Annotated in this window: 48 protein-coding genes and 8 pseudogenes (2 of these 56 cut by a window edge); 45 read left to right on the plus strand and 11 right to left on the minus strand. The window is 64.8% G+C overall.

The annotated features are described in order from the left end of the window. Both GT370_RS19210 and GT370_RS19215 read left to right on the plus strand, forming a co-directional pair. Positions 1-1772, plus strand: a pseudogene (locus tag GT370_RS19210) (D-glutamate cyclase family protein) (it extends 506 nt beyond the left edge of the window). 4 nt (positions 1773-1776) lie between these two features. Continuing rightward, complete coding sequence (locus GT370_RS19215) at positions 1777-3492, plus strand: acetyl/propionyl/methylcrotonyl-CoA carboxylase subunit alpha (protein WP_008495380.1); 1716 nt, start codon at positions 1777-1779, stop codon at positions 3490-3492. Positions 3493-3642: 150 nt separating this feature from the next. Here the strand turns inward: GT370_RS19215 and GT370_RS21755 are convergent. The 4 genes and pseudogenes from GT370_RS21755 to GT370_RS19235 form a co-directional block, all read right to left on the minus strand. After that, a pseudogene (locus GT370_RS21755) lies at positions 3643-4296 on the minus strand (DUF1295 domain-containing protein); the annotation flags it as partial. Then, a complete protein-coding gene (locus tag GT370_RS19225; protein ID WP_008495382.1) occupies positions 4293-5321 on the minus strand; it encodes an SAM-dependent methyltransferase in 1029 nt (342 codons plus the stop codon). The pseudogene GT370_RS21755 and the gene GT370_RS19225, both read right to left, overlap by 4 nt. Positions 5322-5334: 13 nt before the next feature. Next, positions 5335-5952 carry a ChrR family anti-sigma-E factor gene (locus tag GT370_RS19230; protein WP_270183574.1) on the minus strand — a complete coding sequence of 206 codons (618 nt, stop codon included), beginning with the start codon at positions 5950-5952 and terminating at the stop codon, positions 5335-5337. Beyond that, positions 5949-6392, minus strand: coding sequence for a sigma-70 family RNA polymerase sigma factor (locus tag GT370_RS19235; RefSeq protein ID WP_270183575.1), 444 nt, complete (start codon positions 6390-6392; stop codon positions 5949-5951). The genes GT370_RS19230 and GT370_RS19235 overlap by 4 nt, the downstream gene beginning before the upstream one ends. A gap of 251 nt (positions 6393-6643) precedes the next feature. Between GT370_RS19235 and GT370_RS21050 the strand changes: the two are divergent. From GT370_RS21050 to GT370_RS19270, 7 genes and pseudogenes are all read left to right on the plus strand, one after another. Then, a pseudogene (locus tag GT370_RS21050) lies at positions 6644-7393 on the plus strand (NAD(P)/FAD-dependent oxidoreductase); the annotation flags it as partial. Between the two features lie 553 nt (positions 7394-7946). Beyond that, positions 7947-8711: a DUF1365 domain-containing protein gene (locus GT370_RS19245; protein WP_270183576.1), complete on the plus strand. Its 765-nt coding sequence runs from the start codon at positions 7947-7949 to the stop codon at positions 8709-8711. Further along, positions 8708-9916, plus strand: a complete 1209-nt coding sequence (locus GT370_RS19250; protein ID WP_008495389.1) for an SAM-dependent methyltransferase — start codon at positions 8708-8710, stop codon at positions 9914-9916. Before GT370_RS19245 ends, GT370_RS19250 begins: the two co-directional genes overlap by 4 nt. Positions 9917-10002: 86 nt before the next feature. Beyond that, the gene (locus GT370_RS19255) at positions 10003-10326 is read left to right on the plus strand and encodes a DUF2177 family protein (RefSeq protein WP_270183577.1); all 324 of its coding nucleotides are present in this window, start codon (positions 10003-10005) and stop codon (positions 10324-10326) included. Positions 10327-10387: 61 nt separating this feature from the next. Then, a complete protein-coding gene (locus tag GT370_RS19260; protein ID WP_270183578.1) occupies positions 10388-10633 on the plus strand; it encodes a hypothetical protein in 246 nt (81 codons plus the stop codon). 14 nt (positions 10634-10647) lie between these two features. Further along, positions 10648-11853, plus strand: coding sequence for a sensor domain-containing diguanylate cyclase (locus GT370_RS19265; RefSeq protein ID WP_270183579.1), 1206 nt, complete (start codon positions 10648-10650; stop codon positions 11851-11853). Between the two features lie 263 nt (positions 11854-12116). Beyond that, the gene (locus GT370_RS19270; protein WP_039885624.1) at positions 12117-14387 is read left to right on the plus strand and encodes an adenosylcobalamin-dependent ribonucleoside-diphosphate reductase; all 2271 of its coding nucleotides are present in this window, start codon (positions 12117-12119) and stop codon (positions 14385-14387) included. A gap of 168 nt (positions 14388-14555) precedes the next feature. Here GT370_RS19270 and GT370_RS19275 read toward each other — a convergent pair whose 3' ends face one another. Beyond that, entirely contained in the window at positions 14556-15296 is a 741-nt protein-coding gene (locus GT370_RS19275; protein WP_008495393.1) for an SDR family NAD(P)-dependent oxidoreductase, read from the minus strand. A 264-nt stretch (positions 15297-15560) separates the two neighbouring features. On the opposite strand from GT370_RS19275, the gene GT370_RS19280 reads away from it, so the two are divergent. The 18 genes and pseudogenes from GT370_RS19280 to GT370_RS19370 all read left to right on the plus strand — a co-directional run bounded on the left by GT370_RS19280 (position 15561) and on the right by GT370_RS19370 (position 34858). Then, positions 15561-16328, plus strand: a complete 768-nt coding sequence (locus GT370_RS19280; protein WP_270183580.1) for an energy transducer TonB family protein — start codon at positions 15561-15563, stop codon at positions 16326-16328. Positions 16329-16782: 454 nt separating this feature from the next. After that, a complete protein-coding gene (locus GT370_RS19285; protein ID WP_270183581.1) occupies positions 16783-17964 on the plus strand; it encodes a Plug domain-containing protein in 1182 nt (393 codons plus the stop codon). Beyond that, positions 17931-18317: a hypothetical protein gene (locus tag GT370_RS19290; RefSeq protein WP_270183582.1), complete on the plus strand. Its 387-nt coding sequence runs from the start codon at positions 17931-17933 to the stop codon at positions 18315-18317. Before GT370_RS19285 ends, GT370_RS19290 begins: the two co-directional genes overlap by 34 nt. Beyond that, entirely contained in the window at positions 18308-19147 is an 840-nt protein-coding gene (locus tag GT370_RS19295) for a TonB-dependent receptor domain-containing protein (RefSeq protein WP_270183583.1), read from the plus strand. The genes GT370_RS19290 and GT370_RS19295 overlap by 10 nt, the downstream gene beginning before the upstream one ends. Before the next feature lie 291 nt (positions 19148-19438). Continuing rightward, the gene (locus GT370_RS19300; RefSeq protein ID WP_051060398.1) at positions 19439-20875 is read left to right on the plus strand and encodes a peptide ABC transporter substrate-binding protein; all 1437 of its coding nucleotides are present in this window, start codon (positions 19439-19441) and stop codon (positions 20873-20875) included. After that, entirely contained in the window at positions 20872-21351 is a 480-nt protein-coding gene (locus GT370_RS19305; RefSeq protein WP_270183584.1) for a hypothetical protein, read from the plus strand. Before GT370_RS19300 ends, GT370_RS19305 begins: the two co-directional genes overlap by 4 nt. Further along, positions 21291-22520: an ABC transporter substrate-binding protein gene (locus tag GT370_RS19310; RefSeq protein ID WP_270183585.1), complete on the plus strand. Its 1230-nt coding sequence runs from the start codon at positions 21291-21293 to the stop codon at positions 22518-22520. Before GT370_RS19305 ends, GT370_RS19310 begins: the two co-directional genes overlap by 61 nt. Next, complete coding sequence (locus GT370_RS19315; RefSeq protein WP_008495399.1) at positions 22517-23470, plus strand: ABC transporter permease; 954 nt, start codon at positions 22517-22519, stop codon at positions 23468-23470. The genes GT370_RS19310 and GT370_RS19315 overlap by 4 nt, the downstream gene beginning before the upstream one ends. A gap of 7 nt (positions 23471-23477) precedes the next feature. Continuing rightward, positions 23478-24317 carry an ABC transporter permease gene (locus GT370_RS19320; protein ID WP_240376702.1) on the plus strand — a complete coding sequence of 280 codons (840 nt, stop codon included), beginning with the start codon at positions 23478-23480 and terminating at the stop codon, positions 24315-24317. Positions 24318-24322: 5 nt separating this feature from the next. Continuing rightward, complete coding sequence (locus GT370_RS19325) at positions 24323-26116, plus strand: dipeptide ABC transporter ATP-binding protein (RefSeq protein WP_039885632.1); 1794 nt, start codon at positions 24323-24325, stop codon at positions 26114-26116. An 11-nt stretch (positions 26117-26127) separates the two neighbouring features. Further along, complete coding sequence (locus GT370_RS19330; protein WP_270183586.1) at positions 26128-27204, plus strand: MotA/TolQ/ExbB proton channel family protein; 1077 nt, start codon at positions 26128-26130, stop codon at positions 27202-27204. 99 nt (positions 27205-27303) lie between these two features. Further along, on the plus strand, positions 27304-27645 hold the full coding sequence (locus tag GT370_RS19335; RefSeq protein WP_270184445.1) for a hypothetical protein: 342 nt from the start codon (positions 27304-27306) through the stop codon (positions 27643-27645). Next, positions 27603-28337, plus strand: a complete 735-nt coding sequence (locus tag GT370_RS19340) for an efflux RND transporter periplasmic adaptor subunit (protein ID WP_270184431.1) — start codon at positions 27603-27605, stop codon at positions 28335-28337. Before GT370_RS19335 ends, GT370_RS19340 begins: the two co-directional genes overlap by 43 nt. Continuing rightward, complete coding sequence (locus GT370_RS19345) at positions 28334-29020, plus strand: efflux RND transporter permease subunit (protein WP_270183587.1); 687 nt, start codon at positions 28334-28336, stop codon at positions 29018-29020. The genes GT370_RS19340 and GT370_RS19345 overlap by 4 nt, the downstream gene beginning before the upstream one ends. Next, a pseudogene (locus GT370_RS19350) lies at positions 29011-30011 on the plus strand (efflux RND transporter permease subunit); the annotation flags it as partial. The gene GT370_RS19345 and the pseudogene GT370_RS19350, both read left to right, overlap by 10 nt. A gap of 78 nt (positions 30012-30089) precedes the next feature. After that, positions 30090-31328, plus strand: coding sequence for an efflux RND transporter permease subunit (locus tag GT370_RS19355; protein WP_270184432.1), 1239 nt, complete (start codon positions 30090-30092; stop codon positions 31326-31328). A 131-nt stretch (positions 31329-31459) separates the two neighbouring features. Continuing rightward, a complete protein-coding gene (locus GT370_RS19360; protein ID WP_270183588.1) occupies positions 31460-32689 on the plus strand; it encodes an efflux transporter outer membrane subunit in 1230 nt (409 codons plus the stop codon). 406 nt (positions 32690-33095) lie between these two features. Further along, positions 33096-34858, plus strand: a pseudogene (locus tag GT370_RS19370) (ABC transporter ATP-binding protein). Between the two features lie 141 nt (positions 34859-34999). On the opposite strand, the gene GT370_RS19375 reads toward GT370_RS19370, so the two are convergent. Further along, complete coding sequence (locus GT370_RS19375) at positions 35000-35236, minus strand: hypothetical protein (RefSeq protein ID WP_270184446.1); 237 nt, start codon at positions 35234-35236, stop codon at positions 35000-35002. Here GT370_RS19375 and GT370_RS19380 point away from each other — a divergent pair. The 3 genes from GT370_RS19380 (at position 35195) to GT370_RS19390 (ending at position 36966) form a co-directional block, all read left to right on the plus strand. Then, positions 35195-35836: an outer membrane beta-barrel protein gene (locus GT370_RS19380; protein WP_270183591.1), complete on the plus strand. Its 642-nt coding sequence runs from the start codon at positions 35195-35197 to the stop codon at positions 35834-35836. The genes GT370_RS19375 and GT370_RS19380 overlap by 42 nt on opposite strands. Next, on the plus strand, positions 35740-36363 hold the full coding sequence (locus GT370_RS19385) for a hypothetical protein (RefSeq protein ID WP_270183592.1): 624 nt from the start codon (positions 35740-35742) through the stop codon (positions 36361-36363). Before GT370_RS19380 ends, GT370_RS19385 begins: the two co-directional genes overlap by 97 nt. A gap of 144 nt (positions 36364-36507) precedes the next feature. After that, on the plus strand, positions 36508-36966 hold the full coding sequence (locus tag GT370_RS19390; RefSeq protein WP_008495412.1) for a DUF3237 domain-containing protein: 459 nt from the start codon (positions 36508-36510) through the stop codon (positions 36964-36966). Positions 36967-37148: 182 nt separating this feature from the next. Here the strand turns inward: GT370_RS19390 and GT370_RS19395 are convergent, their stop codons facing one another. Further along, a complete protein-coding gene (locus tag GT370_RS19395) occupies positions 37149-38006 on the minus strand; it encodes an AraC family transcriptional regulator (protein ID WP_270183593.1) in 858 nt (285 codons plus the stop codon). Beyond that, positions 38003-38179, minus strand: a complete 177-nt coding sequence (locus GT370_RS19400) for a hypothetical protein (RefSeq protein WP_270183594.1) — start codon at positions 38177-38179, stop codon at positions 38003-38005. The genes GT370_RS19395 and GT370_RS19400 overlap by 4 nt, the downstream gene beginning before the upstream one ends. A 204-nt stretch (positions 38180-38383) precedes the next feature. On the opposite strand from GT370_RS19400, the gene GT370_RS19405 reads away from it, so the two are divergent. Both GT370_RS19405 and GT370_RS19410 read left to right on the plus strand, forming a co-directional pair. Beyond that, the gene (locus GT370_RS19405; RefSeq protein WP_008495414.1) at positions 38384-39880 is read left to right on the plus strand and encodes an APC family permease; all 1497 of its coding nucleotides are present in this window, start codon (positions 38384-38386) and stop codon (positions 39878-39880) included. Positions 39881-40011: 131 nt separating this feature from the next. Then, a pseudogene (locus GT370_RS19410) lies at positions 40012-41504 on the plus strand (amidohydrolase). A gap of 127 nt (positions 41505-41631) precedes the next feature. On the opposite strand, the gene GT370_RS19415 reads toward GT370_RS19410, so the two are convergent. Both GT370_RS19415 and GT370_RS19420 read right to left on the minus strand, forming a co-directional pair. Continuing rightward, positions 41632-42996, minus strand: coding sequence for a sensor histidine kinase (locus tag GT370_RS19415; RefSeq protein WP_008495417.1), 1365 nt, complete (start codon positions 42994-42996; stop codon positions 41632-41634). Continuing rightward, positions 42986-43659: pseudogene (locus GT370_RS19420) on the minus strand (winged helix-turn-helix domain-containing protein). Before GT370_RS19420 ends, GT370_RS19415 begins: the two are co-directional and overlap by 11 nt. 120 nt (positions 43660-43779) lie before the next feature. Here GT370_RS19420 and GT370_RS19425 point away from each other — a divergent pair. The 6 genes and pseudogenes from GT370_RS19425 to GT370_RS19450 all read left to right on the plus strand — a co-directional run bounded on the left by GT370_RS19425 (position 43780) and on the right by GT370_RS19450 (position 50469). Further along, positions 43780-45123 carry a TolC family protein gene (locus tag GT370_RS19425; RefSeq protein ID WP_144052831.1) on the plus strand — a complete coding sequence of 448 codons (1344 nt, stop codon included), beginning with the start codon at positions 43780-43782 and terminating at the stop codon, positions 45121-45123. Beyond that, positions 45120-46169: an efflux RND transporter periplasmic adaptor subunit gene (locus GT370_RS19430; RefSeq protein WP_270183595.1), complete on the plus strand. Its 1050-nt coding sequence runs from the start codon at positions 45120-45122 to the stop codon at positions 46167-46169. The genes GT370_RS19425 and GT370_RS19430 overlap by 4 nt, the downstream gene beginning before the upstream one ends. After that, positions 46166-48178: pseudogene (locus tag GT370_RS19435) on the plus strand (efflux RND transporter permease subunit); the annotation flags it as partial. The gene GT370_RS19430 and the pseudogene GT370_RS19435, both read left to right, overlap by 4 nt. A gap of 181 nt (positions 48179-48359) precedes the next feature. Next, on the plus strand, positions 48360-49205 hold the full coding sequence (locus GT370_RS19440) for an efflux RND transporter permease subunit (protein ID WP_270183596.1): 846 nt from the start codon (positions 48360-48362) through the stop codon (positions 49203-49205). An 8-nt stretch (positions 49206-49213) separates the two neighbouring features. Further along, entirely contained in the window at positions 49214-49624 is a 411-nt protein-coding gene (locus tag GT370_RS19445; RefSeq protein ID WP_270183597.1) for a hypothetical protein, read from the plus strand. Beyond that, complete coding sequence (locus GT370_RS19450; RefSeq protein WP_270183598.1) at positions 49561-50469, plus strand: Vgb family protein; 909 nt, start codon at positions 49561-49563, stop codon at positions 50467-50469. The genes GT370_RS19445 and GT370_RS19450 overlap by 64 nt, the downstream gene beginning before the upstream one ends. 48 nt (positions 50470-50517) lie before the next feature. On the opposite strand, the gene GT370_RS19455 is transcribed toward GT370_RS19450, so the two are convergent. After that, entirely contained in the window at positions 50518-51366 is an 849-nt protein-coding gene (locus GT370_RS19455; RefSeq protein WP_270184433.1) for a MurR/RpiR family transcriptional regulator, read from the minus strand. Between the two features lie 182 nt (positions 51367-51548). Here GT370_RS19455 and GT370_RS19460 point away from each other — a divergent pair, with 182 nt between their 5' ends. The 7 genes from GT370_RS19460 to GT370_RS19490 all read left to right on the plus strand — a co-directional run. After that, positions 51549-52157 (plus strand): ABC transporter ATP-binding protein, encoded by a 609-nt coding sequence (locus tag GT370_RS19460; protein WP_008495425.1) that lies wholly within the window; start codon positions 51549-51551, stop codon positions 52155-52157. Next, complete coding sequence (locus GT370_RS19465; protein ID WP_008495426.1) at positions 52154-52951, plus strand: ABC transporter permease; 798 nt, start codon at positions 52154-52156, stop codon at positions 52949-52951. Before GT370_RS19460 ends, GT370_RS19465 begins: the two co-directional genes overlap by 4 nt. Before the next feature lie 92 nt (positions 52952-53043). Continuing rightward, positions 53044-55449, plus strand: coding sequence for a TonB-dependent receptor (locus tag GT370_RS19470; RefSeq protein ID WP_008495427.1), 2406 nt, complete (start codon positions 53044-53046; stop codon positions 55447-55449). 120 nt (positions 55450-55569) lie between these two features. Then, on the plus strand, positions 55570-56250 hold the full coding sequence (locus GT370_RS19475; protein ID WP_270183599.1) for a MotA/TolQ/ExbB proton channel family protein: 681 nt from the start codon (positions 55570-55572) through the stop codon (positions 56248-56250). Positions 56251-56265: 15 nt separating this feature from the next. Next, positions 56266-56667 carry an ExbD/TolR family protein gene (locus tag GT370_RS19480; protein WP_008495860.1) on the plus strand — a complete coding sequence of 134 codons (402 nt, stop codon included), beginning with the start codon at positions 56266-56268 and terminating at the stop codon, positions 56665-56667. Further along, entirely contained in the window at positions 56664-57440 is a 777-nt protein-coding gene (locus GT370_RS19485) for an energy transducer TonB (RefSeq protein WP_270183600.1), read from the plus strand. Before GT370_RS19480 ends, GT370_RS19485 begins: the two co-directional genes overlap by 4 nt. A 36-nt stretch (positions 57441-57476) precedes the next feature. After that, positions 57477-57671, plus strand: the 5' end (the start) of a protein-coding gene (locus tag GT370_RS19490) for an ABC transporter substrate-binding protein (protein ID WP_008495430.1). The gene runs 822 nt beyond the window's last position; 195 of the gene's 1017 nt are visible here — the first part of the coding sequence; it begins with the start codon at positions 57477-57479; the stop codon falls past the right edge of the window.

Raw genomic sequence — 57671 nt, forward strand, 5'->3', positions numbered from 1 at the left:
GCGCGGCCTGATTTCGGTGACGCGGTGCGCATCGCGCCTGGGGAGGTGCCGGTGTTCTGGGCCTGCGGGGTTACGCCGCAAGCGGTGGTCATGGCCTCTGGCGTGCCCTTTGCCATCACCCACGCGCCCGGCCACATGTTCATCACCGATATTCCCGACTCAGCCTACCACGCCTGAGACCATGATCCGATTTCTCCCCGTTAATCTCACCACCCTGCTGGTTGAGCTGAATGATCTGGACGAGACGCTGGCGCTGCTCGCCTCGCTGCAGGCCGTGCCGTTGCCGGGGATGAAGGAGCTGGTGCCGGCGGCGCGCACGCTGATGATCGGCTTCGCCCCGGAGGAGACCAGCGCCGAGGAGATTGCCGCCGGTGTCGCGGCGCGCGACCTGGTGGCGCCGCTGGCGCGCGAGGCGACGCTGGTGGAGGTGCCGGTGCGTTACGATGGCGAGGATCTCGAAGAGGTTGCCGCCATCACCGGGCTTTCGGTGGAGGAGGTGATCCGCCGCCATAGCGCGGCCACCTACATGGTGGCGTTTTGCGGGTTCGCGCCGGGGTTCGGCTATCTGGTTGGCGGCGATCCTGCCTTGCAGGTGCCCCGGCGCAAGAGCCCGCGCACGCGGATCCCGGCGGGGTCGGTGGCGCTGGCGGGGACCTTCACCGGCGTGTATCCGCAGAACAGCCCTGGCGGCTGGCAGATCATCGGCACCACGCCGGTGAAGATGTGGGATATTGGCCGCAATCCGCCGGCCTATTTTCAGCCAGGCTATCAGGTGCGCTTTACCGATCTGGCGAAGGTGAAGACGCAGGTTCAGGTTGCGGCCGTTGCCGAGGCTGTTGCGGTCGATGCAGGCGGCGCCTTCAAAATTCTCTCAGCACCGCTGCCGCCTTTGTTTCAGGATCTCGGGCGCTTCGGGCAGACCGGGCAGGGTGTGTCCGCTTCCGGCGCGCTGGATCGCGGCGCGTTCAAGGCCGCCAATCGCGTTGTCGGCAATGATGAGAGCGCGGTTTGTCTGGAGTTGATGGGGGGCGGATTTTCCTTCCGCGTGCAAGAGGCGGCGGTGATTGCGCTGACCGGCGCGCCGTGCGGGATTTCCATTCGTACAGCCGCCGGTCAGGGGCTTTCGCCCAGCCCGTATGCGCCGATCGCGCTGGAGCCGGGGGATGTGGTGAGCCTGGCCGCCCCGGCGCGGGGATGCGCTATTATCTCGCCGTGCGCGGCGGGTTTGAGGTGGAGACCATCCTCGGCAGTGCGGCGACGGATACGCTGGCGATTGTCGGCCCCGCCCCGTGCAGGCGGGGCAGACGCTGAAGCTGAAACCAGCCTCCGGCCTGCGGGCGGTTTCGCTGGATGAAGCACCAGCCTTTGAATTTCCGAAAGCCGGGGATGAGGTCACGCTCGATCTGGTGATGGGGCCGCGGCCGGATTGGTTCACGGCTGAGGCGCTGGAGAGGCTCGCCACCGAGGCCTGGGTGGTAACGCCGCAATCCAACCGCGTCGGCATCCGGCTGGATGGTGAGGCTGTGCTGGAGCGCTGCCGCACCGAGGAATTGCCCAGTGAAGGCACGGTGACCGGGGCGGTGGAGGTGCCGGCCAACGGCAAGCCGCTTTTGTTCCTGGCCGATCATCCGCTGACCGGCGGCTACCCGGTCATCGGCGCGGTGGCTGACTATCATCTCGACCTCGCCGGGCAGGTTCCGGTAGGGGCAAAAATTCGTTTCAAGCCGTTGAAGGCATTTTCAGAAATCACGCCGAATGGGCGGAGGGCCTAAAGTCATGAAAAAAATCCTGATCGCCAATCGCGGTGAAATCGCGGTGCGCATCATCCGGGCTTGCCGGGATTATGGTGTGGGCTCCGTTGCGGTGTATTCAGACCCGGATGCGGAGGCTTTGTTTGTCGGCATGGCCGATGAAGCCTACGCGCTGGGCGGGGCGAAGCCGGCTGAGACCTATCTTGATATCGAAAAGCTGCTGGCGGTTGCCAAGCGCGCCGGGGCGGATGCGGTGCATCCGGGCTACGGCTTCCTCTCCGAGCGGGCCGAATTCGCGCGCGCGGTGAAGGCGGCGGGGCTGATCTGGATCGGCCCGGAGGCGGAGGTGATCGACGCGCTGGGCGATAAGGTTTCAGCCCGCAGGATCGCGCAATCGGTCGGCGCGCCGCTGGCGCCGGGCAGCGATGGGCCGGTAGAAAGCGGCGATGAAGCCTTGGCCTTTGCCAAGCAGCACGGTTTGCCGATGGCGATCAAGGCGGCCTATGGCGGCGGCGGGCGCGGCATGAAGGTGGCGCGTAGGCTGGATGAGGTGAAGGAGCTTTACGAGTCCGCCGTGCGCGAGGCGGTGGCGGCATTCGGGCGCGGCGAGTGTTTTCTGGAGCGCTTCCTGGATAAGCCTCGCCATATCGAGGCGCAGATCATCGCTGACACGCATGGCAATGTGGTGGTGCTGGGCACGCGCGATTGCTCGCTGCAGCGGCGCAACCAGAAGCTGGTGGAAGAAGCGCCGGCGCCCTTCATTAGCGATGAACAGCGTGCGACCATCGAGGATGCGGCGAAGCGCGTTTGCGCCGCCGCCGGCTATACCAATGCCGGTACGGTCGAGTTTCTGCTTGGCCAGGACGGGATGATTTCCTTTCTGGAGGTGAATACCCGCCTGCAGGTGGAGCATCCGGTGACGGAGGAAACCGCAGGGGTGGATCTGGTGATCGAGCAGTTCCGCGTGGCGGAGGGCAAAAACCTGTCCATTACCGAAACGCCGCGCCCGCGGGGCCATGCGTTCGAGTTTCGCATCAATGCCGAGGATCCGGCGAAAGGGTTTTTGCCGACGCCGGGCAAGATCACCGCCTTCCTGCCGCCCTCCGGGCCGGGCGTGCGGCTGGATAGCGGCGTGGTCTCGGGCTCGATCATCCCCGGCCAGTATGATTCGCTGGTGGCGAAGCTGATCGTCACCGGCAAGACGCGCGCCGAGGCGTTGAAACGGGCAAGGCGGGCGCTGGCGGAATTCAAGATCGAGGGGGTGGCGACGGTGCTGCCCTTCCATCGCGCCGTGGTGGCGCATGAGGATTTTGCCGGCGATGACGGATTCGCCGTGCATACACGCTGGATCGAGACGGATTTCACCGGCGAATTCGAGCCCGCGCCGCGTCCGGCACCGGTGGAGGAAGAGCTGGTGCGGCTGCCGCTGGAGATCGATGGCAAGCGCCATCAGATCGGCCTGCCGCGCAGTTTTCTGGCCGGCATGGCGCAACCGGGTACGGCCGCGCCGCAGGAAGCGGGGCGTGCCGCCAACGAAGTGCCGGCGCCGATTGCCGGCAGCGTCCAGGCCTGGAAGGTTGAGGATGGTGCCGATGTGAAGGAAGGCGAGCTGCTGGCGGTGATGGAAGCGATGAAGATGGAGGTGCAGATCACCGCGCCGCGCGACGGCATCTTTCAGCGCATCGCCAAGGAGGGCGCGTTTCTGAATGCCGGCGACGCGGTAGGCACCTATAAGTCTTAAAAGTTTTTGGGGTATGGGGAGTTTTTTCAAATACTCCCCACGGAAGACGCGGCCACATCGCCGTCGTCCGCGCCTGAAAGGCTCTGTAGGCCTCCCCCGCCGCGCCAGCATCGAGGCCTCCAGCGGCGGCACGCCGGTGAGAAAGCGCAGCACCAGGAACATCAGCACCGGGGCGATGAAGGAAAGCCAGGAGAGCGGGCGGGTGCTCAGCGCCATCGCCGGGAAGGCGAGCCAGAGCAGCGCCTCGAACAAATAATTCGGATGCCGGCAGAGGCGCCAGAGACCCTCCTCGCAGATGCCGCCAGGGCTGGTCTGGCGGGCGCGCCAGGCGCGCAGCTGCGCATCGGCCAAAGCTTCGCCGCCAAGGCAGAGCAGCAGGATCAGCACGCCCAGTACATCGCCGGGGCGCACGCTTGGATCGGGCTGGGCAGCGGCGAGATAGAGGCTGATCGAGAGCAGGCCGGAGACCGGTCCCTGGCCGGCCATCAGCCAGGCCATCTGTTTCTGGAAGCCTGCACCAGCATCCTTGCGCATCTGCGCGTAACGCGCATCCTCTGGCCCGCTGGCGACTCGCAGCGCCACATGCAGCCCAAGCCGCAAGGACCAGACCAGCATCAGCCCGGCCAACAGCGCATGGCGCCAGAGCGCGCCGGGGGCGGCCAGCGCCACGCCGGCCAGGGCGAGGCCGGTGGAAAAGGTCCAGACCACATCCACCCAGCCGGCATTGTGCAAAGCCCGTTGCAGAAACCACCCCGCCACCATGGCCAGCGTCACCGCCAGCCCGGCATAGAGGCAGAGGATCATGCGGTGGGCGCCAGCAGATAATGGCTCACCGCCCAGGGCTTGCCGCCGGCATGGCCGAATAGCCCGGCGGTGGCGAGGAAGAAGAGCCGCCAGCGGCGTTCCCAGAGCGGCGCCTCGGCGCCGTAGGTGGCGGCGAGAATTTTCCGGACCTCGCCGATCCGCGCATCATAATTTTGCAGCCAGTGTTTCGCGGTGCGGGCGTAATGCCTGCCATTCCAGCGCCAGTCCCGCTCCAGCGTGAACAAATCCGGGAACTGGGTGATCAGATCATGGCTGGGCATGATGCCGCCGGTGAAGAAATGCTGGGCGATCCAGTCGGCCTCATCCTCATGGTCGAAGCGGTAAGGCTGGCGCTCATGTGCGAAGACATGGATGAACAGCCGTCCCTCTGGCTTCAGCCAGCCGCGCACGCGGGTGAGCAGGGCGCGCCAATTGGCCATATGTTCGAACATTTCCACGGAGACGACGCGGTCGAAGCGCGCATCGGTGGAGAATTCGTTCATGTCGGCGGTGATGACGCGCAGATTGGCGAGCCCACGCGCGGCGGCTTCGGTTTCGATATATTGGCGCTGCGAGCCAGAGTTGGAGACGGCGACGATGCGCGCGCCGGGAAAGCGCTGCGCCATGAACAGGCTGAGCGAGCCCCAGCCGCAGCCCAGCTCCAGAATCTCCTGCCCGTCGGCGAGGCCGGCATGGGCGATGGTTTCCTCCAGCGCGTGCAGTTCGGCCTGGTCCAGCGTTTCGCGGCCGGTCGGGTAGAGGCAGCTCGAATATTTGCGCCGTTCGCCGAGGAAGAGGGCGAAAAATTCGGCCGGGATCTCGTAATGCTGGGCATTGGCGGTGCTGGCATGGGCGGCGATGGGAAAGGCGGCCATGCCGGCGGCGAAGCTGGCGCCGGACGGCGGGGCCTGGTCCAGCGCCCGTCTGGTGCGCGCCACCAGGCGGTTGATGCCAAGACCGATCAGCGCATCCGGCAGCGGCGCGCGCTCGGCAAGGGCGGAGAGGCGGGCGGCGAATGCGGTCATGCGGATCTCCTGATCAGCCGGGTGAGCCAGGGTAGGCGCAAGCCCCGTCCAGCGAGGCGAGGCAGAGGCAGCCTTGGTCCCCGGCATGGGGCTGGTGGTTGGTGTGTTCGTCTTCCTCGATGAGGTCGCCGGCGGCGTAGCGGTCGGTTTCGTCATGAAAATCGCCATGCAGCACCTGGGTGAATTCGGCGCCGCCATGGCTGTGGGCGAGCACGCGCTTATTCGCCGCCACACGCAGCAGCATGACATTATCTTTCGGCGCCCAGGGCAGGCGCACGCGGCTATAGCGCACGCCCGGCGCCACCCAGAGCCAGCGGCTGATCTCGGCACTGGCCAGAATCCGCGGCAGGGTGCCGGCAGGCAGGCGCAGATCCGCCTGGCGGGGCAAAGCCGGGCTGCGTGGCGCGGGCTGGTCCAGCCGCGCCAGCGTGTCGGTGAAGGCATCCAACGCCAGGGACTCCGGCGGCATGTCCTCCAGCATCTCACCGCCGAGCGCCTCCAGCCGGGCGATTTCGGCGCGGCAATGCGGGCAACCCTCGGCATGCGCCGCCACCACCAGGGACTGGCCGGCGGGCAGGCTGCCGGCGGCGTAGGCCAACAGCGTCTCCGGGCTGGGATGGTGCAGGATCACGGCACCTCTCCCAGGCTGGAGCGCAGCTTGGCCATGGCCAGGCGGATACGGGATTTCACCGTGCCCAGCGGCAGATCGAGCGCGCTGGCGATGGCGGCGTGGGGGGTATCGGAGAAGAAGAAGAGCTGCACGATCTGTTTCTGTTCAGGGCCGAGTTCGGCGATGGCGCCACGCAGGCGGGCGGCCTGCTCGGCGGCGAGGGTGAGGGTTTCGGCCGAGGGCGCCGCTTCGGGCTCCGGCTCGGGTTGCGGGGGCAGGCCCTTGGCGCGCCTGGCATGGTCGATGCGCGCATTGCGGGCGATGGCGAATACCCAGGTGGCGGCGCCGGCGCGGCTGGGGTCGAAATGCTCCGCCTTGCGCCAGAGCAGGATCATCACCTCCTGCGCCACCTCCTCGGCCGCGCCAGATTCCATGCCGGCGCGGCGCAGGAAGGATTTCACCCGGGGGCGAAATGCTTGAACAAAGCCGCGAAGGCCTGTTTGTCGCGCGCGGTGGCGACCCGGCGGATCAAGGCCGCCAAGGTCGCCGCATCCGGGCGGGGCTGCCGGCCTGGTTCACCGGCAGGGCCTGCGGCGGGGCGCGGCGGGCAGCAGAAGGAGGAGCAAAAGCATTCACAAACCATTATACGATACGTTGTCTAAATTGGATCAAGCCGGTTGATCCGAAACCCCGCGGACGGCGTATTTAAAACATGGACGCGATTGTTTCTCCTGCCGGGCGCCGGCGTATCGCTGTGATCGGGGCTGGGATTTCCGGCCTGTCCTGCGCCTGGGCGCTGTCGCGCGCGCATGATGTCACCTTGTTCGAGGCGCTGCCCCGGCTGGGCGGGCACAGCCATACGGTCGAGGTCGAGGGTACGAAGATCGATACCGGCTTCATCGTCTATAATGAGCCGGCCTACCCCAATCTCACCGCCTTGTTCGCGCATCTGGGGGTTGAGACGCGGGCGACGGATATGTCCTTCTCGGTGTCGCTGCGCGAAGGCGGGCTGGAATATGCGGGGACGGATCTGCGCGGGCTGTTCGCGCAACCGGCCAATGCGCTGCGGCCGCGATTCTGGTCGATGTTGCGGGGGATTTTGCTCTTCTATAAGCGCGCGCCGGGAGACGCCGCCGCCCTGGCCGGGGTAAGCCTGGGCGAGTATCTGCGCCATGGCGGCTATAGCGAGGCGTTTCTGCAGGACCATCTCTACCCGATGATCGCGGCGGTCTGGTCCTGCCCGGCGGGGGCGGCGGGGGATCTGCCGGCCAGTGCCTTCATCCGGTTCTGTGAAAATCATGGGCTGTTGAAGCTCACCGGCCGCCCGGTCTGGCGCAGCGTGGCGGGCGGCTCGCAGGCTTATGTCGCCAAGTTGCGGGCGGCGTTCGCGGGCGAGGTGCGGGCGGGGCAAGCCGTGGCGCAGCTGCGGCGCCTGCCGGGCGGCGTGGTGCTGCGCCTGGCGGATGGATCGGAAGAGGGGTTCGACGAGGCGGTGCTGGCCTGCCATGCGGACGAGGCGTTCGCCCTGCTGGCGGATCCCTGCGCCACGGAGGCGCAGATCCTGGGCAGTTTCCGCACCACGGCGAACGAGGTGGTGCTGCATGGCGATGCGGCGGCAATGCCGCGCCGCCGCGCCGCCTGGGCCGCCTGGAACTATACGGGCGGCGAGGCGCATGTGGCGGTGACCTACTGGATGAACCGCTTGCAGGGCCTGGCGGGGCGGGACTGGTTCGTCACCCTCAACCCGACCCGCGCCCTGCGCGACGTGGCGCTGCGGCAAATCTTCACCCACCCGGTCTTCGACGTCGCGGCGCTGCGTGCGCAGGCGCGGATCTGGGAGATACAGGGGCTGCGCCGGACCTGGTTCTGCGGCGCCTGGTGGGGGCGGGGTTTCACGAGGACGGGCTGCAGGCGGGGTTGGCGGTGGCGGAAGCGCTGGGGGCGCCGCGCCGGCCCTGGAACGTGCAGGGCGAATCGGCCCGCATCGCGCTGCGGCCCGCCTTCGAGGTGGCCAGGTGAACGCGCTCTATCCGGTCTGGGTCACCCATACCCGCACCCGGCCGCGCCAGCACAGCCTGGCCTACCAGGTGCCGTATCTGCTGCTGGATATCGATGCGATGCCGCGCCTGCGCCTGTTTTCGCGCGGACGCTTCAATCTGGTGAGCTTCCGCGAGACCGACCATGGCGACGGCACCAGGAATTTGCGGGGCTGGGTGGAGCGCCATCTCGCCGCGGCCGGGCTGCAGGCGGGGGCGGCGCGGATTACGCTGCTCGCGATGCCGCGCATCCTCGGGCTGGGCTTCAACCCGCTGAGCCTGTTTCTGTGCCATGATTCTGAGGGAGCGCTGCGCGCGGTGCTGTATGAGGTCAATAATACCTTCGGCCAGCGCCATAGCTATCTCTGCCCGGTGACGGAGCAGGACGGCGCCATCCGGCAAGGGGCGGAGAAGATTTTTTACGTCTCGCCCTTCATGGAGATGGGGCTGCGCTACAGCTTCACCTTGCAGCCGCCCGGCGCCGCGCTGGGGCTGCATATCGCCGTGGCCGATGCGCAAGGGGTGATGCTGCGCGCCACCATGGCCGGGCGCCGGGTGGCGCTGAGCGATGCCGCGCTGCTGCGGCTGGTGCTGGCCCAGCCCTGGGCGGGGCTGAAGGTGCTGGCCGCCATCCATTGGGAAGCGTTGAAGATCTGGCGCAAGGGGATCGGGCTGCGGCCGCGTCCGGCCGCGCCCCGTGACGAGATCAGCCAGGGCTATAGCCGTTCCAGGAGACGCGCATGAGTGACATCGTTCAGCCCGCCATGATCCGTGCCGACAGCCGGCGCGGCTGGAGAACCGCCTTGCTGCGCCGTGCCATCGCGGGGTTGCGCTATGGCGGGCTGGTCTGCGTGACGCCCGAAGGGCACAGGCTGGAGGTGCAGGGGGATCTGCCCGGGCCGCAGGCGCGGCTGGTGCTGCATGATTGGCGGCTGCTGCGGGCTTTGGCGCTTGAGGGCGATACCGGCTTCGCCAATGCCTATATCGATGGCGGCTGGAGCAGCCCGGATCTCAGCGCGCTGCTGCAGATCTGCAATCTGAATTTCAGCGGCCAGGCGGAAGGCGCGCTCTCCGCGCCGCTGCGGGCGCTGCAAGGGTGGCGCCATAAGCGCCGGGCCAACAGCAAGGCCGGCGCGCGGCGCAACATCATGGCGCATTACGATCTCGGCAATGGCTTCTTCGCGCGCTGGCTGGATGAAAGCATGCTCTATTCATCCGGCCTGTATGAGGGCGGCGCGGCGACGCTGGAGGCGGCGCAGGCGGCGAAGCTGGCGCTGATCGCCGGGTGGCTGGCGGTTGAGCCGGGACAGAGCGTGCTGGAAATCGGCTGCGGCTGGGGCGCTCTGGCGCGGCATCTGGGCCAGCAGGGGGCGAAGGTGACCGGACTGACGATTTCCCCGGCGCAGCTGGCCTGGGGGCAGCAAGTAATCCGCGATGCCGGGCTGGAGGAGCGTGTGGAGCTGGTGCTGCGCGATTATCGCGACGAGGCCGGGCGCTATGACCGCATCGTCTCGGTGGAGATGTTCGAGGCCGTGGGCGAGGCCTATTGGCCCGGCTATTTCCAGACCTTGCGCCAGCGCCTGAAGCCGGGCGGCAAGGCGGTGTTGCAGGTGATCAGCATCGCCGCCGAACGCTTCGCGGCCTATCGGCGCAGTCCGGATTTCATCCAGAGCCATATTTTCCCCGGCGGCATGCTGCCGGCCAAGGCGCAGATCGCGGCGCAGGCGCGCGCGGCGGGGCTGGCGCCGGGCCGGGTGCGGCATTTCGGCGCCTCCTATGCCCGTACGCTGGCGGCGTGGCGGGAGCGCTTTACCGCCGCCTGGCCGGCGCTGGAGGGGCAGGGCTTCGATGAGCGGTTCCGCCGGCTCTGGGATTATTACCTCTGCTATTGCGAGGCGGGATTTCTCACCGGCAGCGTCGATGTCGGGCTTTATGAATTGCAGGGCTGAGAGGGGGCGCGGGTGAAAGTCTTCGGTCTGGCTTATCTGACGAGCGCGTTGGTGTTTCTGGGCTGGATGCGGTCTGGCTGAGCCAGATGGGGCCCAGGCTCTACAAGCCCTTGCTGCGCGGGCTGCTGGCGGAGCAGGTCCGGCCGGCGCCGGCGATCATCTTCTACGGGCTCTATGTCGCCGGTATCGTCATCTTCGCGGTGCTGCCCTCGCCGCGCCCGGCGATGGCGCTGTGGCGCGGCGCGGTCTTCGGGCTGATCGCCTATGCCACCTACGATTTGACCAATCAGGCGACGATGCGGGGCTGGCCGAGTGTGATCACCCTGGCCGATCTCGCCTGGGGGGCGTTTGCCACGGCGATCGCCGCCACGGTGGCGTGCATGATCTGCCAATGGCTGCTGCGGAGCTGAGGCAGCCCTCCTGTCGCTGTCAGGCTTTGACGTTGTCGCGGGAATTTGGGAATGAGTTTCCATGTCCGCGCTGCCCGACCGCCATTCTGGCGATTATTTCGAATTGATGCCCGTCGCGCTGTGGGAGGAGGATCTCAGCGCCCTCAAGCTGATCATGGCGGCGTGGCGCAGGGAGGGCATAGAGGATCTCGAAGCCTACCTGGCCGCGCATCCTGATGAGGTCAAGCGCTGCGCCCATTCGATCAAGATTTTGCGGGTCAATCAAAGCGCTTTGGATATGCTGGGGCGAAAACCCTTGCGGAGCTGACGGCGCATCTCGCCGTGATCATTCGTGACGATGCGTTGGCCCCCTATGCCCAGGAGCTGCTGCAGATCTGGCGCGGCCAGACGCGGTTCACCACCACCACGATGAATTACCGGCTGGATGGGACACGGATCGATATCCGCGTGAATGGCCGGATTCTACCGGATGAGACGCAGAGCTGGTCGCGGGTGATCGTCGCCATCGAGGATGTCTCGGCCCAGGAGGATGCGCGCCGGGAGCTGGAGGCCAGCGAGCTGCAGGCGCGGGCGATGTTCAATGACTCGCCGGTCTCGCTCTGGTTTGAGAATTTCAGCCTGATCAAGGCCCGGCTGGACGAGCTGCGGCATCGCGGCATCGTCGATTTCCGCACCTTCATCGATGTGCATCCGGATTTCGTCGAGATGTGCATGCTGGATATCCATGTGCTGGATGTGAATCTTCACACGCTCAGGCTGTTTCAGGCGCGCGACAAGGCGGATCTGCTCGCGCGGCTGGATGAGGTGTTCCGCGACGAGATGCGCGGGTTTTTCGCCGAGCAGCTGGTGGCGTTGTGGGACGGCCGGCTGCGCCATGAGCGCGAGGTGCTGAATTACCGGCTGGATGGCGAGGCGCTGAACCTGATTCTGCAATTCTCGGTGATGCCGGGGCATGAGAAGGACTGGTCGAAAGTGCTGGTCTCGCTCACCGACATCACCGCCCGCAAGAAGGCCGAGGCTTATCTCGAATATCTCGGCAAGCATGACGTGCTGACCGGTCTGTATAACCGCAGCTTCTATATGGATGAGGTAAACCGGCTGGAGCGCAAGGGGCCGTTCCCGGTCTCGGTGATCCTGATCGACCTCAACGGCATGAAGCAGGTGAATGACGAATCCGGCCATGCCGCCGGGGATGCGATGCTGCGCCGGATCGGTGAGATTCTGACCCAGGTGGTGGAAAAGCCCGGCTGCGCGGCGCGCATTGGCGGGGATGAGTTCGTGATCCTGCTGCCGGGCAAGAGCGCGCCGGAGGCCCAGGCGGTGCTGAGCGATCTGGCACGGGTGACCGAGCTGAATAATCAGTTCCATTCCACCCAGACTCGGCTGGTTCTCTCCGTCGGCATGGCGGTTTGCAAGGCCGGCGAAAAGCTGGAGGCGGCGATTCAGCGCGCGGATAGCGCCATGTATGCCGATAAACGAGCCTTTTACGCGACGGCGCCGGAGCTGGACCGGCGGTCGAGGATCTAAGCCTCGAGCCCTTACGCGGGCAAAAATTCTATTCCGCGCCGCGTTGTCGCCGTCAAGTTAAAAAGGGCAGTCAGACGCAGATAATTCTACCGCAAAATCAACATCTAGTGTTGGCGACGCGATATAGGCCGAGCTATGGTGTGGCCTCACGCGAGTCTCCGCGCCGCCTCTCGGCGCGGATATGCCAGATGGGAGCAAGCGACATGGATATTCCGGCGGATTTTACGGTGTCAGAAACCAGCAAGCGTTCCATATTGGAGAGCATGGCACCGATTTCCGCGCAGATCTGGGATTCCAAATACCGGCTGAAGGATGAGACCGGCACACCGATCGACCTGACGGTCGAGGATATGTGGCGCCGTGTTGCCCGGGCGCTGGCCGAAGTCGAGAAAGAGCCGGCCCGCTGGGAGCAGCCTTTCTTCGAGGCGCTGCAGGATTTCCGCTTCATCCCCGCCGGGCGCATCCTCTCCGGGGCCGGCACCGCGCGCCGCGTGACCCTGTTCAACTGCTTCGTGATGGGCCGCATCGAGGATGATCTGGGCATGATCTTCTCGCATCTGCGCGAGGCGGCGCTGACCATGCAGCAGGGCGGCGGCATCGGCTATGATTTCTCCTCGCTACGCCCGAAAGGCGCGCTGGTGCGCGGGGTTGGCGCCGACGCCTCCGGCCCGCTCTCCTTCATGGATGTATGGGATTCGATGTGCCGCACCATCATGTCCGCCGGTGCCCGCCGTGGCGCGATGATGGCGGTGATGCGCTGCGACCATCCGGATGTGGAGGATTTCATTGCCGCTAAGCGCGAGCCTGGGCGGCTGCGCAATTTCAACTGCTCCGTGCTGGTGACCGACGATTTCATGGCCGCATTGCAGGCGGATGCGCCCTGGGACCTGAAATTCGACGGCAAGACCTACCGCACCGTGCAGGCCCGTGAGCTGTGGGACAAGATCACCCGCGCCACCTATGATTATGCCGAGCCGGGGGTGATTTTCATCGACCGGATCAATAAGCGCAATAACCTCTATTATTGCGAGACGATCAACGCCACCAACCCCTGCGGCGAGCAGCCGCTGCCGCCTTACGGCGCCTGCCTGCTGGGCTCGATCAATCTCGCCAAGCTGGTGCGCAACCCGTTTGAAGCGGGCGCGCATATCGATGAGGCGGAGCTGGCCAAGCTGGTCGGCACCGCCATCCGGATGATGGACAACACCATCGACGCCTCGGGCTTCCCGCTGGAGGCGCAGGCGAAGGAGGCCGAGGCGAAGCGGCGCATCGGGCTGGGCATGACCGGCCTGGCCGACGCGCTGATGATGTGCGGGCTGCGCTACGGCACTGAAAAAGCCGCCGCCCAGGCGAGCGAATGGGCCCGCCAGGTGGAGCGCGCCGCCTATCTGGCCTCCGCCCATCTCGCCGCCGAGAAAGGCGCCTTCCCGCTTTATGACGAGGCCAAATATCTGGCCGGCGAGACGATTTCCGGGCTGGATGAAGAGGTGCGCGACACCATCGCCGCGAACGGCATCCGCAACGCGCTGCTCACCTCGATCGCGCCGACGGGCACGATCTCGCTGGTGGCGGATAACGTCTCTTCCGGCGTGGAGCCGGTGTTCGCCCTGGCCTATACCCGCAAGGTGCTGCAGCGCGATGGCTCGCGCCGCGAGGAAGAGGTGACGGATTACGCGCTGCGCCTTTACCGCCAGAAATTCGGCGCCGAGGCGGTGCTGCCGGATTATTTCGTCACCGCGCAGGATCTGGAGCCGGCCGAGCATGTGCGCATGCAGGCCGCCGTGCAGAAGCATGTGGACAGCGCGATTTCCAAGACCGTGAACGTGCCGGCCGATATCAGCTTCGAGGCCTTCCAGGAGGTGTATCTCGATGCCTATCGCAGCGGCTGCAAAGGCTGCACCACCTACCGGCCGAACGACGTGACCGGCTCGGTACTCTCGGTTTCCGCGCCCACCCCGGCGGCTGCTCCCGCCCCGACGCCGGCCGCGCCGAAGCTACTGGACGACCCGCTGGGCCTGCTCAACCGCGCCGACCGGCTGCTGGGCGCGACCTACAAGCTGCGCTGGCCCGACAGCGAGCATGCGATGTATGTCACCATCAACGATATCGAGCAGGACGGCGTGCGCCGGCCCTTCGAGGTGTTCGTGAACTCCAAGAATCTGGAGCATTATGCCTGGGTGGTGGCGCTCACCCGGATGATCTCGGCGGTATTCCGTCGTGGCGGCGAGGTGGCGTTCGTGGCCGAGGAGCTGAAGCAGGTCTTCGACCCGCGCGGCGGCCAGTGGGCGCAGGGGCGCTATGTGCCGTCTCTGGTGGCGGCGATTGGTGATGTGATCGAGCGGCATATGATTGAGACCGGTTTCCTGACCCTGCCGGATGACGAGCCGGCCTATGGCAAGCTGCGCGCCGAGGCGGTGACGCCAGCCAGCGGCACCGCGCTGGGCAGCCTGTGCCCCAAATGCAGCCAGCCCGGACTGGTACGCGAAGCGGGCTGTTTGAGCTGCGTGCAATGCGGCTGGTCGAAATGCGGCTGAGCTGAAAGCCAGCGCTGAATGAAAAACCCCGCCAATGGCGGGGTTTTTTGTGCAAGCCCGTGTAGCCTAGAGCCTCAAGCTTTTAGCTTGAGGCTCTAATTTTGATGTTGGCGAGCAATTTCATGTGTTTATCTTGACGCTGCCGCGTCAATCTAAACACATATTGCTCTAAACATGCTGGCCGCCATTGATGTGGATTTCAGCCCCATTCACGTAGGAGGAGGCATCGGTGCAAAGGAAATGGATGGTCTGCGCTACTTCCGTGGGGGTGCCCAGCCGTTTCATCGGCACTTCCGCATCGACCAGCTCATCCGTGCCTTCGGAGAGGATGGCGGTGCTGATCTCGCCGGGCGCGATGGCGTTGGCGCGCACCCCACGGCTGCCGAACTCGTGCGCCATCTCGCGGGTGAGCGCGGCCAACGCCGCCTTGGACGCGGCATAGGCGACCCCGGCAAACGGATGCACCCGCGACCCGGCGATGGAGGTGACATTGACGATGGAGCCCCGGGCGCGCTCCAGCTCCGGCAACAATGCCCGGGCGAGCAGGGCGGTGGAGACCAGGTTGACGTTGAGCACCTTGGTCCAGAGCGCGGCATCCGTCTCGATCACCCCCATGCGCCCTCCCTCCGGGCCTTTCGGCGAGATGCCGGCATTATTCACCAGAGCATGCAGCTTGCCGCCATCCAGCCGGGCGCGGACCGCCTCGGCCAAGGCGGCAATGCTGCCCAGATCCTCAAGGTCCGCTTGCAGATGGCTCTCTCTGGCATTTGGCCAACGGCATTCCGGTGAGAAAGGCTGGCGGGAGACGGTGAGGATACGCCAGCCGCGCTCCTGAAACAGCTTCACCGTGGCATGGCCAATGCCGCGGCTGGCGCCGGTGAGCAGCAGAACGGGTTTCGGGTCGGACATTCAGGGCTCCTGTTTCGGCTGGGCGTGGGCCAGGATGGGCCGGGCGATGCGGCGTGGCAATATCATGTGGGCGCTGGCGCAGCGCGGTGCCATTACCGTTTCCACCGCCCGCCAAGGCTCGATTGGAACAGACCGGATGCAAGGGCGCAGGCGCGGCACAAAATTTGCATTGTATTGCCGCGGGCCATCGCTCTTCCTGGGCGTGCTGCCTATTGCCAATCCCGGCCCTTCTCCGGAGGGCCTCACAAAGATAAGGACGCGGACTTGCACGCAGCGATTGATCGGCACCGCCAAGACTGGGAGGCGCCGGAACTCGGCCTGCCCCAGGCCACGATCATAGCCATCCTCCTGGTGGCCTTGATCTCCCTGGCGGCTTTATGGGTAACGCTCGGCATAAAGCCGAAAACCGTTCCACAAACCATCCAGGTGACGCAGGCCAGCCTGACCAGCCTGCCACAACCCAAGCCGCCACCGCCGCCGCCGCCGAAAATCGTGCCCCCGCCCAAGCCGGTGCCGGCGGTGATCCCGAAGCCGCCGCCGGTGCCGAGCAAGATCGTGGTGGCGACGAAACCGCCCCCGCCGGTGCATCACGTCATCAAGCCGCCGCCGCCGCGGCCGGTGGTGCATCACACCCCGGCGCCGCCAAAGCCGCAACCGCCGCAGCCGGCCGTGCGCGCCACGCCGGCCCCGCCGCCCCCGCATCCGGCCCCTCCGGCCGCGGCGCCGACCAGCGGCATCGGCCCCTACGGCGCCACCATGCACGCGATCATCCAGGCCAATCAAAGCGTGCCGCCAGGCATTTCTCAGATGGGGCTGTCGGGAACGGCGGTGATCAAGATCGAGGTCGATCCGAGCGGCCGGGTCATCGCCGTCAGCCTGGTGCGCTCCAGCGGCAATCCGCTGATTGATAAGACCGCGCTGGACCATGCGCGTGAGGCGCATTTCCCGGCTTTCAACAGCAATATGCCGGGCTCCGCCTTGACCTTCGAGGTGCCGGTTGAGATCAGCCCTGGCGATGGTGGCGATGACTAAAATTTCTTATCGCGCGGACGGGCGAGCCTAAAATCTGAACAGCAAGAGCCTATTTTTTAGAGACTCGATCAAATGCCCGCCCTCACCAGGGCGGGCATTTTCTTTTGGCCGATGGCGCCGCCGAAAGTCGCCTCTTTTAGGTGCATGCAATGTACTGCAGTTTTAGACATATTCCCACTCATTACGTGATGCACTAGACATAAACGCAATGCTGCAAGCGTGCATTCGGAAATCTTATAATTAATTGCGTTAATTTTTATCGCGAAGCTGAATCGAAGCGTGGGCTTGGCATCATGCTTGCTCTTTAGGTCCCAATGTCTCGCTGGGCCCCTTGCATAAGGGGTTGAGCAGATGGGGATCAACAACAAGAGGCTTCGTAATGAAGAATAAGGCGAGCAACCTTCGAAAGCATTTATTGCTGTTTACGGCGTGCAGCTTTGTCGGCGCCGCATCCATGGATCATGTCGCGCATGCGCAGAGCGCCGCGACGACGGAAGATCCGGTGATCGTGCCGGGCCTTGGCAGCGCCAGCGGCTCCAGCGCGTACGAGATTCAAAAGGTTCACATCCTCTATAAGAAGAATCTTCTGAAGGAGAAGGATCTCCCCAGCTCCATCACCGTGCTCGACGATAAGAGCGTGGCACGCGTGAACCCCACCATGGGGTCCATCCAGACCTTGCTGAAACAATCGCCTTCCGTCACCGCCTACGCGCAGGGGCCCGGCCAGAGCGCGCCGACTTTGGCCGTTCGTGGTGTGAAGAATGACGAGCTGGCGGAAACGCTGAACGGCGTGCCGATCACCAGCCTGTTGGGTGGCGCTGGGGATTATCTCTCCAACAATGTCAGCGCGCCGATCACGCTGCCGGAAATCGATTCAGCTACGGTCTATCCTGGCGTGGCACCGCCGGAGCGCCAAGGCTTCGGCACCGTCGGCGGCACCATCGCCTACACGGCAAAGGCGCCGACCGACAAGCCCTACGCTGAACTCGAAGGGGGCTATGGCTCTTTCGACACCTCCCATTTCGGTTTCACCATCAACACCGGCAAATGGTATGATGGCGTCGACGCGCCAAAGACCCTGCTGCTTTATGATCAGAGTGAAACCGCCGGCTATGTCGCCAACACTCCGGCGCATTATCATAATTTCCTGTTCAATACGGTAAAGCCGTTTGACGACGGCTTGACCCAGGTCGGGTTGCTGGTGATCTTCAACCAGGGTAACGGCACGATTCAAAGTGAGCCGACGCCGACCGCGCTGATCGACAAATATGGCTGGAACTATAATTTCCCGACCAATCTCGGCTATTACAATCAGGCCGGAAAATTCCTGACCACGATCCTGAGCGATAAGAGCTACATCAACCAATATCTGGATTTCCAGGGTTCGGTATTCTATATCCACCAGGACCAGAAGACTGATTCTTATTGCGCCCCCTCCACGACCGATGGCAGCCTGCCCTACGCGGTCAATGTGCAATGCCCGTATAATTTCTACGGCGATGTCGGGCCGGGATCGAACTTCCAGTCTTCCGCCTTCAACTACAACCCAACGGCGGCATTTGGCAGCCCGCAAGCCGGCGAATCGTCTGAGTTCACCCATAATTGGGGAACACTTACGGTTTCACGCCGCAGCTGAATATCCATCTGCCCCACAACACGATCGCGATCGGCGGCCTGATCGCGAAGCAGACTTCGAGTGGGACGCAATATATTTACGGCGGCGATTTGGCGCAGCAGAACCAGATCAACGGCTATGATTCCTCCGTTTTCGGTGGCGGCTATCAGCGCTCCGTCTATGTCGGCTATATTTCGGACAAGATCGATCTGCTCAACAACAAGCTGCATATCGAGCCGGCCTTCCGGGTCAGCTCGGCCTACACCAGCAACATCGTGCAGCAGAATTTCAGCGCGGCCACAGGGAAATACCAGAACTTCACCAAAGTCGGCGAACCCTATATCGCATTTCTTACGATCTACCGTTGCATCTGACGCCTTATGCGACCTACGGCAAGGGCTCGCTGTTCTCACCTGTCTCGGATTACGGCTCGGGCTCAAATCCGCTTGCGGGCTCTGAAACCGCGCCAACCCCGGAAATCGTGCATATGTATGAGGCGGGGCTGCGCTATGATACGCCCAACCTTTATCTGAGCGCCGACTATTTCTATCAAAAGGTGAACGACGCCTTCTCCTTCTATGAAAACTATCTCACCGGCACCTCCTACTACGCCAACCAGGGCGGCTTTCTGGTGCGCGGCGTCGAGGTCGCGGGCAAGGCACGCCTGACGCCGGCGGTCACGCTCTCCGGAAACTTCTCCTATAATAACACCGACTATACCGACAGCGCCTTCGAGTTCGTGACCCTGGCCAACGATCAGTTTGGCTATGCCTTTAAGGGTACGCCATTCTCGAACACCCCAACCTACCTGGCCAATATCGCCCTGGATTATGACAAGGGGCCGTGGACTGCGGAATTGTCCGCGCAATATACAGGCCGGGAAAATCAAACCTATGATATTCTGACGCCGAACGATCCCCAAAGCATGCTCTCCGGCGCCACGACAACGGATCTGCAAAATACCAACGATCCGAATTTCATCTTCAATTTCAACGCGAGCTACAAGATCCCGGTGAATACCCACAGGATCAAGAGCCTGAAAGTTATCTTCACGGCGCTGAATATTTTCGACGTGCATTATTATACCTACAAGTATAACTCGGAGCTTGCATCGGGTGGTGTCTACTCGATCCTGCCGCAATATGAATCCGGCTTGATCGGCCCACCGCGCTCCCTGCAGCTCGATCTTGTCGCCAAGTTCTGAACCAAGGATCCCGGCGGTTCGCCGCCGGGATCTCCTCCGGCCTAATTTGAAGTTAAAGCTTATGCGTCTCCTGGCATGCCGACCAAAACGAAAAATGATAGTGATGAATGTCCGTGCCTTCGTTTTCGCGTGCATGCTTGGGTTTGCCGCCATGCCATTTTCCGCGCGCGCCGTTCAGAATGACTGCCACACCATCGTCATTCCGCCAGGTCTGGGCATTGGCCCTGGGCGGATGTAACGTCGTTCAATCTGCTCTTCGTAACGTCTCTTTATAATCAAGAGGCGATATGGATGATGTTTGAGCAACTCATCTGGATCAATCGCAATCACGATATCGACTGGGCACGTTCGATCGCAAGCTCAATATCCACGCCCGATAACGGCAAGACCTTCGATATCACGCTGCGGCCCTGGGTATGGTCAGATGGTGTTCCGGTTACCAGCGCCGATATTCTCTATACCTACAAGCTCATTCAGAGCTACGGCCAGAATTATTCAAGCTATGGTGGCGGCGGCGTGCCGATGCTCATCCAGAGCATGACGGCCCCGGATGCCGAGCATGTGCGGATCGTCCTCAAACTTGCCGTTAATCCGCAATGGTTTATTCTCAACGGCATTTCCCAATTCACCCCGCTGCCGCAACATATATGGGGAAAGTACACAAATAATCAGATTTGGGATGAGCAATCGAATCCAGCCTTCTTTTCTGTCGTCGATGGTCCGCTAAAAATAAAGAAGCTGGCGATCGGGCAATATGCGGAGTTCGTGCCGAACCCGCTTTACCCTGGCGCCAAAATGCACTTTGAACGATTTTTTATGAAGTTTCAAAATAGTGAGTCCGAGGAGCTTCAGGCGGTCCAATCTGGCGATACAGATATGGGCAATGTCCCGTTCGATCTTTATAGCAAGGCCGCTGGAATGCCGGGTACAAGGCTGGTGACAATGCCGCCCTCCTATTCCTGGAACGAGCTGATTCCGAACCTGCTCAATAAATCAACGGAATTCTTCAAGGATGTCCGTGTCCGCCAGGCCCTGGCCGACGCGATCAACCAAAAAGAAATCATCCGGATCGCTTTTCATGGGCACGGTATTGAAACCTATAATCCTGTCCCGCCAGTGCTCGCCAATTTTCTATCCCCATCGGCCAAGCAAGGCGATTATCCGGTTGGATATAACCCCGGGAAAGCGCGAATGCTGCTCAAGGCGGCCGGCTTCACCCCGGGCAAGGATGGTATTCTTCAGAAAGACGGGCAGAGGCTGGAGTTTACTTTGCAGATTCCTGCCGGACAGGATGTACGGATTGAAATCGCTGAGCTCATCCAGCAGGATCTGAAAGCAATTGGCATAGATATGAAAGTGCAGCAGGTCGAGTTTAACGAGCTTTTGACAGCCATGGTCAGTCTGCCGCAAAGCTGGCAGGCCATCCTCATCGCGGAGGATCTGTCGCCCTACCCGAGTGGAGAATATCTGTTCAAAACGGGTGGTTATTATAACAATAATGGTTATTCAGATAAAACAATGGATCAACTGATCGACGAAAGTACCAACCTGCCTGGCATGCAGGCTTTGTTTGCCTACCAGGATTATGCTTCGGCGCAACAGCCGGTGATCTTTTTGCCGAATGAGGAGTATTCCGTTCTTGCGAGAGAGAATGTTCATGGTGTTCAGGATTTCATGAACCCGCTAGGTATGTGGGCGCCGGAGAAGCTGTTTTGCACCGCGCATTGAAATATCTGCTCGCCGGCGCCGTGGCGCTGGCCGTGCATGCGCCGGCCATTGCCGGAACATCAAGCTCAATTCCTGGAAATTGTGGAACCATCATTGTCCCCACCGGCATTGGCATTGGTGTTGGCGCGGATATCACAAACTTCAACCCTCTGCTCACGAATTCGCTTTACAATGCGGAGGCCTCGTCTTTGATGTTTCAGCCGCTATTATGGATAAGCGGCGCGACTCTTCAGATTGACTGGTCGCGTAGCATTGCCAGCTCGGTAACGACACCGGACCAGGGCACAAGTTTCGATGTGAAGATGCGCCCTTGGGTTTGGTCTGATGGCGTGCCGGTGACAAGTGCCGATGTTGCCTATACTTGGCATTTGATCCAGGCCTTCGGCGCGACATATGCGGGCTACGGTGGTGGGGAATGCCCGATATCATCAAGCAGTTGCAGATTATCGGTCCCGAGGAGTTCCGCGTCGTTCTGAAGCGGCAAGTGAATCCGCAATGGTTCATCATGAACGGCTTGTCCCAGCTGTCGCCTTTGCCAGAACATGTCTGGAAACATTTTACCTCTGATGAAATCTATCAGCACCAAAGCGACGTGAAGTTTTTTCAGGTCGTGGACGGTCCTTTGAAACCGCTGGCATTGCATGTCGGGCAAGATCTGATAATGGTCCCAAATCAAAAATGGCCCTTTGCGAAGCTAAACTTCGACAGATTTATTTTTAAATTCGTGGATACCGATGGCCAGACTGTCCAGCAATTTGAGGATGGCGAGCTGGATATGATCAACATTCCCTTCGGTCTCTGGAATGCCGTGCAGCATGTTCCTGGCGCTTATATGGTCAGGCTTCCAATGCCGCTTGACTATAACGATTTGCTTCTGAATTTCCGCAATCCAAAGGTGGCGTTCTTCCGCGATGTACGTGTTCGCCAAGCCATGGAAGATGCGATTGATCAACAGGAAATGATACAGCTTATCGATCATGGCGTAGGTGCAGAGCACTGGGGCCCCGTTCCGACGCAGCCACCGACATTCCTGACACCCGCGATGCAGGCTGGCCATTATCCGGTAAGCTATGACCCCGCACATGCGCGGCAGCTTTTAGAGCAGGCGGGATACAGCCCAGGTGCTGACGGAATCATGCAGAAAGACGGAAAGAAGCTTGAATTCACCTACCTTGATACCACGGGTAGTGTATTGCTGCAGCAGATCACCCTGATGACGCAGGCCTATCTGCGCCGGATCGGGATTGATATGCGGGTACGGGAAATGGAATTCAATCAGGTTATGGCGTTGCTGAACGATCCACATGCCGATTGGGAAGCGACCGGATTGGGCGGTGGCGTTGGCGATTATCCTACTGGCGAGCTCAGCTTCAAGACGGGATCTTTTGAAAATTCAGGTGGATATTCAGATCCAACCATGGACAAGCTGATCGATGAAAGCACAAATCAACCAGGTCTAAGCGGCCTTTACGCTTATGAGACCTACGCCAGCGCGCAGCAGCCGGTACTCTTCATGGAGCGCGAAGGTGTCGCGATGCTCGCCCATAACCGGATCAAGGGCGCCGCAGGTTTTGTCGATCAGCTCTATAATTACTACCCCGAAAAATTATATTGCGAAGCACCGCAAGGGAAGACCGCGCGATGATGAAGATGATCCTCAGGCGCCTTGCGTCCTCTTGCCTGTCTCTGTTCATCCTGGTAGCACTTGTGTTTTTTCTGGCGCACCTCACGCCCGGCGGCCCCGCCTACTCAATCCTTGGGCAGAAAGCGACGCCGGAATCGGTGGCGCAGCTCAACCAGCGCCTTGGGCTGGACCAGCCCCTGCCCAAGCAGTTCGGCCTCTGGATATGGCATTTGCTGCATGGCGAGCTTGGCTATTCCTATTTGCTCAACCGCCCCGTCGGACAGCTGCTTTGGGTATATGAGAGAAATACCCTGGTTTTCTATACAGTTTCCATTATCATCAGTACGGCCTTGTCGATTGCTCTGGGGCTGATTCAGGGCGTGTGGTTCGGCCGCTGGCCGGCTAAGCTGATCGGCGCGTTCCAGCTCGGCTTCTACGCTTTGCCGCCTTTTTTCGTCGCCGCGATGCTGATCCTTTGGTTCGCTGTCGATGTTCATTGGCTTCCCGCCAGCGGTATCATCGATCTTCGCGATCCGCACGCCGGTATCGCCAGCTTCGCGGCGCATCTGGTGCTGCCGGTCACCACGGTATCGCTGCTCACCGTCTCCTCCCTGTCGCGCTATTTTGGCGAGGCGGTGCATGAGGAGCTGGGGAAGGATTATGTCCGTACGGCGCGGGCGAAAGGGGTGAGCTTTACGTCGATTCTGTTCCGGCACGTGATGCGCAATGCCCTGCGGCCCCTCATTACCATCCTGGGACTCTCCTTTCCCTACATTTTCACTGGTGGTGTCATCGTGGAATCCGTTTTCAACTATCCAGGCCTGGGCTGGCTCATGTGGCGCTCGGCCTTGTCGCAGGATTATCCGATCCTGATCGCGATTGTCCTGGTCATCGGCGTGCTCACCGTGCTCGGCAATTTGCTGGCCGATCTCGTCAACGGCCTGCTGGATCCGAGGGCGAGCTATGAGTGAGGCGGCGATGCTCAGTCTCTCAAAGTCGCTGGGCGGCCGGCTTGCCGGCAACGCGACGCTGAAGGCCGGCCTGGTTCTGAGCGGGTTGATCCTGTTCCTCGGCTTCGTGGCGCCCTTCCTCGATCCGGTGAACCCCTACACGATTCATCCTTCGCACGCCTTGCAGGCGCCGAACGGGCAGTTCCTGTTCGGTACGGATGAGCTGGGGCGGGACGCGCTGGCCTTGCTGCTCTCCGGCGGCTTCACCACCTTGATCGTGGCGCTGCCCGCGGCGCTCTTGGCTTTTTTTGTCGGCGTCACCTACGGTTTCCTCTCCGGTCTCGGCCCCGCCTGGCTCGACCGTTTGCTGATGCGCCTGCTCGATGTGGTGCTGGCGCTGCCCAGCCTCATCGTGCTGCTGTTCTTCGCGGCGCTGGTGCCGCAATCCAATTTCAATCTCATCCTGCTCTTGGGCCTGATCTCCTGGCCGAGCCTGGCGCGGCTGGTCCGCAACGAGGTGTTGGCCCAGCGCGGCCGGGACTTCATGCTGGCGGCCCGGCAATCCGGGGCGTCGTCAGCCTACCTCGCCTGGGTGCATCTGCTGCGCGTGATCGCGCCGATCCTGGTGGTCAATGGCACCTTCATGATTGGCGATTCGGTTCTGGCAACCTCCGCGCTTTCCTTTTTGGGGCTTGGCGTGCAGCCGCCGCAGGAGAGCTGGGGCAGCTTGCTGCAAGGCGCGCTGGATATCGCGGCACTCGATCCGTGGTGGCTGATCCTGCCGCCCGGCCTGTTGATTTTCGGCGCGCTGCTGGCGGCGTCGCTGACGGGGCAGGGGCTGTTGCAAATCTGGGGGAATAAGCGTTGAACGCCGTGCTCGAGATCAAGAATTTATCCGTCACGCTGAAGCGCGGCGGTCGCGATGTGACCATTCTCGACCAGCTCAATCTGCGCATCGCGCCAGGTGAAATGCAGGCGCTGGTCGGCGAAAGCGGCTCCGGTAAAACCATCGCGGCCCTGGCCATCATGCGTCTCTTGCCGCCAGGGGCCGCCATTACCGGCGAAATTCTGCTGAACGGCGAAAATCTCGCCGCCGCCGTGGAGCCGCGCATGCGCCAGGTCCGCGGCAAATCCGTTGCCATGGTCTTCCAGAATCCGCTCGCGGCGCTGAACCCGAGCCGCACCATCGCGGCGCAGATCGGCGAAGCCTGGCGGGTCCATCAAGGCGGCAGCGCGGCGCAGGCCCGGGCCCGGGCGCTGGAGCTTTTGGACGAAGTCGGAATCCCCGATCCGAAAAACCGGCTCAATGATTATCCGCACCAGTTTTCCGGCGGCATGCGCCAACGCGTGATGATCGCGATGTCGCTGGCCTGCTCACCGCATTTGCTGATCGCCGATGAACCGACCACGGGGCTTGATCCGCTGATCGCGCAGCAGATCATGACCTTGATCGCGCGGCTGCGCCGCGAGCGCGACATGGCGGTACTCTTCGTCACGCATGATCTCTCGGTGGTGCAGGAGCATGCGGACTCCATCCATGTGCTCTATGCCGGGCGCTCGGTGGAATGGGGGGCGGCGGCAGCGTTTTTCCAGCACCCGCGTCACCCTTATTCCGAGGCGTTGCTGGGGTCGGTGGCGCGGCTGGGGCAGGCGCGGCTGCGCAATATTCCGGGCAATCTGCCCGAGCCGGAGCAGCGCCCGCCCGGCTGCCGGTTCGCGCCGCGCTGCGCCTATGCCAGCGCGGTTTGTTCCACCGCCTACCCGCCGGCGGATGCGCAAGGGGCCACGCTGGCCGCGTGCTTTCACCCGCTGCCGCGCACCGCTAGGCCGGCCTTCGCTGAAACCCTTGCCCCGCGCCCCGCGCGCAACTTCGCGCCGCTGCTCGATGTGACGGATCTCGGCGTGCGCTATCGCGGTGCCGGCGGCTGGTTCGGCGCGGCGCGCCGGCTGCCGCCGTCGCTGGCCGAAGTCAGCTTCAGGCTCGGGCGCGGCGAATGTCTGGGCGTGGTCGGCGAGAGCGGCTCCGGCAAATCCAGCCTCGGCCGCGCGGTGCTGCAAATGATCGAATATGACGGCCAGGTCGCGCTCGATGGTCATGATTTCCACGCCATGGCCGGTCGCGCGAAGCGGGATTTGCGCCGGAAAATCCAGGTTGTTTTCCAGGATCCGCGGGAGAGCATGAATCCGCGCATGACCATTGGCGAGGTGATCGCCGAGCCGCTGCGGCTGCGCGGCGGCCTGAACAACGCCGCCCGCCGCGCGCGCGTGGAGGCGCTGCTCGGCCAGGTCGGCCTGAATCCCGAGATGGCGGCGCGCCATCCTGGCGATGTCTCCGGCGGCCAGGCGCAGCGCATCGCCATCGCCCGCGCCCTGGCGGCGGAACCGGAATTGATCGTGCTCGATGAGCCGACCTCGGCGCTCGATGTCTCCACCCAGGCGATGCTGCTGAACCTGCTGAAGGATCTCAGCCTCAAGCATGCCCTGTCCTACATTCTCATCAGCCATGATTTCGCGGTCGTCAGCTACATGTCTGACCGGATCGCCGTGCTCAATGCCGGCCGGATCGTCGAGATGAACGAAACCGCGGCGCTGCTCTCGGCGCCGCGCGCAGCCTACACGCGGGCGCTGATTGGCGCGGCCCCGCAACTTCAACCCATGCAAGCCTAGGAGTTTTTATCATGTTGGAATTTGTTCGATTGGTCATGTTGACCGGCGGCCTGCTGGCGATCATGCCGGTGCTGCTGATCATCACCCTCGCCGTCGCGGTGGAGCGGTTTTATATCCTCAAGAAAATCCTGCGCCAGGGCCGCTATGCGCACAGCAATCTGCGCAAGGTTCCGGATAACGATGTGGACGGGCTGCAGGCGATCGTCGAGGCGTCGAGCGATGCGCTGCAGAGCCGGCTGATCAGCACCGCCATCGCCATTCGCGGCGAAAGTGCCGAGGACATGGATCTGCGGCTGGATGAGGAAATCCTCGCCGCCAGCCCGAAGATCACGCGCCGGCTCTGGGTGCTCGATACCTCCGTCACCATCGCGCCGCTGCTTGGCCTCTTTGGCACCATCGTCGGCATGATCCAGGCCTTCAACGTGCTTTCCTCCAATGGCGGTCCCTCGAAAGTCACTGGCGGCATCGCGGATGCGCTGGTCTCCACCGGCGCGGGCCTGCTCATCGCCATCATCGCGGTTTATTTCGTGAATTACTACAGCACCTTGTCGCGTGAAATCATGCATCAGCTGGAGCTGATCAAGGTGGTGCTGATCAACCGCATGCAAGGTCGCGAGACCCGGGTCGAGCCGGTGCGTCCGGTACGCCTGTCGGCGGGGGCTAAGCGCATGGCCCGCAGACGCCGCCACGACCCGCTGGAGCGGGAGAAGCCCCGGCTCGAAATCGTGCCGATGATCGACATCATGATGTTCCTGCTGGTGTTCTTCGTGATGATCGTGCTGCGCATGATCCCGGATTCGGGTGTCACGCTGCATCTGCCCGGCGCCTCCACGGCGCAGCCCTTGCCGCATACCCAGGTGGTGATCATCATCGACCAGCAAGGCGCGATGCATGTGAAGGACCAGGTGATGGACGACTCCCAGCTGGAAACCTATCTCGAAGGCGAGAAGGCCGGGCATGATACCGATGTGATCGTCGCCGGGGACAAGGGCACCAAGCTGCAGCAGCTGATGAGCGTGATGGATCTGGTGCGCAAGGCCGGCATCACCAATATCGGCATCGCCACGGATAATCACGACGGATCTTGAATAAAGCGGTTGCGGTCCGGGCTTGCACGGTCCGCAACCGGTCCGGCACAAACATATAAACCATCGCCGAGTCTGCGGCGCGGCGATGGACAGACAGGGGTGCTTTCCATTCGCGTTGTGATCTTTCTTTCCGGGCTGGTCCTTGCCGCCGCGCTGCCCGGCGCGGCATCGGCGCAAACCATTGTGCCCACCACGCGGCCCATGAAAGTGCAATGGCGCGACCAGGCGACGTTTTCGGCGCATCTGGCGGCGGCGCAACAGGCTGTCCTGGCGCCAGGGCGCGGCGGTGTCGTCACCCAGGTGAATTTCCAGTCCGGCCAGGCGGTTGCCGCCGGCGCGGTGCTGGTGGTGTTGGATGTGGCCCCGAGCAGGCGCAGCTGGCGCTGGACCAGGCGAAGCTGGTCGAAGCCGCGCGCGCGCTCGCCCGCACCGAAAAGCTGATGGCGATCTCCGGCGCCAGCCAATCCGCCCTGGAGCAGGCGCAGGCGGTGCTGGCGGAGGACCAGGCGCAGCTGCGGCTGGACCAGGCGACGCTGGCGCAGGGCGAGATCATCGCGCCCTTCGCCGGCATCGCCGGCATCCGCGAGATTGACCCGGGCGATTATCTGCAGGCCGGGCAGAGCGTGGTGACGCTGGCGGCGCCGGGGCCGCTCAAGCTCTATTTCAGCGTCCCCCAGGCCGAGCAGGCCGGGCTGGCGCCGGGTGAGGCGCTGCGCTTCACCGCCCCGCTGGGCGGCGGCGCGCAACTCAGCGTGCCAGGGCGGCTGGTGGCCTTGGGCCCGGCGCTTGACGGCGCCAGCGATGCGCGGCCCGCCGAGGGGCGGCTGGATGGCGAGACGCCGTCCTTGCTCTCCGGCATGAATGGGGTGGTCGAGATCGCCACCGGCGCGCCCCTTGCCGCGCTCCAGGTGCCCAGCACGGCGCTCACTGATTCCATGCTGGGGCCTTACGTCTTCGTGCTCTCGCCCGGCCAGGGCGGCAGCGTGGTGCACAGCCTCTATGTGAAAATCCTGGGCCGGGTGGGGGATGACAGCATCATTCAGGCGCCGGGTCTCGGCAGCGGGCAGCGCATCGTCGCACTCGGCGGCTTCCGGCTTACCGATGGCCAGCGCGTGAGCCCGCAAACGCCTTGAATATCTGGGTGAAATTGCTGCGCCAGCCGGTGCTGGTCGGGCTGGCGGCGGCGGCGCTGGGGCTGTTCGGTCTGGCCTCCGTGGTCAGCCTGCCGGTGCGCTCCAGCCCGGTGATCCCGCCGCGCTATATCGATATCTCAACCAATTTTCCCGGCGCCGACGCGGCGACGGTGGATAAATTCGTCACCTTGCCGCTGGAAAACGCGGTCTCGGCCATTGCCGGGGTGCAGTATGTCACCGGCTCGACCCAGCCGGGCAATGCCGACATCAACGCCTTCCTCGCCCCCGGCGCGGTGGCGGATACGGTGTTCGCGGAAATCCTCGCCGCCACCAATGCCGCGCGGGATAATCTGCCGGCGGCGGTGCAGCCCTCGTCGTTGAAAATCGTCGGTGACGATAATGCCAATCAGGAACTCAACATCTCGGTGCTGTTTCCGCCGAGCCTGAGCGCGGCGGAGGTCACCGCCTTTACCATCAGCAATATCGTGCCGCGTCTGGAGACGGTGCCGGGCATCGGCCCGGTGACGCTTTATTCCTCCCCCCCGGCGCTGCTGGTCACGGCCGATCCGCTGCGGCTGCTGGCGCAGGGCCTGACCACGGCGCAGGTTGCGCGCAGCCTCGCCGGGCCAGCACCGTCGCCGCGGCCGGCACGCTGCGCGACGGCGCCGCCGCGATGCCGGTGAATACCGGTGGCGATCTGACCAGCCAGGGCGCTCTCGCGGCGTTGCCGCTGGGAGCCGGGGCGGGCGGCACCACCCGGCTGGGCGATGTCGCCAAGGCCGCGATCGGCTTTACCGATAGTGGCGGCATGGCCTGGTGGGACCGCGTGCCGAGCGTTTACGTCGCCGCCGGGGTGGCGCCGGGCGGCAATATCATCACGGTCGCGGCGCAGCTGCGCCGGCTGGTGGGCACGCTGCAGCCGATGATGCCGCCGGGGTCAAGCTCGTCGTCAGCTATGATCAATCGATCGGCGTCTCGGAATCGCTGCGCGATCTGGCGATGACGCTGCTGGTCACCATCCTGCTGGTCGGCGCCATCACCGTCGCCGCGCTGGGCAGCCTGCGCGCGGCGGCGGCGCCGTTCCTGGCCATCTTCCTGTCCCTGCTCGGCGCCGGGCTGGTGATGCGCGTCTGCGGGCAGAGCTTCAATCTCTTCACCATCATCGCGCTGGTGCTGGCGGTGGGGTTGGTGGTGGATGACGCCATCGTCGTCGTCGAGGATATTTTCCGCCGCACCGCCGAGGGCGCGCCGGCGCGTGAGGCGGCGGAGCTGGCCATCACCCGGCTCGCGCCGGTGCTGGCGGCGATCTCCTCGACGCTGGTGGTCGCCTTTCTGCCGCTGGGCTTTCTCTCCGGCCTCACCGCCGCCTTGTTCCGGCCGTTCGCGCTGGTACTGATCTCGGCCTTCCTGGTCTCGCTGGCGGTGGCGCTGGGCATCGTCCCCAGCATCGCGATGTGGGCGAGCCGGACTTATGTGCACAAGCCGGGTGCTGGGCTGCTGGATAAACTTCGCGATGCCTATGTCCGCCGGCTCACGCCCTTGCTGGACAGAACCGGGCTGGTCGCGGCGCTGGTGCTGCTGGCGGTGGCAGGCTGCGCGGTGCTGGCGGCATTCGCCCCGCGCAATCTCGACCCCGCGCCCGATGGGCTGGATGTGAATATCTACGCCGCCGGGCCGAATGGCGCCTCGCAGGATTATCTCAACGCCCAGGCGCTGACCATGGAGGCGCTGCTGCACCGGCTCTATCCCGGCATGCCGGACTGGCTGGTGGCGGTGGAGTCCCAGCACGCGATTTTCGGCGGCTACACCTTCGCAACACCCGGCCAGGCGGCGCGGGCCGTCGCCCGGTTGTCCGGCGCGCTCGCCGCCCTGCCGGGCCTGGCCGCCTATGTCTCGCAAGATACCGGCCTGCCCGGCGCGCAGGATCTGCCCGTGTCCGTCAATATCTCCGGCCAGGCCAGCGCCGCGCGGCTGCTCGCCATCGCCGCCAAAATGCAAAGCGCCGCCTATGCCAGCGGCGATTTCGATTTCGTGCAGATCTCGCCCGGCCAGCCGCAATATCAGTACCGGCTGCGGATCAACCGGCTGCTCGCCGCCCGGCTCGGCATCCGTGAGGCGGATATCGACGAGGTGGTCAGCGCCGCGCTCTCGCATGCCCAGCTCGGCCAGGTGGAGGTGCGGGGCGACGCGTTGAACGTCACGCTGGCGCTGCCCGACCGGCTGCGGCCCGCCACCTTGCTGGCCTTGCTGGTGCCCACGGCGGCGGGCACCAGCCTGCCGTTGGGCACCGTGGCATCGCTGGTTGGGGAGGAGCTGCCGAACGCGCTCGGCTCCTGGCAGGGTCTGCCCAGCGTCAATATCCAGGCGCAGCCCTATGCCGGGGTGGCGATGAGCCGGGCGCTGGGGACTCTGCGCCGCGCCTTCGCGGCGCAGCCCACGCGCGATCTCAGCTTCGGCTATAGCGGTCCGTCGGAAACCTATCGCGAGGCGAATGCGCAGAATGCCAAGCTGTTCGCGTTCGGCCTGGCCGGGCTGTTCTTCCTGCTGGCAGCACAATTCCGCTCCCTGCGCGACCCGTTCGTGGTCATCGCCACCGTGCCGCTGGCCAGTTTGGGGCCGCTGATTTTGTGCCTGGCGGGCGGGGCGACATTGAACATCGTCACCGAGATCGCGCTGCTGACGGTCTGGGGGCTGATCGCGCGTCAGGGCATTTTGTTCGTGCAGGTGGCGCATGAGGGCGCGGCGCTTGGCTTGCCCACCCGCGCCGCTTCGCTGCGCGCGGCGCGGCTGCGCTTCCGGCCGATCCTGATGATCACGCTGGCGCTGCTGGGCGGGGCGGTGCCGCTGCTGCTGGCCTCCGGCCCGCAAGCCACCATCCGCTACGATCTCGGCGCAGTGCTGGCGACGGGCATGGGCGGGGGCTTCCTGCTCTCCTTGTTCGCGGTGCCGGCCCTCTATTGCCTGCTCCACCGGCGGCGCCATGCGGGCTAAGCGCATCCTCCTGCTGCTCGCTCTGGCCCTGGCCGGATGCGCCCCGAAATTGCCGGCGCCGGAGGTGACGGTGAAGGTCAGCGCCTATCTGCCGGGCAGGGCGGGCAGGTGGCCGCCCTGCCCACCGCGTGGTGGCAAATCTTCGACAACCCCGCTTTGGACCGGCTGGAGCAAAGCGGCCTGCGCGCCAACAGCGATATCGCCCAGGCCGGCGCCGCCCTGGCGGCGGCGCGCGACGATGCACGGGCGGCCGATGGCGCCTTTCTGCCGCAGCTCGTGCTGGGGCCATCCGGTTATCCGGACATCTCCCGGCAATCCTACCCGACCGGGCCGAACGGCTATCCGCCTTATACGATCTACACCCTGGCCGGCGAGATCAGTTACGATCCCGGGCTGTTCGGGGCGCGGCATTTCACCTTCGCCAACGGCGCCGCGCTGGCCGCCTACCAGGCGGCGGAGCTGGACGTGGCGCGCCAGAGCGTCACCGGCAACATCGCCGCCGCCGCCATCGCTTTGGCGGGGACGAGGCGCAGATCGAGACCACCAGCCGCATCATCGCCAGTGAGCAGCGCCTGCTCACCTTGCTGCAAGGCGAATATGCGGATGGCGCGATTCCGCAACTCGATGTCCTGCAGCAGCAGAGCAGCATCCTTGCCACCCAGGCGAGCCTGCCGGCTCTGCGCACCCAGGCGCAGCAGCAGCGCGACCGTCTGGCGGTGCTCACCGGGAGCCTGCCCGCCTCATTCACAGTGCCTGTTCCGCGCCTCGCCGAGCTGGCGTTGCCTGCGAACATTCCGGTGGTGTTGCCGAGCGCCTATCTGCAAAACCGGCCGGATATCCGCGCCGCCCTGGCGCAGGTGGCGGCGCAGCACGCGGCGCTTGGCGTCGCGGTCGCGCATATGTATCCGGATCTGAGCCTCTCGGCCACGGGCGGCTATGCCGCCGAGCTTACCAGCGCGCTGTTCAACACCAGCTCGGCCTTCTGGTTGCTCGCCGGCAATTTGCTGGCGCCGCTTTACGAAGGCGGCACGCTGCGCGCCCATAAGCAAGCGGCGCAAGCGCAGCTCGCCGGGGCGCTCAGCGCCTATCATGGCGCCGTGCTCAACGCCTTTGCCCAGGCGGCGGATGCGTTGAGCGCGGTGCAAAATGGCCAGGACGCGCTGGCCCGCGCCAGCGCCGCCGCGCAAACCGCGGATCGCGCCTACCATCTCGCCGCCGCGCAATACCGGCTGGGCGCGGTGGATTACACCACGGTGTTGACCGCCCAGACCCAGGCGGCGCAGGCGGCGCTGTCGCAAATCCAGGCCCGCACCACGCTGCTCGCCGCCATCGCGACGTTGCAGAGTGCCATGGCCAATTAACGTTGTTTTGAGGATGATTCCGTCGATCATCGGCCGGAAAAAATCATCGGTCGCGGGCAGCGGCGCGCGCGACATTTTAATCCAAATATGTGGTTTCAGATTTATTGCAATTTTTGCCTCGGCTTTTTTGAAACCAACGGCGCCGGAAAAATTTAGTTGCGGTGCAAAAAAATCCTGGACAGTGCCGGTGTCCCGCTGCTACTCAACCGAACCCGTTTGAATTTTTTAAAGGAGGGGCTGATGAAATCATTTATTCTCTATCCCTCCGCCCATGGCGCGCGCGCCGGCGTATAGCCGGCCTTTTTCTCCGCCCTTTTTCTCTTTTTCATTTCATTCAGCCGGAAGGCCGGTCCGTTCAGGGCCGGGAGCAACCGTGTCTCTCATCGATAAGAATTCCGCGCGCCCGATGGGCCGCGTGCTGTTATTTCTGCTGCGTCTGTGGCGCCGCCATGCCTGGCTCGTCGCGATGATCGTCGCGGCGATGATCGGCGCGACGCTGACGGACGTGCTGATGCCGCTTTTCGCCGGCAAGCTGGTCACCGATGTCGCCGCCACCGGGCCGCGCCTGCGCGAAGCGCACGCGGCGCTGGTGACGGTCGGCATCATGGCCGGGCTCGGCGCCTCGCAGACGCTGCTGCGCAATATCGTGTTTCGCGGCGTGGTCGCGCTCAGCCTACGCAACATGGCTGAATCCGCGCAGGAGGCCTTTAACCGCGTGCAGCGTTTCTCATCGGACTGGCACGCCAACAGCTTCGCCGGCTCGGTCCAGCGCAAGATCACCCGCGGCATGTGGGCGATCGACATGCTGAACGATACGCTGCTGGTGGCGCTGCTGCCGGCCTTGTGCGTGCTGGGGGCACTGCCGCGGTGCTAGGCTGGCGCTGGCCGGTGATGGGCGGGCTGCTGGCCGGCGGCGCCTTGCTTTATATCGTGCTGGCCACCTCGCTCTCGGTTGGCTGGGTGGCGCCTGCGGCGCAACTCTCCAATCGCTGGGATACAAGGGTCGGCGGCGCCCTCGCGGATGCGATTTCCTGCAACGCGGTGGTGAAGGCCTTCGGCGCGGAAGCCCGTGAGGACGAAATTCTGCGCGGTGTGCTGGCGAAATGGGCCGCGCGCACCCGCCGCACCTGGATCCGCGGCACCAATTCCGGCACCATCCAGGGCGTGGCGCTGCTGCTGCTGCGCACCGGCGTCACCTCGCTCGCGGTCTGGCTCTGGTGGAGCGGCCGCGCCTCGCCCGGCGACATCGCGACGGTGCTCACCGCCTACTTCGTCATCCACGGCTATCTGCGCGATATCGGCTTTCACATCTCGAATCTGCAGCGCGGCGTCAACGATATGGAGGAGCTGGTGGCGCTGCACAGCCAAGGGCTGGGGGTGGAGGATGCGCCCGACGCGCGGCCCATCCGCATCGGCAATGGCGAGATCGTTTTCGATCGTGTCGGGTTCCGCTACGGGCCGCACGCCTTGCCGTTTTTCGAGGATTTTTCCTTGCGCATCGCGGCGGGCGAGCGTGTCGGGCTGGTCGGCCATTCCGGCTCGGGCAAGACCAGCTTCGTCAAGCTGTTGCAGCGCCTGCACGATGTCAGCGCCGGCGCGATCAGGATCGACGGGCAGGATATACGCGCCGTGCGTCAGGCCAGCCTGCGCGCCAATCTCGCCATCGTGGCGCAGGAGCCGATCCTGTTTCATCGCTCGCTGGCGGATAACATCGCCTATGCCCGGCCCGGCGCCAGCCTGGCGGAGATCGAGCAGGCCGCCTGGCTCGCCAACGCGCATGAGTTCATCGCCCGGCTGCCCCGCGGCTACCAGACCCTGGTCGGCGAGCGCGGGGTGAAGCTCTCCGGCGGTGAGCGCCAGCGCGTCGCCATCGCCCGCGCCTTCCTGGCGAATGCGCCGATCCTGATTCTGGACGAGGCGACGGCCAGCTTGGATTCCGAATCCGAGGCTTTGATTCAGGAAGCGATGGAACGGCTGATGACCGGCCGCACCGTCATCGTCATCGCGCATCGCCTCTCCACCGTGCGCGCACTGGATCGGATCCTGGTGTTCGATCGCGGCCGGCTGGCGGAGGAAGGGCCGCACGAGGCGCTGCTGACGCGTGAGGGCGGCATCTATCGGCGCTTGTTCGAACGCCAGGCGATGGGCTTGCTGCCTGCCGAATCCTGAGCCGGCGACAATCCTTGACATCATCACCCGGCCGCCCAACGGCGCGGCCGGGTGATAATGCGCGCAGCGCGTGTTTGGCCGGGCGCGGCAGCGTCACGATCAACACATAAAAATTCCGCCAAAACAAAGCTGGGCGGAGGATCAGCGCGTTTGGCGCTGTTTGACAAGAATTTGGCATGCGCCGGTGTTCATTCCCGCGTCATGCCCCTGCCATTCTGCACGCTGCAGTGGGACGCATCCCACCGCCCTCAGCGAAACAAAGCGCGGATAGATCCCGCGCACGAAAAGAATGGGAGCCTCGAAAATGGATTTATACAAGGTTGGCGTGGCCGGGCTTTGCGGCTGGCTGGCAATGGCCGGTGGCGCGATGGCGCTCACCCCCCGGCGGGTATCGAAATTGACGGCGCCTGGCTGGGAAATCTCACTCTTTCCGGGGGCGCGGATGGGTATGGCTTCGTGCAGAGCGGCACCAGCCACGCGGCCTTTAACGGCAACAACATCACCGGCACCAGGCTGGCGAACGCGTTGATCGAGCTGCAGAAACCGGCCGGGCTGGTGCAGTTCAACCTCGCCATCGGGGCCAATACCGGCGCCATGCCGCTGGGCAGCGCGCCGATTCAGGCCAGCGTCAACAGCTTGGCGACGGGACCGCTTTATTACGGCTATCTGACCATTGCCCCGCCGGGTAGCCCGGTGACACTCTCCGCCGGACAGCTGATCTCGCTGGAGGGATTCGAAGCCGGCACGGACTGGTATAATTCCAATCTGTTCACCAGCGCGCTGTTTTATACCCAAAGCGCGATGTTTCGTGGCGCCGAGCTGAATTATGCCAGCAAGGCGCTGAATGCCACGATCGCCTGGGGGATGGCTACGAGACGGGGGTGTTCAACACGGTGCAGGCGGTGGCCACCTACCAGCTGCCGCACGGGCAATCCATCGCCGCCTATTATGCGGGGGCGCTCGGGCGGGTGGGGCTGAACGCGAAAACCTATGCTGGCACCGGCTCTTATGGAGATCCCGCGCATTTCGCCACGGTTGGCACCTTCGGCGCGAACTATGCCAATTCGCAGATGTTCGGCGCCTATTATACATTCAGCGACGGCGCGCTGAGCCTTACCCCGGAAATCCAGTATCAATATGCCAAGGCGGATGCGCGGCTGGTCCAGCCAGGCTCCGCCGCGATGGGCAAATTCTCCAGCATGTTCGGCGCCGCCCTGTTCGCGGATTACCCGATTGCCAACACGCCGTACGAGATCGGTGGATTTGCGGAATATTTCACCAGCAACGGGCCGGATACATGGTTCATCGCGCCAGGCGCGCGCGGGGCGGGCTTCGCCATCACCCCAAGCTGGCAGCATAAGGATCTCTTCATCCGCGCCTCCGCCGGCTACATGCATCTGCTCAACGGCTCCTATGCCGGCAACGGGCAGATTGGCGCCTTCGGCAATCAGGCCGGGGGGCGCGACGTGGTGCAGGGCCTGCTTGAGGCGGGGATTTTGTTTTGAGCACCATCCGGTCAAACCTCGTCGTTTGATCGGATCAAGCCGCGCGCTCAAACAAAATCCGACTCACACGGGCCGCACCGGCGGGGCCGCATGCCGGCCCCGCCGCATGTCTTTGTAAACTTCACCACAAGGATACCTGGACTGATGAACGATCCACGCCTGGAATTCGCTTTCGAGATCAACGCCGCGCTCGCCCCCCCGCTGGATGGCGGACCCGGCCGCCACGGGCATAGGCGCATCAACCCGATTACTGGCGGATGGGTACGCGGGCCGCGCCTGCAAGGGCGCGTGCTGCCCGGCGGGGCGGATTATGAATGGGTGCGCGCGAATGGCTGCTCGGTGCTGGACGCCCATTACGTGCTGCAGACCGAGGACGGCACGCCGATCTATATCCGCAATCAAGGCCTGTTCATCGCCGATGCGGCGCTGCTGCGGCGTTTGGATGCGGGCGAGAGCGTCGATGAGGCCGCCTATTATTTCCGCTGCGCGCCTCGCTTCGAAGCGCCGGAAGGGCCGCATGGCTGGCTGAGCGAGCGCCTCTTCATCGGCAGCGGCGCCTTCCGGCACGATCATGTCCTGATCAAGATTTTTGAAATTCTCTGACGGAGGAAGGCGTTTTCAGCAACGCATGAAGGCGTTGCGGCGGCGCACCGAAACGCGATCAACAGCCGGCCTCAACGCATGAGGTCGGCGCCATGATCGACCGATATTGGTCCAATCTGCTCCGCTTCATCGCGGCGTCGGCGCTGCTGCCCGGATAGGCTGCCCGTTTCCAGAGGCGGACCTTACAGCCCGGGCTGCGCGGCCTGGCGCATGGCGCGGGGCGATTTGCCGGTCCAGCCGCGGCAGGCGCGCGAGAAGCCGGAAAGTTCGCTATAGCCGAGCCGCGCGGCGATCTGCTTCATCGGCAAGCCGGGATTATCCAGCATGGTTTCGGCGATGCCGCGCCGCTCCTCCTCCAGCAACAGGCGGAAATTCAGCCGCTCATCCTGCAGCCGCCTTTGCAGCGTGCGCACGGAAAATCCCAGCTCCAGGGCAACATCCTGCAGCGTCACCGGCCCGCGCCCGAGCAAATGCCGGATCGTCTCGCGCAGGCTCTCGCCCAGGCTGCAAGGCTGGCTTTCGCGCGCCAGCAAATCCTCCAGATGCCGCAACACCACCGGCCGCAAGGAAGGGGTGGCCAGCGGGTTGGCGCGGGTGACGTCGGCGGCGGCGATGATGATACGGCTCTCCGAGAGGCCGAAATGCACCGGCGCGCGGAAAATCTGCCGCAAGGCCGCCTCCCGCCCCTGGCCGGCATGGGCGAATTGCACCTCCAGCGGGCTCCAGTTGCGCGACAGAAAACCACGGATGAAGCTGATCGCGCTGGCGGTGGTCATTTCGGTATCCTGGCAGCGCATCGGCACGGCGGGGTCGTGAATTCTGTAGCTCAGCACGCACAGCCCGTCGCGCTGTTCCACCCGCATCTGCGTATGGCTCTGGATCAGCGGCGCGAATTTCGGAAAATGGGCGAAAACATCCGCGAGGCTGGAACTGGCGCTGAACAGCGCGCCAAATGGCCCGGCCTGCTCCGCCTTATAGGTCATCCCGATCCGCGCCCCCAGGCAAGGATCACCAATCAGCGCCGCCGCCTGCTCGATCAATAAGGAGGGGTTTCCAGCTTGATCCAACGATAAGGGTCGCTGATCATGGCAGGGTCAATGCCATATCGCGCGAGCAGCGCCCGGCGCAATTCCGGCGGCACCTGAGGGTGTTCCATGAAAGGTTGCAAGGTGATCGCGCGGATCCGCGATTCGGCTGGTTTTGGTGCGGACAATTTATCATTCCTTCCTGCGGTAAACCGCGGATGGTGTTTTCTCCCGGTCCTTCGTCTTATCCCCCGGCGCGCAAACGCAATATGGAGGCTGGGGAGGCTGGCGTGTTTTGACAAGTTTTTGGCGCGGCCTCCCGCTCCCCCCGGCGCCAGGCGGCGTTAGGCTTGGCCTCTGATCCGTGGAAACATAACAATGAGGCGGGGTTCATGAGTGAAATAATCGAGCAGGTCGAGCCGGGGGCTCCCTCCATCCTGATTGCAACATCCGATGCCGGGCTGAAGCGCGGCGCCATCGGCCTGGCGGAAGCCTTCGCCTCGACCTTGGCGAATATCGCGCCCGCGGAGGCGATTTTCTCGCTGATTGGGCTGATCGCCGCCTTCATGGGCAGCTTCACGCCCTGGACCTTCCTCATCACCGGCTTCGCCATCGCCGCCACCGGCTGGAATCTCTCGGAATTCGCCGTGCGGGTGCCGAGTGCCGGCAGCTTCATCGGCTTCATCTATCATGGCGGCAACGCCATCCGCCCCGGCTATGGCCGCTTCACCAGCGCCATGACCTTCTATCTCGGCATTCTCGGCGGGCCGATCACCCTGGCCTCGGTCTCGGTATTTCTGGGCTCCTGGGTGCAGACGGCGCTGGGTTTGCCGAACATCTGGTGGCTGATCATCGCCCTGGCGGGGATCGTCCTCAGCGTGCCGGTCTTGCTGCGCGGCATCGCCGCCTCAACCCATGTCGCCTTCGTGCTGTTCCTGGTCGAGGCGGTGGGGCTGGTGCTGTTTTCCATCGTCGTGCTGGCGCAGTCCGGTCCGGCCCTGGCCGCGCCATTGCATCCGGCGGGGGGCATGCCGGGCGGGTTCGCCGGGCTCAACGGCATCGTCTTCACCGCCGCCTTGTTCAGCTATGTCGGCTGGGAGAATTCCGGCAGCCTGGGCGAGGAGCTGCGCCATCCGCGCCGCAACGTGCCGATCGCGGTGATCGGCTCCATCGCCATGATCGGCGTGCTGTATATTCTGGTCACCTGGGCGGCGGTGTCCGGCTATGCCGCCTGGCATGGGGCCGGCCCCGGCATGACCCGCCTTGCCGACCCCACCAATGCGGCGCCCTTCATTGAGCTCACCGACCATTACATGCCCTGGTTCCATTGGGTGATGGTGTTCATCGGCCTGACCAGCGCCATCGGCTCCTATATCGCGGCGGTGACGGCGGTTTCCCGCTGGACCTATGCCGCCGCGCGTGGCGGCTTGCTGCCAGCCCCCTTCGCGCGGGTGAGCGCCATCTCCCGCGTCCCCGTGATGTCGGTTTTGATCTGGAACCTGCTGATCGGCTTTTTCGTGATCGCCGCCTATTTCCTGTTCAACGGCGATGCGGTCACCGGCACCGGCTATCTGGCCGGCATCGGCGCCGCGCCGATCACGGTTGGTTATTTCCTGATGGCCTTGCTCTGCCCCGTGTTCATCTGGCGGACGGACCGGACGCGGTTTGGGCTGTTCCGGCATGTCCTGCCGGCCCTGATCGGCGTCGTCACCATCGGCAACGGGCTCTACCAGGCGGTCTCGCCCTATCAACCGCCGCCGGCCAACCGGTTCTGGATTTATATCGGCGGCATTTTCGTGCTCGCGCTCGCCGCCACAATCTACAAATTAGCCACGCGGGGAACTGCGATCGACCGGCTTGGCTATGTCGTCCCGGAGGATGAAGCGTAATGACCAGCTTCGCGGATATCATAATTCGTAATAGCCACATATTGCGCCCCGATGGGCTGGGCTGGCGCGAGGATGCGGATTGCCTGGCGCTGGCCGGCGGCAAGATTTGCGCGCTCGGGCGGGCGGCGGAGATGGCGGCCTGGCGCGGCCCGGGGACCGAGACGATCGATCTGGCCGGCGGCTATCTGACCCCCGGCCTGGTCGATGGCCATGCCCACCCGATCCAGGGGCATGATCTGCAGATCGGGCTGGATCTGGCCGAGGTGCGCGATATGGGGCAGCTGCGCGCCGCCCTGGCGCAAGCCGCTTCCGCCCTGCCGCCGGATGCCTGGCTGCAGGGCCACGGGCTGGACCCCTCGCTGCTGGCGCAAGCCGGCCATCCGGCGGACGAGCTGGAGGCGGCGGCCGGCGGCCGGCCGGTGTTTCTGCTGTTCTTCGATTATCATGGCGCCATGGTCAGCCGCGCGGCGCTGGCCCGGGCCGGCATCACCGGGCCGCGCGGCTTTGCCAGCGGGGCGGATATTCTCTGCGATGCGGCGGGCCGCCCCACCGGCACCTTGCTGGAGACGGAGGCGGTGGAGCTGGTCCGCGCCGTGCTGCCGCGCCTGGAGCAGGCGGCACGCCTGGCCTCGATGCGCGCCTTGTTCGAGCGGATGGCCGCCGCCGGCCTGACCGGCATGCATGTGATGGACGCCAATGGCGACAGCCTGGATTGTTTTGCCGCACTGGAGGCGCAAGCCAAGCTGCCCTTGCGCTTTCATATTCTGCCCTGGGTGAATCCCGGCGCCACGCGCGCGGAGCTGGAGGCGGTTCTGGCCTTGCAGAGCCGCGCCGGCCGGCTCTGGCGGGTCTGCGGGGCGAAATTCTTCATCGACGGCACCATCGATGCCGGCACCGCCTGGCTGCATGAGCCGGACACGCAGGGCGGCTCCACCGGGCCGCATTGGCCCTCCCCGGAGGCTTATAGCGAGGCGGTGCGGTTTTTCGGCGAGCGGGGGGTGCATACCGCCACCCATGCGATCGGCGACAAGGCGGTGCGGCATGTGCTGGATACGCTGGCCAGCCTGCCGCCCCCGATCCGCGCGGCGGCGCGCCACCGGGTGGAGCATATCGAAACCCTGCCGGATGAGGATATCGGCCGGTTCGCTTCGTTGCAGGTGTTGCCCTCGATGCAGCCTTCCCACGCGGTGCGCTATGCCAGCGCTGATCTGAGCGATCCGTGGTCGCAGCGTCTGGGCCGGTGCGCGCGGCGCGCGGATGGCGCACCGCCGACATCGCCGCGACCGGTGTGCCCCTGGTGCTCGGCTCTGATTGGCCGATCGCCCCCTATGATGCGCGTGAGATCCTGGCCTGCGCGGTGGCGCGCCGCCTGCCGGGGCGGGCGCTGGCGCCGGTGGGCGCGGAGCAAACCCTCTCGCGCGCCGCGGCGCTGGCCGGTTTGACCCGCCATACCGCCTATGTGGTGCAGGAGGAGACCAGGCTGGGCGCGGTGCTGCCGGGCTATGACGCGGATCTGACCGGATTTTCGGTCGATCCGCTCAATGCCGGTGTCGATGAGCTGGGGACGGCGCCGTTTCGGCTGACATTGAGCGACGGCCAGGTGACGCATCGCCTGGCTGAATGACATAATCGAAAAAATTTTCGGTGCCGCCTCTTAAAAAGCGGTGAGGAGACATGGGGGCTTTTTGTAAAAAGCCCCCATACCCCCAAAAACTTTTATAAATTTTTCAACCTGTTGGCTTGAAACGTCTTTAAGCGCCGGGAAGGCTCAGCTTCACCCTCACGCCCCCGGCATCCGATGCCCCGACCATCATCGTGCCGCCATGCAACGCCACCACCGCATTGACCAGAGGCAGGCCGAGGCCATAGCCGCCGGCTTGCCGGGTCGGGTCGAGCTGGACGAAGCGCAGCATCACCCGCTCGCGTTGCGCGGCCGGGATGCCCTGGCCATCATCGCTGAGGGTGATGTCGATCCGCCCGTCGCGGCGCTGTGCCGAGAGCCGCGCCGTCTTCGCGCCGGCGGCATGGATCAGGATATTGTCGAGAAGATTGGCGATGGCCTGGTTGATCAGATCGCGGTCGCCGAGCAGCTGCAGCCCCGGCTCGATCTGTGCCTCCAGCGCCAGCCCGCCATCCGCCATGGCGGGCTCATAGCTTTCGACGAGCGTTTCCAGCAAAGACGTCAGCGCCAGCGTTTGAAACCGCGCCCGCCGCGCCCCGGCTTCGATTTCCGCCAGGCGCAGCAAGGCCGAGAAAATCGCCAGCGCCTGGTCGAGCTGGGCGATCGCCTCATCGCACACGGCGCGGAAGCGCTCATCCTGCATCTGCGCGCGCGAAAGTTCGAGATGCTCGCGCAGCCGCGCCAGAGGCGAGCGCAGATCATGGCTGATATCGTTGGTGACCTGGCGCAGATTTTCCATCAGCTGCTGGATGCGCGCCAACGCCTGGTTCACCTCCCTGGCCAGCCGGTCGAATTCATCCTCATGCCGGCTCAGCGCGATGCGCTGGGTGAGATCGCCGGCGACGATATCGTGCAGGGTGCGGGTGAAGCCATCGAGCCGGCGGGTGGTGGCCCGGCCGATCAGCAGGCTGATGATCAGCCCCAGCGCCATGATGGTGCCGAACACGCCGAGGAAGGAGCGGGCGATCAGGCTTTTCAGCGTCATCAGCGCGCTGGCGTCGGCGGCGATGAACAGGCGCTCGCCATGCGGCAGGTTCAGCACGGTGCCGCGGATCGCCAGAACATGCGGCGGCAGGCCGAGATCCGGCGCGCCGCGCAGCGTCTTCGGCCCGGTCCAGTGTGCCGCCACTTCGGGGGCGGGGCGGAAATTGCCGGCCAGCCAGGTGCCGTCCGGCGCCAGCGCGGCATAAAGCAGGCCGCTGCCCTCGGCCAGCGTGGCGCGGACATTCCAGGCCACGCCGAGCTGATTGGCGGCGATGTCGGCAGAGATGTCGGCTTGCGCGGCGGCGACGCGCGCATCGATCTGGTCGCGCCAGCTGGATTCGGTGGCGTGGTGGACGATGGCGAACACCAGCAGCGCCCCGGCCAGGCAGACCAGCACCACGCCCCAGGCGAGCCTGATCCCCGGAACCCGCCAGACCCGGTTAAGCCACATCCAGCCTGTACCCGGCGCCGCGATAGGTATGGATCAAAGGCGGCGAGAATCCCTGGTCGATCTTGCCGCGCAGCCGGCTGATCTGCGCCTCGACGATGCTGGTCTGCGGGGTGAAGTGAAAGCCCCAGACATCCTCCAGCAGCATGGTTTTGGTGACCACCTGGCCGCGATGCCGGAACAGATATTCCAGCACCTCATATTCGCGCGGCTTCAGCGTGATCCGCTGCCCGGCCCGCCAGACGCTGCGGGTGGTGCGCTCCAGCTCCAGATCCGCGATTTGCAGCCTTGTGGCGGGGCAGGGGCGCGGGCGCGGCGGGCCAGCGCGCCGAGGCGGGCGGACAGCTCCGGCAGGGCGTAGGGTTTGACCATATAGTCATCGCCGCCGGCGCGCAGCCCCTCCAGCCGGTCATCCAGCCCGCCAAGGGCGGTGAGAAACAAAGCCGGGGTGTGGATGCCGGCCCCGCGCAGCGTCTGCAGCAGGGCCAGCCCGTCCAGCCCGGGGAGCATGCGGTCGATGATCAGCACATCGAAACTGCCGGCGGCGGCGGCGAGCAGTCCGGCCCGGCCATCGGCGGCCAGTTCGATCTCGTGGCCCTCCGGCGCCAGCCCGGCGCGCAGATTGGCCGCCGCCTGGGCGTCATCCTCGATCAGCAGGAGTTTCATGCCGCCCAGCCTGCCGCGCGCGGGCTGGCTGGCAATTCGGCCGGGGGCCAAGGCAAAAATTAAATTCCTGCATAGTTGGCGATAGACGGCGGACAAATTGACATGGTTATGAGCGCGGTCATGAAGCCCCGTTTGCTGAACTATCTGTGCCTGCCGCTCGCTTTGGGCCTGTCCCAGTGCGCCAGCTATCATGCCGCCCCGCTGCCCGCCGCGCCGGACCTGCGGGCCGGGGTGAGCGGGCTGCGGACCCGCCTGCCGGATGGCACGGCGCTGGATGTGAGCGGGGCGCTCAGCCCGCAAACCCTGGCCAAGCTGGCGGTGCTGAACGACCCGGATCTGGTCGCCGCCCGGGCCCAGCGCGGGATCAGCGAGGCCAATCTGCTGGCCGCCGGGACGCCGCCTGATCCCAGCATCACTGGCGGGTTCGCGGCCCTGCTCAGCGGGCCAGGCAGCATGCCGGCGCTGACCGGCGCCTTCACCCAGGATCTCGGCGCGCTGATCACCGGCCCGGCCGACCGGGCGGCCGCCCGCGCCGGGCTGAAACAGACGAATGAGGATATTCTCTGGCAGGAATGGCAGGTGGCGGCGAAGGCGGAGCAGCTGGCGGTGACGCTGGCGGGCGACCGTGAGACGCTGGCCAGCCTGCGCCAGGACGATGCGCTGCTGAGCCGGATCAACAGCGAGACGCAAACCCAGATCACCGCCGGCAACCTCACCAGCAATGAGGGGGTGACGGCGCTGAGCGCGCTGGCGAGTGTGCAATCCAGCGAAAACACCACCGCCCAGGCGGCGCAGCAGGATGAGGTGGCGCTGGATGCGCTGCTGGGGCTGCAGCCGCATACGCCGGTTGCCATCGCCGCCCCCGCCATCGTCGCCCCGTCTCCGGCGGCGGTGCAGGCGGCACTGGCCAGCCTGGCGCAGCGCCGGCCGGATCTGCTGGCCTTGCGCTATGGCTATGAACAGGCGGACCAGAAATTGCGCGCCGCCATTCTCAGCCAGTTCCTGCCGCTCAGCCTGGGCGGGGCGGGCGGGCGCGATACCTCCAATGTCTGGAGCTTCGGGCCGCAATTCACCCTGACCTTGCCGCTGTTCAACCGCAACCGTCCGGCGATCAAGGCGGCGGAGGCGTCAAGGGCGGCGCTGCGGGCGCAATATCAGAGCGCGCTGGACAATGCCGCCGGGGCCGCCGCCGCGCTGCCGGCCCAGATCGCGCTGCTGCAGAGCGAGCTGCGGACCGCGCAAACCCAGGCGGCGCAGGCCCGGGCGATGGCGGATTCGGCACAGTCCCTCTACCAGGCCGGGCAGCTGGCCGGGCCGGTGTTCGCCAATCTCGCCGCTGTGGCCGGGGAACGGCAGCGCAGCGCCATCGCGTTGCGCGCCCAGTTGCAAACCGCTGAACTCTCTTTGGCCACGCTGCTCGGCTTTGGCCTGACGCAGCCGCTTACGGAACATCCCGCATCATGAAACCGATCTATCTGATTGCCGCCGTCATCCTCGTTGCCGGGCTCGGGGCCTGGTATGCTCTGAGCCCCGCCGCGCCGGCGGATAATACCCCCACCCCGGTCGCCACGGTGAGCACGGTTGCGGTTCGCAGCCAGAGCCTGCCGCGCCTGATCGACGCGCCGGGCAGCATCATCGCCGGCACGGCGGAGCAGAGCCTGGCGCTGAAGGCGGCCGGGGTGCTGGTGAGCTATCAGGTGGTGCCGAATGAGGCGGTGCAGCAAGGCCAGGGGCTGGCCCAGCTGGGGCCGGACCTGGTCGAGGCCGCCAATCTGGCCAAGGCGCAGGATGCGCTCTCGGCCGCCAACGCGGCGCGGGCGCATGTCGCGGCGCTGCTGCCGGCGCATCTGGCCACCAAGTCCGACCTCGCCGCCGCCACCCAGGCGCAGCGTGACGCCGCCAGCGCCCTGGCGGCGCTGCGCGCCACCGGCGCCGGGCAGAGCTATACGCTGAAGGCCCCGGCGGCAGGCCTGATCACCGCGCTGCCGGCCACCCCGGGCGGCAGCCTGCCGGCGGGCAGCGTGCTGGTGAAATTCGTGCCGCAAAGCGGGCTGGTGGCGCAGATCGGACTCGAGCAGAGCCAGGCCGCCCAGCTGCAGCCCGGCGATGACGCGACGCTGACGAAGCTGAATGGCGGCGCCCCGGTGGCCGCCCGTGTGGTTGGCATTGCCGGCGGGTTGGATGCGCAGACCGGGCTGATCGACGTGACGCTGCGCCCCGCCGCCCCGGTGACGCTGGGCGCACCGGTGCGGGTGCAGATCCAGGCGGGGCAGCTGGAGGGCGTGCAGGTGCCCAACGAGGCCGTGCTGCGCGATGAGAAAGGGCTGTATGTGTATCAGCTCGATGCCAAGGGGATCGCGCATCGGGCGGATGTCGAGCTGCTGCAGCAGGGGGCCCGGACCAGCGTGCTGGCGGCCAAGGGGCTGAATCCCGCCTGGAAGATCGCCACCCAGGGCGCCTACCAGCTCAGTGACGGCATGCAGACCGCCACCCAGGGGGCTGGCTCGTGAAGTTCAGCGCCTGGCTGGACCGGCATCGCCGTTTCGTTCTCACTTTGGCCGCCGCCTTGGCGCTGGCCGGGCTGAGCGCCGCCATCTCCTTGCCGATCGGGCTGTATCCCGACGCCTCTTTCCCGCGCGTGCGCGTCACTGTCGATACCGGCAGCCAGGCGGCCTCGCAGATGGTGCTGGCGGTGACGCAACCGGTGGAGCAGGCGGTGCGCGCGGTGCCCGGCGTGGTCAACGTGAAATCCGTCACCTCGCGCGGCTCGGCGATGCTGACGGTGGATTTCGCCTGGGGCACCAACATGCCCACCGCGATGCTGGGGGTGAACGCGGCCCTGGCGCAGACCGTGCCCAGCCTGCCGCCAGGGGTGAGCTACAATGTTCTGCAGATGCTGCCGAACGTGTTTCCGTTCATGGCCTATGCGCTGACCTCCCCCAGCGTCGGCCTGGTGAAAATGCGCAACCTCGCGAAATACCAGCTGGTGCCGCTGCTCTCCGGGGTGAAGGGCATCGCCCATGTCCAGGTCCAGGGCGGCGATACCGGCGAGGTCGAGGTCTCGGCTGATCCGGCGCGGCTGGCGGCGGCGCATCTCACCCTCACCGATCTGGTCAATGCGATCTCGGGTGCGGCCAGCCTGCAATCGGTCGGGCGGATCGAGGATCATCAGCTGCTCTATCTGCTGCTCACCAATAACAGCGTCAGCGGCGTGCGGGATGTGAAGAATATCGTGCTGCGCGCCGGCCCTGGCGGGGTGCTGCATGTGGGGGACGTGGCGCAGGTGAGCCAGGGCGTGGTGCCGCAATTCCTCGGCGTCGATGCCGACGGCAAACAGGCGGTGACCTTGCTGCTCTACCAACAGACCGGCTCGGACATGGTCGCCACCGCCAAGGCCGTCGATAAGGCGCTGGCCGGGTTCAAGGGGCAGATTCCGCCCGGTGTCAGTGTGAGCAAATGGTACGACCAGAGCACGCTGGTGCTGGCCGCGGCAGGCTCCGTGCGCGATGCGATCCTGATCGGCATCGTGCTGGCCGCCGGGGTGCTGTATCTGTTCCTGCGCAATGGCCGGATCACGCTGCTGGCCATCACCATCGTGCCGGCCTCGCTGGCGGCGGCGGTGATGGTGCTCTCGATGGCCGGGCTCAGCTTCAACATCATGACGCTGGGCGGTCTGGCGGCCTCGGTCGGGCTGGTGATCGACGATGTGATCGTGATGATCGAGTTCATCGCGCATCGCAGCGGCCATCCCGCGCGCGGCGCCGGGCGGTTCTGGGTGTTGCAGGCGGGGAGCGCATTTTTGCGGCCGCTGACCGGCTCCTCCGCGGCGACGCTGATCGTCTTCGTGCCGCTGGCCTTTCTCTCCGGCGTCACCGGCGCCTTCTTCAAGGCGCTGTCGATCACCGTGGCCTCCACGCTGCTCGCCTCCTGGCTGCTCACCGCTTTGGTGGTGCCGCTGCTGGCCGCGACCCTGGTGGATTTCGACCGCTGGACCGACCCCGGCCAGAATGGCCAGGGCTGGCTCGGGCGCACGCATGAGCGGCTGCTGAACCGCTTCCTCACCCGGCCGGTCCTGCTCGCCTTGCCGGTGCTGGGGCTGGTGGTGGTGGGCTATCTCTCCTACAGCCACGTGCAGACCGGCTTCATGCCCTCGCTCGATGAAGGCGGGTTCGTGATGGATTATCTCACCGCCCCCGGCACCTCGCTGGCCGAGACCGAGCGCGAGATGCGCGAGATCGAGGCGATCCTGCACAAGGACCCCGCCGTCGCCAGCTATTCGATGCGCGCCGGCGCCGGGTTTGGCGGCGATCTCGCGGAATCCAACAAGGGCGATTTCGTCATTCGCCTCACCCCGCTCAGCCAGCGCGCCAATATCGATGTGGTGATGAACCGCATCGCCAATGAGGTGACGGCGAAGGTGCCGGGCGTGCAGATCGATCCGCATCAGCTGATGTCCGACGAGCTGGGCGACATGACCGGCACGCCGCAGCCGATCGATGTGCGCCTCGCCGCGGCCGATCCGGCGGCGCTGGAAGGCGCGGCGCAGCGCGTGGCGGCGGCTTTGGGCAAGATCCAGGGGTGGATTCCATCGATGACGGCGTGGTCCCGGCGGGCGATGCCATCGAGATCCATGTCAACCAGGCCCGCGCTGCGGCTCTGGGCTCGATCCAAGCAAGGTCGCCGCGATTCTGCAGACCGCGATGGCAGGCACGGTGGCCGCGACCTTCGAGGGCAACAACCAGCTCACCGGCATCCGCGTGCGCGCGCAAGGCGCGGCGGGGTTGAACACCACGCAGCTGGGGCAATTGCCGATCCCGACGCCGGCCGGCGCGCTGGTGCCGCTCTCCAGCATCGCCAGCTTCTCCATCGCCTCCGGCCAGCCGGAGATCACCCGCGAGGATTTGCAGCAGGTGGTGGATGTCACCGCCCGGCTCAACGGCACCGGGCTCGGCGCCGGCATCGCCGAAGTGAAAAAGGCGCTGGCCCAGCCTGGTATTCTCGGCAACGGCGTAACCTACACGCTGGGCGGGCTCTACAAGCAGCAGCAGATCGCCTTTGCCGGTCTGGTGCGGGTGTTCATCGCCGCCTTGCTGGCGGAGTTCGTGCTGCTGCTGCTGCTCTATGAGCGCTTCGCCTGGGTGGCGGCGATCATCTGCACCTCGCTGCTCTCCACCACCGCGGTGTTCACCGGGCTGTTCCTCACCGGCGTGCCGCTGAACATCACCGCGATGATGGGCATGGTGATGATCGTCGGTATCGCCACCGAGATGGCGATCTTCTTCGTCTCCGAGGCGCAGCATCTGCTGGAGACGCTGCCGCCCCGCGAGGCCTTCGCCACGGCGGCGGCAAACCGGCTGCGGCCGATCGCGATGACGACGCTGGCGGCGATTCTGACGCTGCTGCCGCTGGCGCTGGATCTCGGCCAGGGGGCGGGGATGCAGCAGCCGCTGGCGATTGCCATCATCGCCGGGCTGCTGGTGCAGTTTCCCTTGGTGCTGCTGGCGCTGCCAGTGCTGCTGCTGAAACTCACCAAGGCCCGCGCCTAGAGCAATATGTGTTTAGCTTGATGCTGGCGCGTCAGGATAAACATATATTGCTCTCGTATCGTGGTTCTGAAATCTACTTATTTCAGAACCATGAAATTAGAGCGAGATGGGTTTACAGCCGCCCGCTCTGGCTTTTCTTTGGCGAGCCTTCTCATCTGTTGATCGTGACGCCCCAGCCTCAAGATAAACAGATAGCGCGCTCATTTCTCCATCGCTCAAAAGGATTTGATATGCGACATCTTTGGCAAGCCGGATTTGCGGCGCTGTGCCTCTCGACCGCCTGCGCGCCCATCGCCCATGCCGCCGCGCCCGCCTACAGCCTGGCGCAGAGCATTCCGCTCGGTGGCGCCGCACATTGGATTATCTGCATTATCACGCGGCCACCGGGCAGCTTTTCATCGCCCATGGCAAGGCGGTGAGCGTGGTGGACATGGCCTCCGGCAAGGTGCAGGGGAACGTGACCGGGCTGGACGATACCCATGGCATCGCCTTCGACCCCGCCACCGGCGACGGCTATACCGACAGCTCCGGCACCAGGACGCTGTCAGAATTCGATCCGGCGACGCTGAAGGTTATGAAGACGCTGCCGTCGCTTGAGGATACTGACGGGATGGTGTTCGACGCCGCCAGCCATGATATTTTCGTTGCGGCGGGCGATTCCCAGGCGGTGCTGGCGCTCGACCCGGCCACCGATCAGGAGACCAAGATCGATCTGCCCGGCAAGCCGGAATATCTGGTGGCCGATGGGCAGGGCCGGCTTTACGTGGCGCTGAATGACAAGAACCAGATCGCGGTGGTCGATACCGAGGCGAAAAAACTCGTCACCAGCGACGCGCTGCCCGGTTGCGCGGCGCCGACCGGCATGGCGATGGATACCGCCACGATGCGGGTTTTCGCCAGCTGCCAGAACGGCAAGCTGGCGGTTGTGAACGCCAAGACCGGCGCCATGGTGGCGCTGCTGAATATCGGCAAAGGTTCAGACAGCGCCGCCTTCGATGCCAAGCGGCACCTGGTGTTCAGCGCCAACAGCACCGGCACGCTCTCCGTCATCCGTGAGATCGACGCCGACCATTACCAGGCGCTGGCGCCGGTAAAGACGCAGATCGGCGCGCGGACGATGGCGCTGGATGAGGCGAATGGCGATGTGTTCCTGGTGACCGCCACGCCGCAGGGCAAGGGCAAGGTGAAACATCCCGGCTTCGCGCCGCGCTATAATTTCGAGCCGGGGACGCTGCGGCTGCTGGTCTACAAGCCGGCGTCGTAAAGCTTTTGTTCCAGGTGCCGCTTTTGAAAAAAAGCGGCACCAAAAATTCTACCCCAGCGCGTCGCGCAGCGTGCCAAGCCGGGCGAGCGTCCGGATGGTGCGGTTCTGGTTGGCAATCGCCAGCCCCATCACCAAGGCTTCCAGAATGATCAGCGTGGCGCCGTGCAGCGCCACCCGCTCGGTGCGGCCGCGCCGGGCGGTGATCAGCCCTTGCGCCAACTTCGCCAGTTTGGTGTTGGGGGTGTCGGTCACCAGCACGATCTTGGCACCCGCCTTGTTCGCCTCGCTCGCCGCCAGCAACACTTCCTTATAGGGCTTGCCGTAAGAGAGGATCAGCAGCCCGTCCTGTTCCGAAAGATCCAGCAGCTCATCGGCCAGGCCGAGCCCGCCCTGGCCGATGGTCTTGCAGGCCTGGCCATGGCGGCCCATCAGCAGGCGCAGATACTCCGCCAGCAGGCGTGACGGGCCGGCAGCATAGATGACAATCCGCGCTACCCCGCCCAGCAGCGCGATCGCCTCATGGATTTCCGCGCGCGCCGCCGGTTCCTGCAGCTGCGCCAGTGATTCCATATGGGTGTCGATGACCAGATCCGCGGCCGAGGAGCCCTTGCCCTCCAGATCCTCGAAGGTCTGGCGCATATGCTGCAAAGGGGCGGCGGATTTGCCGATGGCGGCGGCGATGCTCTGGCGCAGCTCCGCCATGCCCTGAAAGCCCAGCGCCTGCACGGTGCGGATGACGCTGGCGTCCGAGGTGCCGATCATCGCCGCCAGCTCCGCCGCCGAATGGGCAAGGACCGCGACCTTGTTGCGGTCAAGGTAGTGGGCCACGCGTTGCATCGCGGGCGGCATGGCAGCCTCGTGCGCGGCGAGCTTCGAGGAAAAATCATTGGCCGGCAGAGCGTTTAGGGCGGATGTCGGGGGGGGCGGGAGGCTTTCATCAAAACGTCAATTCTGTAGTGGTTGCAAGGCGGGTGGTGGTTATGTAGCAAATGCTACTGAATGTCCTACCTGATCTTCCGGCCTGTTTCCAGCCTTTCGCCTGTGACAGTTCCGTCTCAGCCCTTGTCAGCGGGCGTGGCATGAGCGGCCCCTTGCTTGCCGTCAACGGGCTGCGTGGCCTGGCCGGCGGGCCATTTGCGCTCACCCTGGCGCGGGGCGAATGCGTGGTGATCTCGGGCGCCTCGGGGATCGGCAAGAGCCTGCTTTTGCGCATGATCGCGGATCTGGACCCGAATGAGGGCCAGCTCAGCCTGGATGGTGTCAGCCGCGAGGTGATGCCCGCCCCGCATTGGCGCCGCCAGGTGATGTACAATCCGGCGGAGCCCGGCTGGTGGGCGGAGCGGGTGAGCGCGCACATGGCCCCGCGTGAGGCCGCCCTGGCGCTGCTGCCGCGCCTGGGCCTGGCCGAGGCGCTGCTGGAGGCGCCGGTTACCCAGCTTTCCACCGGCGAGCGCCAGCGCATGGCGCTGATCCGCGCCATCATCCGCCAGCCCCGGGTGCTGCTGCTCGATGAGCCCTCCTCGGCGCTGGATGAGGCCACGGCGCTGAAGATGGAAGCCTTGTTCGCTGAGCTGACAGCCAGCGGCATGGGGCTGCTGGTGGTGACGCATAATGAGGCGCAGGCGGGGCGCATCGCGCATCGGCGCTATGAGATGAGCAATACCGGCCTGTGCGAGCGCCCGTTATGAACCCGATCGACCTGACCCCGGCCAGCCTCGCCATCACCTCCGGCCTGATCCTGATCTGCGCCCTGCTGTCGCTGCTGCTCGCCTTGCGGGTGCATCGCGCCTTGCTGATCGCGGCGCTGCGCATGGTGGTGCAGCTGATGCTGGTCGGCTTCGTGCTGCGGCTGCTGTTCGAGCGCTCCAACCCCTGGCTGACCTTGCTGGCGGCGCTGGTGATGGCCTCGGCCGCCAGTTACGAGGTGGGGGCGCGGCAGGATTACCGGATGCCCGGCCCCTGGCAATATCTCACCACCGGCACCGCCATCGGCATCTCCTCGATGATCATCGCGGTGCTGGCGCTCACCACCGCGCTGCGGCCCACGCCCTGGTATGCGGCGCGCGAGGCCTTGCCGTTGATCGGCATTTTGCTGGGCAATGTGATGAATGCGGTGTCGCTGGCGCTGAACAGTTTCTACGGCACGGTGGGGCGCGAGCGCGCCTCCATCGAGGCCCGGCTGGCGCTGGGGGAGGGGCGGTTCGTGGCGCTGCACGCGGCCTCCAGCCGCGCCATCCGCACCGCGCTGATTCCCACCATCAATGTGATGAGTGCCGCCGGCATCATCACCCTGCCCGGCATCATGACCGGCCAGCTGCTCGCCGGCATGGACCCGATTTCCGCGGCGAAATACCAGATTCTGCTGATGTTCCTGATCGTCGGCGGCAATTGCCTGGGGGCGTTCACCGCCGTCTATGCCGCGATATTCCGGCTCACCGACCAGCGCGAGCGGCTGCGCGCCGACCGGCTGAAGAGTCGCTGAACTGCAATAAAAGAATCACGAAGTAGTAAAACAACCAAACAGATAAATTTAGTAGTAGCCGCTACATCAAAATCAACAGGAAGGTTTCTGTGATGTCTGTCTTCTGGGGATCGCGGGCGCGCGTGGCGCTGCGCGGCTTTTGTTCCATGCGCAGCCTCTATATCGGTCTTGCCGCAAGCGCAATGATCGCGCCGGGTGCGATGGCGCAGAGCGCCAACACGCCGGTCAATCTGGATCTCGGCTCGGTGCTCGCCACCGGCACCGACAATCCCGCCAATCTGGTCAACACCAAGGGCACGGCCCCCTATCAGTCGCCCTCCAAGGCGCCGCTGAACTCCACCCAGCCGACCTCGCTGGTGGATAAGCACACGGTGGATAATCTGCTCACCGGCACCGAGAGCTACGCGGACATCGCCCGGCTGACGCCCTCCGTCAGCAACATCAATCCGAACGGTCCCGGCCTCTCCGAGACCTCCGGCCCGACCATCCGCGGCTTCCAGGATGGTGAGTACAACGTCACGTTCGATGGCATCCCCTTCGGCGATTCCAACGACTTTACCCACCACTCCACCTCCTTCTTCACCAATTCGCTGATCGGCCAGACCATCGTCGATCGTGGCCCGGGCCAGGCGGAGACGGTGGGCGATGCCACCTTCGGCGGCACCATCTCGCTGCGCACGATCAACCCGCTGCCGACGCCGACCGCGACGCTGAACAGCTCCTATGGCAGCTACAACACCTCCGATAACAGCGTGCGCCTGGATACCGGCGCGATCTCCTCGCTCAACGGCGCCTCGGCGGTGTTCGAGGCCGAGCATATGCAGAGCGATGGCGCGCTGAGCTATTCCGGTCAGCAGCGCACGAATTTCTTCGGCAAGGTGGTGATTCCGCTGAGCCCGCGCACCACCCTGACCCTGATGGCCGACCATAACCAGCTCTATCAGAACCCGGTCTATGGCGCGACGCTCTCGCAGATGGCGACCCAGGGCTGGAACTATAATCTCAGCGGCAATCCGAATTCGCAGAACTATTACCGCTTCAATAACGACCATATCACCACCGATATGGAATATGCCGACCTGCAATCCGCGCTGGGTGACGGCTTCCTGTATGACGGCAAGATCTACACCTACGCCTATTACCATCACGACCTGAACGGCGACGACACCAACGACACCAATGCCGACGGCGTTACCCAGGCGGTCTCCGCCGGCGCCGTGCCCAACGAGGTGGTGCTGACCCCCGGCGGTGCCGCGGTGGCCGGGATTCCGGGCCAGACCTTCATGATGGATTACCGCTCCGTCGGCACCATCCAGCGCCTGCAGAAGGATTTTGGCTGGGGCGACATCAAGACCGGCTTCTGGTTCGATCATCAGGTGAATAGCCGCTTCGTGCAGAATGTCTCGCTGACCAACGCCAACGCGGTCAATTACGATCCGCTGGACAGCAATGGCGGCAAGGGCATCAACACCACCACTGGCGCGCAGTTGCCCGGTTATGACAATGCCAATGGGTCGATCGAGCGGCTGCAGCATAACCAGCTCTACACCTTCCAGCCTTACGGCCAGGTGGATTGGCATGTCACCGATAAGCTGACCCTCACCGGCGGCCTGAAATGGGCCTATTTCCGCCGCGCGCTGAACGCGCAGGTGAACCAGAAGACCGAGCTGCCGACCGGCTACACGCATGATTACACGAAGCTGCTGCCCTCCTTCGATGCGAAATACGCCTTCTCGCCGAACCTGACCGGCTATGTGCAGGGCGCGGAAGGCTTCCTGGCGCCGAACCTGAACACCTTCTACACCACGGCGCTGACCACCGAGAGCGTGAAGCCGGAAAGCACCATCAATTTCCAGACCGGCCTGGCCTATCAGGACGCGCATTGGGCGGTTGGCGGGGATATCTATAATATCCACTTCCAGAACTACATCGCCTCGCGGACGATCAACAAGCAGAAGTATTATTATAACCAGGGCGGCGTGATCTATCGCGGCATCGAAGGCGAGCTGGCCTACAGTTTTGACAATGGCATCACGCTGTTCGGCAATGCCGGCTACAACCAGGCCTTCAAGACCTCGAGCGAGGTGAAGATCACCCAGGCGCCGCAAGGCACCGCGAATTTCGGCGTGATCTACGAGCATAACGGCATCTACGCCTCGGTGCTCGACCAGTGGACCGGCGGCGAATATAGCGGCAATAACGGCACCAACATCGCCAACGGCCAGGCCGAGGGCAGTGCCGGCGGCGGCAAGTCCCCGGGCGGCTGGTATGATCCGTACAATGTCGTGAATGTCGCGCTGGGCTACACCTTCAACCACGACAATCCCCACAAGGACCCGATCAAGGTGAAGCTGAACCTGGATAACATCACCAACCAGAAGCAGATCATCTTCGATAACGGCACCAATGGCGCTGGCGACCTGCTCTATCTGCGCCTGACCGGCTTCTCGGCCTTCGCCTCGGTGAGCGTGCCGGTTGGGTTCGGCTCCTCGCTTTAAAATTGTTTCCCCTGGGAAGCCCGCCGCGCGGCGGCGGGCTTTTCGCCGTTTTGACTCCAATTTGTCACACTTCCTGGCATCGCCTTTGTTGTATCGGCCGCTGCAGAAGGAGAATTTTTCATGTCCATCAAATATATCGTCTACCTGGCCAACTATTCGGATGGGATTCTCTATCTGATGGCGGTGCTGCTGCTGCTGGCGCTGGCGGTGATTCTGGACCGCTTCTGGTTCCTGCGCAGCACCATTCTGCGTGGCGAGAGCGTCATCCGCGCCACCGCGCAGGAGACGGCCTTGCGTCAGGGCGAGTTGGTGGCGCTGCGCAACCGCGCCGGCAAGCTGCCGGAAGCCGCGCTGCTGGATACCGCCTTGCGCCATGCCGGCATGGTCAATGCCGAGGCGCTGAACAGCCGGCTCGATGAGGCGGTGATGCTGATCGCCCCCGGCCTGGACCGCCGGCTCTGGCTGCTGGATACCATCATCACCCTGGCGCCGCTGATGGGGCTGTTTGGCACCATCATCGGCATGTTCCATGCCTTCAACGTGCTGGCCGCGCCCGGCCATGCCCCGGCGGAAGTCACCGGCGGCGTGGCGGATGCGCTGGTTGCCACCGCCTTTGGCCTGTTCATCGCCATGTTGGGGCTGGCGGCGTTCAATGCGCTCTCCAACCAGGTGCGGCTGGTCGTGCATCAGCTTGATTCGCTGAAGGTGCTGATCGTCAACCGCATGGACGGCGCCCCGGTGGTGCAAGCCGGCAAGACCGGTGCTGGCGCCAGCACCGCCGCCAAGTTCGCCACGGCCTGAGCGGAACCCCCCACCATGCGCTATTTCGAACGCCGCAAGGCGCGCATCGAGATCATCCCGATGATCGATGTGATGCTGTTCCTGCTTGTGTTTTTCATCATCGTGACGATGCAGATGATCCCCGATGCCGGGGTTTCGATGCAGCTGCCCAACGCCGCCCAGACGCAGCAATTGCCGCATCCGAAATTCATCGTGAATGTGATGGCGGATGGCACCATCAAGGTGAAGGACCAGGTGATGAGCGCCGACCAGCTCAGCGCCATGTTCGCTGGCGATGGCGCCCCGGACAAGACGGAAGTCACCATCGCCGCTGACAAGGCCAGCGCCTTCCAGCATTTCATGACGGTGATCGACGCCGCCAAGAAGGCCGGGGTGACCGATATCGGCATCGCCGCGCAGCCGCAGGCGGCGCAATGATGGCTGGCATGTCCGGTGAATGGGGCGGGGAGGGGCATTCCAATCGCCGCTTCCTGCTGGCGATCGGCGCCGGGCTGCTGCTCGAGGCCGGGGCGCTGGGGCTGTTGCTGCCGGCCATGCAGCATCAGCAACCGCCGCCGGCCAAGCAGCCAGCGGTGGTGAAGGTGACCATCCAGGCCGCCCCGCCGCCCGCGCCCAAGCCGCCGCCGCCCGCGCCCAAGCCGCCGCCGCCGGTGCCGCAACCGCCGCCGCCGGTGCCCACCCCCGCGCCGCCCCCGCCGCCGCCCAAGCCGGTGCCGGCCCCCAGCGTGCCCAAGCCGCCGCCGCCGCGCCCGGTGCATCACGTGGTGCCGCATCACGTGGCGCCGCCACAGCCGCGCCCGCAGCCGGCGCCACCGCCGCAGCCGGTGACGCCGCCGGCGCCGCCGGCCCCCGCCTTGCCGCCCGCCCCGTCCCAGGGTGAGGTGGACGCCTTCCGCCTGGCGATGCGCAATGCCGTTCAGGGGGTGGCCAACCGCGTCTATCCGCAGGCCGCGCAGATGGCGCGTGAAGGCGGCACGCCCGAGATCACCTTCACCTATCGCAACGGTGTGGTGAGTGACATCGCCCTGGCACATTCCAGCGGCTTTCCGCTGCTCGACCAGGCGGCCCTGCAGGCCGCCCGCATCGCGCATTATCCGCCGCCGCCCGCGGGCTTTTCCGGCCGGGTCTATGACGTCACCGTGGTCGTGATCTTCCGCCCCGGCGCCAGTCAGGATTTCGACGCCGACTGACCGGACGGATTGTTTCTCTCAAGGTAGCCCCCTCCCATGCGCAAGCTTATCGCGGCTGGCTTTGCCGCCATCATCCTGGTGATCGCCGGTGTGCTGCTATGGCCGTCCTCCAGCCCTGGTCTGGTGCTCTATAGCGGGCTGGATTACGGCCCCGCCGTCGCCGCCGCCTTCACCAAGGAGACCGGCATCAAGGTCAGCGCCATCAGGCTTTCCACCGGCAGCCTGCTGGCG

Source organism: Acidocella sp. MX-AZ03 (assembly GCF_027626035.1).
Classification (GTDB): domain Bacteria; phylum Pseudomonadota; class Alphaproteobacteria; order Acetobacterales; family Acetobacteraceae; genus Acidocella; species Acidocella facilis.

Bases quoted from the DNA above. Each gene is read 5' to 3' on its own strand.
- GT370_RS19260 (WP_270183578.1), top strand. From the start codon at position 10,388: ATGTCCGCGCTGCCCGACCGCCATTCTGGCGATTATTTCGAATTGATG.
- GT370_RS19315 (WP_008495399.1), top strand. From the start codon at position 22,517: ATGATGAAGATGATCCTCAGGCGCCTTGCGTCCTCTTGCCTGTCTCTG.
- GT370_RS19330 (WP_270183586.1), top strand. From the start codon at position 26,128: ATGTTGGAATTTGTTCGATTGGTCATGTTGACCGGCGGCCTGCTGGCG.
- GT370_RS19485 (WP_270183600.1), top strand. From the start codon at position 56,664: ATGATGGCTGGCATGTCCGGTGAATGGGGCGGGGAGGGGCATTCCAAT.
- GT370_RS19475 (WP_270183599.1), top strand. From the start codon at position 55,570: ATGTCCATCAAATATATCGTCTACCTGGCCAACTATTCGGATGGGATT.
- GT370_RS19390 (WP_008495412.1), top strand. From the start codon at position 36,508: ATGAACGATCCACGCCTGGAATTCGCTTTCGAGATCAACGCCGCGCTC.
- GT370_RS19225 (WP_008495382.1), bottom strand. From the start codon at position 5,321: ATGACCGCATTCGCCGCCCGCCTCTCCGCCCTTGCCGAGCGCGCGCCG.
- GT370_RS19310 (WP_270183585.1), top strand. From the start codon at position 21,291: ATGCCCGATATCATCAAGCAGTTGCAGATTATCGGTCCCGAGGAGTTC.
- GT370_RS19320 (WP_240376702.1), top strand. From the start codon at position 23,478: ATGCTCAGTCTCTCAAAGTCGCTGGGCGGCCGGCTTGCCGGCAACGCG.
- GT370_RS19355 (WP_270184432.1), top strand. From the start codon at position 30,090: ATGCCGGACTGGCTGGTGGCGGTGGAGTCCCAGCACGCGATTTTCGGC.
- GT370_RS19430 (WP_270183595.1), top strand. From the start codon at position 45,120: ATGAAACCGATCTATCTGATTGCCGCCGTCATCCTCGTTGCCGGGCTC.
- GT370_RS19250 (WP_008495389.1), top strand. From the start codon at position 8,708: ATGAGTGACATCGTTCAGCCCGCCATGATCCGTGCCGACAGCCGGCGC.
- GT370_RS19285 (WP_270183581.1), top strand. From the start codon at position 16,783: ATGGATCATGTCGCGCATGCGCAGAGCGCCGCGACGACGGAAGATCCG.
- GT370_RS19480 (WP_008495860.1), top strand. From the start codon at position 56,266: ATGCGCTATTTCGAACGCCGCAAGGCGCGCATCGAGATCATCCCGATG.
- GT370_RS19465 (WP_008495426.1), top strand. From the start codon at position 52,154: ATGAACCCGATCGACCTGACCCCGGCCAGCCTCGCCATCACCTCCGGC.
- GT370_RS19405 (WP_008495414.1), top strand. From the start codon at position 38,384: ATGAGTGAAATAATCGAGCAGGTCGAGCCGGGGGCTCCCTCCATCCTG.
- GT370_RS19440 (WP_270183596.1), top strand. From the start codon at position 48,360: ATGGCAGGCACGGTGGCCGCGACCTTCGAGGGCAACAACCAGCTCACC.
- GT370_RS19215 (WP_008495380.1), top strand. From the start codon at position 1,777: ATGAAAAAAATCCTGATCGCCAATCGCGGTGAAATCGCGGTGCGCATC.
- GT370_RS19300 (WP_051060398.1), top strand. From the start codon at position 19,439: ATGATGTTTGAGCAACTCATCTGGATCAATCGCAATCACGATATCGAC.
- GT370_RS19270 (WP_039885624.1), top strand. From the start codon at position 12,117: ATGGCACCGATTTCCGCGCAGATCTGGGATTCCAAATACCGGCTGAAG.
- GT370_RS19460 (WP_008495425.1), top strand. From the start codon at position 51,549: ATGAGCGGCCCCTTGCTTGCCGTCAACGGGCTGCGTGGCCTGGCCGGC.
- GT370_RS19275 (WP_008495393.1), bottom strand. From the start codon at position 15,296: ATGTCCGACCCGAAACCCGTTCTGCTGCTCACCGGCGCCAGCCGCGGC.
- GT370_RS19470 (WP_008495427.1), top strand. From the start codon at position 53,044: ATGTCTGTCTTCTGGGGATCGCGGGCGCGCGTGGCGCTGCGCGGCTTT.
- GT370_RS19255 (WP_270183577.1), top strand. From the start codon at position 10,003: ATGGGGCCCAGGCTCTACAAGCCCTTGCTGCGCGGGCTGCTGGCGGAG.
- GT370_RS19415 (WP_008495417.1), bottom strand. From the start codon at position 42,996: ATGTGGCTTAACCGGGTCTGGCGGGTTCCGGGGATCAGGCTCGCCTGG.
- GT370_RS19425 (WP_144052831.1), top strand. From the start codon at position 43,780: ATGAAGCCCCGTTTGCTGAACTATCTGTGCCTGCCGCTCGCTTTGGGC.